The sequence below is a fragment of the Mycobacterium palustre genome (assembly GCF_002101785.1).
Lineage (GTDB): Bacteria > Actinomycetota > Actinomycetes > Mycobacteriales > Mycobacteriaceae > Mycobacterium > Mycobacterium palustre.
In genome coordinates, this window is sequence record NZ_LQPJ01000097.1 from 1 (window position 1) to 57,671 (window position 57,671).

Consider the following 57,671-nt stretch of genomic DNA (forward strand, 5'->3'; position numbering starts at 1 on the left):
CCGCCGTTCCGGACGCCTTGGCGCCGGTCGACACCCCGGCGACCCCTGCGGGCTTCGACCTCAACGTCCCGCCGCCCCCGGCGCCCGACGCCCCGCCGCCCCCGGCGGCGCACAAGGCGTACAGCGTCAACTGGGACGCCATCGCCCAGTGCGAGTCGGGCGGTAACTGGAGCATCAGCACCGGTAACGGCTTCTCGGGTGGCCTGCAGTTCACGTCGAGCACCTGGCACGCCAACGGCGGGTCGGGCTCGCCGGCGAACGCCAGCCGCGAGGAGCAGATCCGGGTTGCCGAGAACGTCCTGCGCAGCCAGGGCATCGGCGCGTGGCCGGTCTGCGGCCGCCGCGGCTGAGCCCTCGTCGCGGGTAGCCAGTAAAGGAATGCCGGGCCTCGTGCCCGGCATTCCTTGTCTTTCCTGGGTCCGCGGCTCCGGTAGCGTCGGGCCGGTGACCGCAACGCCGCGCGAGTTCGACATCGTCGTGTACGGGGCGACCGGCTTCGTCGGGAAGCTGACCGCCGACTACCTGGCCCGCGCGGCGGCCGGCGCGCGGATCGCGCTGGCCGGCAGGTCGGCGGATCGATTGCGCGCCGTGCGCGACGCGCTGCCGGAATCCGGGCGCGGCTGGCCGGTGCTGACCGCCGACGCCGCGTCGCCGTCGACGCTGAGCGAAATGGCCGCCCGGACGCGGGTCGTCGTCACCACGGTCGGCCCCTACACGCACTACGGGATGCCACTGGTGGCCGCGTGCGCGGCGGCCGGCACCGATTACGCGGACCTGACCGGGGAGGCGCTCTTCGTGCGCGACAGCATCGACCTGCACCACAAGCAGGCCGCCGACACCGGCGCCCGCATCGTGCACGCCTGCGGCTTCGACTCGGTGCCCTCCGACCTGACCGTGTACGCGCTGTACCGGGCCGCCCAGCGGGACGGCGCCGGCGAGCTCGGCGACACCCACTTCGTGGTGCGTTCCCTGCGCGGTGGCCTTTCCGGCGGCACCATCGCCACCCTGGTCGAAGTCCTGCACACCTCCTCGACCGACCCCGAGGCGCGCCGCCGGCTCGCCGACCCCTACACGTTGAGCACCGACCGCGCCGCCGAACCCGACTTCGGCCCGCAGCCCGACCTGCCGTGGCGCCGCGGCGACCGCCTGGCCCCCGAACTGTCCGGGGTGTGGACCGCGGGCTTCATGATGGCGCCCTACAACACGAGGATCGTGCGCCGCAGCAACGCGCTGCTGGACTGGGCATACGGCCGGCGGTTCCGCTACGACGAGAACATGAGCGTCGGCTCGTCGGTGCTGGCGCCGGTGGCCTCGGCCGTCTTCGGCGGCCTCGGGAACGCGATGTTCGAGCTGGGCAGCCGCTACTTCCGGCTGCTGCCGCGCCGCCTGGTGGAACGGGTGTTACCCAAGCCGGGCACCGGTCCCAGCGAGCGGACCCGGGAGCGGGGTTACTACCGCATCGAGACATACACCACCACGACCAGCGGCGCCCGCTACGCGGCGCGCATGCAGCAGCGGGGCGACCCCGGCTACAAGGCGACCTCGGTGCTGCTGGGGGAATGCGGGCTGGCGCTCGCGCTCGACCGCGACAAGCTCTCCGACCTGCGCGGTGTGCTGACTCCGGCGGCGGCGATGGGCGACGCGTTGCTGGCGCGCTTGCCGGCCGCCGGGGTGTCCCTGCAGGTCGACCGGCTCGGCGGGTGACCGCCGCGGCTCCCTAGAATTGACCGGTGACCGCCAGCCGCAGCCCCGCCGCCGACCTGCCCAAGTCGTGGGACCCCGCTGCGATGGAGGGCCCGATCTACCAGAAGTGGCTGGAGGCCGGCTACTTCACGGCCGACCCCCGCAGCGGCAAACCCGCCTACTCGATCGTGCTGCCGCCGCCGAACGTCACGGGCAGCCTGCACATGGGCCACGCGCTGGAACACACCATGATGGACGCCCTGACCCGCCGCAAGCGCATGCAGGGTTATGAGGTGCTGTGGCAGCCGGGCATGGACCATGCGGGCATCGCGACCCAAAGCGTGGTGGAAAAGCAGCTCGCGCTCGACGGCAAGACCAAGGAGGACTTCGGTCGCGAGCTGTTCGTGGAGAAGGTGTGGGACTGGAAGCGCGAGTCCGGGGGCGCCATCGGCGGCCAGATGCGCCGGCTCGGCGACGGCGTGGACTGGAGCCGCGACCGGTTCACCATGGACGAGGGCCTGTCGCGGGCGGTGCGCACCATATTCAAGCGCCTCTACGACGCCGGGCTGATCTATCGCGCCGAGCGGCTGGTGAATTGGTCGCCGACGCTGCAGACCGCGCTCTCCGACATCGAGGTCAACTACGAGGAGATCGAGGGGGAGCTGGTGTCGTTCCGCTACGGCTCCCTCGACGACGACCAGCCACACATCGTGGTCGCCACCACCCGGGTCGAGACGATGCTCGGCGACACCGCGATCGCGGTGCACCCCGACGACGAGCGTTACCGCGCCCTGGTCGGCACCAGCCTGCCGCATCCGTTCGTGGACCGGCAGCTGCTCGTCGTCGCCGACGAGCACGTCGACCCCGAGTTCGGCACGGGCGCAGTCAAAGTCACGCCCGCGCATGACCCGAACGACTTCGAGATCGGCCTGCGCCACCAGCTGCCGATGATCTCGATCATGGATACCAAGGGCCGGATCGCCGGCACCGCAACGCAATTCGACGGCATGGATCGGTTCGAAGCCCGGGTCGCCGTGCGCGAGGCGCTGGCCGCCCAGGGCCGGGTCGTGGCCGAGAAGCGCCCGTACCTGCACAGCGTCGGGCATTCGGAGCGCAGCGGCGAGCCGATCGAGCCGCGGCTGTCGCTGCAGTGGTGGGTCCGGGTGGAATCGCTGGCCAAGGCCGCCGGGGACGCGGTCCGCAACGGCGACACCGTGATTCACCCCGCCAGCATGGAGTCCCGCTGGTTCGCCTGGGTCGACGACATGCACGACTGGTGCATCTCGCGGCAGCTGTGGTGGGGCCACCGCATCCCGATCTGGTACGGGCCGGGCGGCGAGCAGGTGTGCGTCGGCCCGGACGAGACACCCCCGGAGGGCTGGGAGCAGGATCCCGACGTGCTTGACACCTGGTTCTCGTCGGGGCTGTGGCCGTTCTCCACCCTGGGCTGGCCCGAACGGACCCCTGAGCTGGAAAAGTTCTACCCGACAAGCGTTTTGGTCACCGGCTACGACATCCTGTTCTTTTGGGTCGCGCGGATGATGATGTTCGGCACGTTCGTCGGCGGCGACGACGCCATCACGCTCGGCGGCCGGCGCGGCCCGCAGGTGCCTTTCACCGACGTCTTTTTGCACGGGCTGATCCGTGACGAGTCCGGCCGCAAGATGAGCAAGTCCAAGGGCAACGTCATCGACCCGCTGGACTGGGTGGACACGTTCGGGGCCGACGCGCTGCGGTTCACCCTGGCGCGCGGTGCCAGCCCCGGCGGGGACCTGGCCGTCAGCGAGGACGCCGTGCGGGCGTCCCGCAACTTCGGCACCAAGCTGTTCAACGCCACCCGGTACGCGCTGCTCAACGGCGCCCGGCTCGCGCCGCTACCGCCGCACGACCAGCTGACCGACGCCGATCGCTGGATTCTCGGGCGGCTGGAAGAGGTTCGCGCCGAGGTGGATTCGGCCTTCGACGGCTATGAGTTCAGCCGCGTCTGCGAATCGCTCTACCACTTCGCGTGGGACGAGTTCTGCGACTGGTACGTCGAACTGGCCAAGACCCAGCTCGCCGAGGGATTCACCCATACCACCGCCGTGCTGGCCGCGGTGCTCGACACGCTGCTGCGATTGCTGCATCCGGTCATCCCATTCCTCACCGAGGCGCTGTGGCAGGCGCTCACCGACCAGGAGTCGCTGGTGATCGCCGAGTGGCCACAGCCGTCCGGCATCGCGCTGGATCCCGTTGCCACCCAACGGATCACCGACATGCAGAGGCTGGTCACCGAGGTGCGCCGGTTCCGCAGCGACCAGGGTCTGGCCGACCGGCAGAAGGTGCCGGCCCGGCTGGCCGGCGTCGAGGAGTCGGACCTCGGCGGGCAGGTGGCCGCGGTGACCTCGCTGGCCTGGCTCACCGCACCGGGGGACGACTTCACGCCGTCGGTGTCGCTGGAAGTCCGGCTGGGCCCCAAGCTGAACAACACCGTCGTCGTCGAGCTCGACACGTCGGGCACCATCGACGTCGCCGCCGAGCGCCGCCGGCTCGAGAAAGACCTGGCCGCCGCGCAAAAGGAGCTGGCGTCGACGGCCGCCAAGCTGGCCAACGCGGACTTTTTGGCCAAGGCGCCCGAACACGTCGTCGGCAAGATCCGCGAGCGCCAGCGCGTGGCCCAGGAGGAAACGGACCGAATCACCGCGAGGCTGGCCGGGCTGCAATGACTTTCGAGCCGCCCGAATGGGAAGCCGGCGCCGGCGCCGGGACCGGCACAGCTCCGACACCGGATGAGATCGCGTCCCTGCTGCAGGTCGAGCACCTGCTCGATCAGCGCTGGCCGGAAACCAAAATCGAGCCGAGCCTGACCCGGATCAGCGCCTTGATGGACCTGCTGGGCTCGCCGCAACTCGGCTACCCGTCGATTCACATCGCGGGCACCAACGGCAAGACCTCGGTGGCGCGGATGGTCGACGCGCTGGTGACCGCCCTGGGTCGGCGCACCGGCCGGACCACCAGCCCACACCTGCAGTCGGTGGTGGAACGCATCGCCATCGACGGAGCGCCGATCACCCCGGCGCGCTACGTGGAGGTCTACCGGGAGATCGAGCCGTTCGTGCAGCTCGTCGACAAGCAGTCCGAAGCCGCGGGCGGTCCGGCGATGAGCAAGTTCGAGGTGCTCACCGCGATGGCGTTCGCCGCGTTCGCCGACGCGCCCGTCGACGTCGCGGTCGTCGAGGTCGGCTTGGGCGGGCGGTGGGACGCCACCAACGTCGTCAACGCGCCGGTCGCCGTGATCACCCCGGTCGGCGTCGACCACGTCGACTACCTGGGCGACGACCTCGCCGGGATCGCCGGCGAGAAGGCCGGCGTCATCGCCAAAGCCGCCGAGGGCGCGCCCGACACGGTCGCCGTCATCGCCCGCCAGGCTCCCCCGGCGATGGAGGTGCTGCTGGCCGAATCGGTGCGCGCCGACGCCGCGGTGGCCCGCGAGGACTCGGAGTTCGCGGTCCTGGGCCGCCAGGTCGCGATCGGCGGCCAGGTGCTGCAGCTGCAGGGCCTCGGCGGCGTGTACTCCGACGTCTACCTGCCGCTGCACGGCGAGCACCAGGCGCACAACGCGGCCGTGGCGCTGGCCGCGGTCGAGGCGTTCTTCGGCGCCGGCGCGCAGCGCCAGCTTGACGCGGACGCGGTCCGGGCCGGTTTCGCGTCCGTCACCAGCCCCGGCCGGCTGGAGCGGATGCGCAGCGCGCCCACGGTGTTCCTCGACGCCGCCCACAACCCGGCCGGCGCGGCGGCGCTGGCGCGCACGCTGGTCGACGAATTCGACTTTCGCTTCCTGGTCGGCGTGCTCAGCATCATGGCCGACAAGGACGTGGACGGCATCCTCGCCGCGCTGGAGCCCGCGTTCGACGCCGTCGTCGTCACCCACAACGGCTCGCCGCGCGCCCTCGACGTGGAATCGCTGGCACTGGCGGCGGGCGAGCGGTTCGGCCCCGATCGCGTGACGACCGCCGAAAACTTGCGCGACGCAATCGATGTCGCGACGGCGATGGTCGACGACTCCTCGGCCGACGACGCGGCCGGCGCCTCCTCCGGAACGGGCATCGTCATCACTGGCTCGGTCGTGACCGCCGGCGCCGCGCGCACGCTGTTCGGTCGTGATCCGGCGTGACCGAGCAGAATCCCGCGCCGCGGGCCGACCCGTGGAAGAGCTTCGGCGCCGTGATGGCCGCGACGCTGCTCCTCGAGGCGGTCGTGGTGCTGCTGGCCATCCCGGTCGTCGGCGCGGTCGGCGGCGGCCTGACCGCCGCGTCGCTGACCTACCTGATCGGCCTGGCCGCGCTGCTGATCGCGCTCGCCGGGCTGCAGCGCAGGCCCTGGGCGATCTGGGTCAACCTGGGCGTCCAGGTAATCCTGCTCGCCGGCTTCGCGGTCTACCCCGGGGTCGGCGTCCTCGGGGTGCTGTTTACCGGCCTGTGGGCCCTGATCGCCTACTTCCGGGCCGAGGTCCTGCGTAGGCAGCAGTAGCGGCCGCCTCGCCGCGCGGCAACCGGCGATCGGTTCTGTACGCTGTGCGCCGTGACCGAACGGACCCTGGTATTGATCAAGCCGGACGCGGTCGAGCGGCACCTGATCGGCGAGATCATCGGCCGCATCGAACGAAAAGGCCTAACCATCGTGGCGCTCGAGCTGCGGCAGGTCGGCGAGCAGCTGGCCAGCGAACACTACGCCGAACACGAGGGCAAGCCGTTCTTTCCGTCGTTGCTGGAGTTCATCACGTCGGGTCCCGTGGTGGCGGCGATCGTGGAGGGGCCGCGCGCGATCGCGGCGTTTCGCCAGCTCGCCGGTGGCACCGACCCGGTGGACAAGGCCGCGCCGGGCACTATTCGCGGCGATTTCGGGCTGGAAACCCAGTTCAACCTGGTGCACGGGTCCGATTCGGTCGATTCCGCCAAGCGCGAGATTGCCCTCTGGTTCCCCGGCGTTTAGCGCTGGGCGCATCGCCGCCGCGCCGGCGCGGTGAGTGGGTTTGCTCGGCCGGCCCGATCGGGTGGGATCGGGTTCGCCGGGTGATGTGGGATACTGACAGCGGGTGAACGTCGCCGGACCGGCGTCGGACGCCCGAATGAAGACTTAGACAAGCGCGACCATCGCGGCTCCGCAATGTTCCGCCGCATGTCAGGCCGTCATTCAGCACGGCGCCGAGCGAGTTCTACCTGAGCCGCCCGGGGCGAGACCATCACAAGCCCGGGGAGAAGCGACCCGGGCCCATAACGAAGCCCTCGCGTGGCCGCGTCGCACGACGCGCCCGGGGGCTTAAGGAGAATACGTGGTAGACGGTGCACCACCTAAAGACCCATCACAAGAGCCGGTCCAGCACGAGGACCTGCCGGACCGACTGAGGGTCCACCAGCTGGCCCGGGCGCTGGGCAGCACCAACAAGGAGGTGCTCGACGCGCTCGTCGCGATCGACGGGCGGGCCCGCAACGTGCAGTCCGGCGTGGACCGCGAGGACGCCCTGCGGGTCCGTGACCTGATCTTCGCCAAGCCCCTGCCCAACATCCCGGGCTTCAGCAGCGCGCCGGTCGCCCAGCAGCCGCTGCTGCTGCGCAGCTCGACCGAGCCGGCCGAGTACATGCCGCTGTTCGTCGCGCCGCAGCCGGTGCACATCGACGACGGCGGTGACGCCGAGGACGCCGACTCGGACGACTCCTACGACGAGGACGACCAGGCCGACCGGCCCGCCAACCGGCGCCGCCGGCGCGGCCGCCGGGGCCGGGGCCGCGGGCGCGGCGAACAGAGCGGACCCGACGGCCAGGACGCCGAGGACGAGGCGGGTGACTCGGAGGACGCCGACTCGGACGAGTCCGATGATTCCGACGCCGGTGACGACGAGAACGGCTCCTCGGAGGCGGCCACCCGCCGCCGCCGGCGGCGCCGGCGCCGCAAGTCCGGCGCGGGCGACGACGGTGACGACAGCCCGTCGCCCGATGACCCGCCCAACACCGTGGTGCACGAGCGGCCGCCCCGCAGCGGCAAGGCCGGCGACGACGGGTCCAACGGCTCGGCCAGCACCGAGATCAAGGGCATCGACGGCTCCACGAGGCTGGAGGCCAAGCGGCAACGCCGGCGCGACGGCCGCGACGCCGGCCGGCGCCGCCCCCCGGTGCTGACCGAGGCCGAGTTCCTGGCGCGCCGCGAGGCCGTCGAACGGGTGATGGTGGTGCGCGACCGGGTCCGCACCGAGCCGCCCCACCCGGGATCGCGCTACACCCAGATCGCGGTCCTCGAGGACGGGATCGTCGTCGAGCACTTCGTGACGTCCGCCGCCTCGGCGTCCCTGGTCGGCAACATCTACCTGGGGATCGTGCAGAACGTGCTGCCGTCGATGGAGGCGGCCTTCGTCGACATCGGCCGCGGCCGCAACGGCGTGCTCTACGCCGGGGAAGTCAACTGGGAGGCCGCGGGGCTGGGCGGCTCCGACCGCAAGATCGAACAGGCCCTCAAACCCGGAGACTACGTCGTGGTCCAGGTCAGCAAGGACCCGGTGGGGCACAAGGGCGCCCGGCTCACGACGCAGGTGTCGCTGGCGGGCCGCTTCCTGGTCTACGTGCCGGGCGCCTCGTCGACCGGGATCAGCCGCAAGCTGCCCGACACCGAACGCCAGCGGCTCAAGGAAATCCTGCGCGATGTGGTGCCGTCGGACGCCGGGGTGATCATCCGCACCGCGTCCGAGGGGGTCAAAGAGGAGGACATCCGCAAGGACGTCACCCGGCTGCAGGAGCGCTGGGAACAAATCCAGGCCAAGGCGGCCGAGACCAAGCAGAAGGCCGCCGGTGCCGCGGTGGCGCTCTACGAAGAGCCCGACGTGCTGGTCAAGGTCATCCGCGACCTGTTCAACGAGGACTTCGCCGGGCTCATCGTGTCCGGCGACGAGGCCTGGAACACGATCAACGAGTACGTGAATTCCGTTGCCCCCGAACTGCTTTCAAAGCTCACCAAGTACGGGCCCGCCGAGTCTTCCGACGGTGTGCCGCCGCCCGACGTGTTCGCCGTCCATCGCATCGACGAGCAGCTCGCCAAGGCGATGGACCGCAAGGTGTGGCTGCCCTCGGGCGGCACGCTGGTGATCGACCGCACCGAGGCGATGACGGTCATCGACGTCAACACCGGAAAGTTCACCGGTTCCGGCGGCAACCTCGAGCAGACGGTGACCAAGAACAACCTCGAGGCCGCCGAGGAGATCGTGCGCCAGCTGCGGCTGCGCGACATCGGCGGCATCGTGGTTATCGACTTCATCGACATGGTGCTGGAATCCAACCGCGACCTGGTGCTGCGCCGGCTGACCGAGGCGCTGGCCCGCGACCGCACCCGCCACCAGGTGTCCGAGGTGACCTCGCTCGGCTTGGTGCAGCTGACCCGCAAGCGCCTGGGGACCGGGCTCATCGAGGCGTTTTCGACGTCGTGTCCCCACTGCGGCGGCCGCGGGATCCTGCTGCACGCCGACCCCGTCGATTCGGCCCCGACGAACGGGCGCAAATCCGAATCCGGGGGTCGCCGGGGCAGGCGGTCGAAGAAGGGCCGGTCCGAGGAGCCCGCCGGCCAGCCCGTCGTGGCCAAGGTGCCCGCGCACGCCCCCGGTGAGCACCCGATGTTCAAGGCGATGGCCGCCGGTGCCTCCGGCGCGTCGGGCGCCGCCGGTGACGGCGCGCGATCCGACGAGCCCGCCGAGGAGGCCTTCGAGGCTGAGACCGCGACCGAGACCGAGCCCGACGAGCGGCCGGCCGCCCTCGAGGACGCCGACCAGGACGACTTCGAGGACACCGACGAGGACACCGACGACGAGGACGAGCTCGACGACGAGGACCTCGACGACGACCTCGACGACGAAGACGAGGATCTCGACATCGACGACGACGACCTGGACGACGCGGATTCCGACGACGACGAGAACGGCGACGACGACGCGGGCCACCCGGCGGCGGCGGGCGTCGACGGCGGGGCGCCATTCGCACGTCCGCGGCGGCGACGCGCGGCGGGCCGGCCGGCCGGGCCGCCGATCCACGCGGACTGACCTGCTGCGCCGCGCGGCCGGCGCGGCCGGTTTGACCCTGTAGCCGCTGGTCAAGTACCCTTGGACAGTTGTCGCCAGGCCGATCAGTGTGTGGCCGGCGACGGGCGGGACCGCCGGGCCCGGGTTGTTGCCGGGGGCGGACCCGCATCCCAGACCCACCACGTACACGCCGGTGGCACGCGCGCGAAGCGCCGGCTGAGCAGAGTAAGGCAGGAGCAACGATGGCGACCTACGCAATCGTCAAGACGGGCGGCAAGCAGTACAAGGTCGCCGTCGGGGACGTGGTCAAGGTCGAAAAGCTCGACTCCGAGCCCGGCTCGAACGTGTCGCTGCCGGTCACCCTGGTCGTCGACGGCGCCACGGTGACGAGCGACGCCAGCGCGCTGGCCAAGGTCGCGGTGACCGGCGAGGTGCTCGAGCACACCAAGGGCCCCAAGATCCGCATCCACAAGTTCAAGAACAAGACCGGCTACCACAAGCGCCAGGGCCACCGTCAGCAGCTGACGGTCCTGAAGGTCACCGGGATCAAGTAGGGAAGGCGACACAGATGGCACACAAGAAGGGCGCCTCCAGCTCGCGTAACGGCCGGGATTCGGCCGCGCAGCGGCTGGGCGTCAAGCGGTTCGGTGGCCAGGTCGTCAAGGCCGGCGAAATCCTGATCCGCCAGCGCGGCACCAAGTTCCACCCCGGAGCCGGCGTCGGGCGCGGCGGCGACGACACCTTGTTCGCCAAGGAGTCCGGGGCCGTCGAGTTCGGGGTCAAGCGCGGACGCAAGACCGTCAGCATCGTCGCGGCCGGTCAGGCCGACTGAGCGTCGCGAGCGTGCACTCACTGCGATAATTCGAGGCGAATCTCGCAGTAGCTGCACGTTCGGCGAGCGAGAGGACCGCCGATGCCTCGGTTTGTCGATCGCGTCGTCATCCACGCGCGGGCCGGCTCGGGCGGTAACGGCTGCGCGTCGGTCCATCGCGAGAAATTCAAGCCGCTGGGCGGTCCCGACGGCGGCAACGGGGGCCGCGGCGGCAGCGTCGTCCTGGTCGTCGACCCCCAGGTGCACACCCTGCTGGACTTCCATTTCCACCCGCACGTCACCGCGCCGTCGGGCAAACAGGGGATGGGCAACAACCGCGACGGCGCCGCCGGCGCCGACTTGGAGGTCAAGGTCCCCGACGGCACCGTCGTCCTGGACGAAAACGGCCGGATGCTGGCCGACCTGGTGGGCGCCGGCACCCGCTTCGAAGCCGCCGCCGGCGGCCGCGGCGGCCTGGGCAACGCCGCGCTGGCGTCGCGGGCCCGCAAGGCCCCGGGGTTTGCGCTGCTGGGCGAGCCGGGCCAGGCCCGCGACCTGACGCTCGAGCTCAAGACCGTCGCCGACGCCGGCCTGATCGGCTTTCCCTCCGCCGGGAAATCCTCACTGGTGTCCGCGATTTCGGCGGCCAAGCCCAAGATCGCCGACTACCCGTTCACCACGCTGGTGCCCAACCTCGGCGTGGTGTCGGCGGGCGAGCACACCTTCACCGTCGCCGACGTGCCCGGGCTGATCCCGGGCGCGTCCCAAGGCCGCGGCCTGGGCCTGGACTTTTTGCGCCATATCGAGCGGTGCGCCGTGCTGGTGCACGTCGTCGACTGCGCCACCGCCGAACCGGGCCGCGACCCGATCTCCGACATCGACGCGCTGGAGGCCGAACTGGCCGCGTATACGCCGACGCTGCAGGGCGCGGCGCTGGAGGACCTCGCCGAGCGGCCGCGGGCGGTGGTGCTCAACAAGATCGACGTGCCCGAGGCCCGCGAGCTCGCCGAATTCGTCCACGACGAGATCGCCGGGCGCGGCTGGCCGGTGTTCGCCGTGTCCACGGTGACGCGGGAAGGCTTGCAGCCGTTGATCTTCGGCCTGTGGCGGATGATCTCCGACTACCACGCCGCCCGGCCGCAGATCGTGGCGCGCCGGCCGGTGATTCGCCCGGTCCCGGTCGACGAGAGCGGGTTCACCGTCGAACCCGACGGGCACGGCGGCTTCGTCGTCACCGGCGCGCGGCCCGAACGCTGGGTCGGCCAGACCAACTTCGACAACGACGAGGCCGTCGGCTACCTCGCCGACCGCCTGGCGCGGTTGGGCGTGGAAGACGAGCTGCTGCGGCTGGGTGCCAAACCCGGGTGCGCCGTGACCATCGGAGACATGACGTTCGACTGGGAGCCGCAAACGCCTGCCGGACAACAGGTTGCGCTGTCTGGCCGGGGCACCGACGCGCGGCTGGAACGCAGCGAACGCGTCGGCGCCGCCGAGCGCAAGGCCGCGCGCCGGCAACGCCGGCAACCCGGTGACCCGTCGTGAGCCCCCATCGCGAAGCCATCCGAACGGCGCGCAGCCTGGTGGTCAAGGTCGGGACCAACGCGCTGACCACCCCGTCGGGGGTATTCGACGCCGGCCGGCTCGCCGGGCTCGCCGACGCCATCGAGGCGCGTATGAAGGCCGGCACCGACGTGGTGATCGTGTCGTCGGGTGCCATCGCCGCCGGCATCGAACCGCTCGGGTTGTCCCGGCGCCCCAAGGATTTGGCGACCAAGCAGGCCGCGGCCAGCGTGGGGCAGGTGGCGCTGGTGAACTCGTGGAGTTCAGCGTTCGCCCGCTACGGCCGCACCGTCGGGCAGGTGCTGCTGACCGCGCACGACATCTCGGTGCGGGCCTCGCACACCAACGCCCAGCGCACCCTCGACCGGCTGCGCGCGCTGCACGCGGTGGCGATCGTCAACGAGAACGACACGGTGGCCACCAACGAGATCCGGTTCGGCGACAACGACCGCCTCTCGGCGCTGGTGGCCCACCTGACCGGCGCCGAGGCGCTGGTGTTGCTGTCCGACATCGACGGCCTGTACGACTCCGATCCCCGAAAGTCTAAGGGCGCCAAGTTCATTCCCGAGGTGTCGAGCGCGGCCGACCTGGACGGTGTGGTCGCCGGCCCGGGCAGCGACCTGGGCACCGGCGGAATGGCGTCGAAGATGTCGTCGGCGCTGCTGGCCGCCGACGCCGGGGTCCCGGTCCTGCTGGCCGCCGCGGCCGATGCCGCCACCGCGCTCACCGACGCCGCGACCGGCACGGTGTTCGCCGCCCGGCCGGTCCGCATGTCGGCCCGGCGGTTCTGGGTGCGCTACGCCGCCGAGGCGGCCGGTTCGCTGATCCTCGACGAGGGCGCGGTGCGCGCCGTCGTGCGCCAGCGCCGCTCGCTGCTGGCCGCCGGCATCACCGCGGTCACCGGCCGGTTCTACGCCGGGGATGTCGTCGAGTTGCGCGGGCCGGACGCGGCGATGGTGGCGCGCGGCGTCGTCGCCTACGATGCGGCCGAGCTGGCCACCATGATGGGCCGGTCGACTTCCGAGCTGCCCGGCGAGCTGCGGCGCCCCGCGGTGCACGCCGACGACCTGGTGGCGGTGTGACGCGTCAGCCCGCCGACATCGGCTTGAGATACAGGGTGTTCCAGGTGATTTCGGCCAGCGTCGCGGCCAGCTCCGCGTCGTGGGATGCCGGGGCCGTCGGCAGGTTCTGCTGGCACGCACGCTCCACCATCCAGGTCAGCGCGCTGGCCGTGGTGGCCGCGGGCAGCTCCGGGCGGATGGACCCGTCGGCCTGGCCGTCCTCGATCAGCCGGGTCATCCGGCCCGTGATCGCGGTCAGCAGGTTGCGGTAGGTCGCCCCGACCACGGGGTCGTAGCCGGCCATCTCGTTGAGCGCGACCAGCACCGGCTGGTGCCGGCGGTAGGTGGCGATGATGCCGGCGAATGCGGCGCGGGCGTCCTCTGGGTCGCGCCGCGCCGCCACGCGCCACCAGCGGTCCGCGCTGTCGGCCAGATCGGTGAACACCTGGCCGGCCAGCCGGCGCAGCAGGTGGCCCTTGTCCTCGAAGTAGATGTAGAAGCTGGCGCGCGAGATTCCCGCCTCGCTCGACAACCGGTCCACGCTGAGCTCGGTGAAGCTGGCGCCGTCGCGCATCAGCCGATCGGTGGCCTCCAGCAACCGGCGCTCCAGTTGCTCTCGGCGCTGCTGGCGTCCCTGCTCGCGACGCGCCTGCGGCTTGCGGGTGACCGACGGCATTTGCCCAGCATAATCGACGGTCAACGGGTTGACTAGACATTATGTCTAGGCATATTGTCGATCCGTTCCGGTCTGCTGGAGGGTTCCATGACGGCGATGCCTGCCACTGCCCGCGCCTACGACGCCATCGACCTGTCATCGCGGGCGTTCTGGTCGACCACCGCAAAGGAGCGGGAACGTTCGTTCGCGGTGCTGCGGGCCGAGCGGCCGGTGAGCTGGCATCCGCCGGTCGAAGACGCGCTGATGCCCGATCCCGACGATCCCGGCTTTTGGGCGGTCACCCGGCGCGCGGACATCGTCACGGTCAGCCGCAACAACGAGGTGTTCCTGTCCGGTAAAGGCGTGATGTTCGAGAACATCCCCGCCGAGCTGCTCGAAGCGTCGCAGTCCTTCCTGGCCATGGACCCGCCGCGGCACACCAAGCTGCGCAAGCTCGCCCACGCCGCGCTCAGCCCGCGGCAGGTCCGCCGCATCGAGGATTCGATCAAGGCGAACGCCAAGACCATCGTCGGGGAGCTGCGGGCCGCGGGCAGCGGGGCCGATTTCGTCGAGCACTGCGCCAAGGAACTGCCCATCCGCACCCTCTCGGACATGGTCGGGGTCCCCGAGTCCGAGCGGGAGCGCCTGGCGCAGGCCACCGACGCCATGGTGTCGTGGGCCGACCCCGCCTACCTCGGCGGCCGCCATCCGCTGGAAGTGCTGATGGAGCACCAAACGTACGTGCACCAGCTGGCCGGCGCGCTGGCCGCCGAGCGCCGCGACCGCCCCGGTGACGACCTGATCAGCAGCCTGGTGCACGCCGAGGTGGACGGCGACCGGCTGACCGACGCCGAGGTGGCGGCGTTCTTCGTGCTGCTGTCGGTGGCCGGCAACGACACCACCCGCCAGACCATTAGCCACGCGCTGAAGGCGCTCACCGACTTCGCAGACCAGCGGGCCTGGCTGGTCGCGGATTTCGACAACCGGATCGGCACCGCGGTCGAGGAGTTCATCCGGTGGGCCACGCCGGTGATGACTTTTCGTCGCACGGCCGCAACGGATTTCGAGCTCGGCGGCCAGACCATCCTGGCGGGGGAGAAGGTGGTGATGTTCTATTCGTCCGGGAACTTCGACCCCGAGGCGTTCGAGCATCCGGAGCGCTTGGACCTGAGCCGCAACCCCAACCCGCACGTCGGCTTCGGCGGCGGTGGGCTGCACTTCTGCCTGGGGGCCCACGTCGCCCGGGCGCAACTGCGGGCCATCATCGGGGAGTTGCTTCGTCAGCTGCCGAACATCCAGGCGGGCGATCCCAGCTATGTGGCGGGCAACTTCGTGCACGCCATCGGCAGCATGCCCTGCGCGTTCTAGGCCAGGGACAGCGCACCCAGTTCGGTGGCCAGCACCGTCAACAGCTCCGAGCAGCCGCCGTCGACCTTGAGGGTGGCCAGGTCGTCGCCCCGGGTGCGGCCGCGGTTGACGATCGCGACCGGGATGCCCCGCGCCGCGGCGTGACGCACGAAGCGGTAGCCGGAGAACACGGTCAGCGACGAGCCGGCGACCAGCAGCGCCTCGGCGTCGTCGACCAGCGAATAAGCCCGCGCGACAACGTCTTTGGGCACGCTTTCGCCGAAGTAGACGATGTCGGGCTTGAGCATGCCGCCGCAGCGCGGGCAGTCCAGGTAGCGGAACGACGCGGTATCGGCGACGACGGCGTCGGCGTCGGGCGCCACCGCCAGCCCGCCGACCGCCTCGGCGCGCTCGATGAACCCGGGGTTGAGTTGCTCGAGCCGGTCGGCGAGGGTCGCCCGGCTCATGGCGTGCCCGCAGCCCAGGCAGACCACCCGCGCGTAGGTGCCGTGCAGGTTGACGACGTTGCGGCTGCCGGCCTTGGTGTGCAGCAGGTCGACGTTCTGGGTGATCACGCCGGTCACCACCCCGGCGTCTTCCAGCGCGGCCAGCGCCCGGTGCCCGGCGTTGGGTGCGGTGTCGTCCATGTGCCGCCACCCCACGTGGTTGCGGGCCCAATAGCGCTGGCGGAACGCCGGATCGGCGGTGAACTGGCCGATCGTCATCGGATTGCTCGGCGGCGAGTCGGGGCCCCGATAGTCGGGGATGCCGGAGTCGGTGGAAAGCCCCGCCCCGGTGAGCACCGCCACCCGGCGACGGGCCAGCAGCGCCACCAGCTCCGGCGATTCGGCGGTGGGTGCCCTCACCCGTTCGAGAGTAGCCGTCCCCGGCGAGCGGGCGCCGCGGTGCGCCGAACCTAGCCCAGGCAGTCCGCCGCGGTGGTGAGCTCGGCGGACATGTTCTGCTCCATCATCGTCAGCGCCGCCTTGCCGAGGTCGGCGTCGATGTGGGCGACCGCGTCGGTCGGGATGACGACGGGGAAGTGGCGGACGTAGGCGTCGAGCGCGGTGTAGAGGATGCACTGCTCGGTGACCTGGCCGGTCAGGATCAGCCGCTTGGTCTCCAAACGGCCGAGCAGGTAGGCCAGCGCCGTCGCATAGAACGCGCTGTGGCGCACCTTGGTCATCAGCCGGCTGCCGCCGGCCGGCGCGATCGGCTTGATCAGGTCGGGCCGCGCCCCGTCGAGGGCGGCCCGCACGATGTCGGAGAACTCGGCGCCGAAATCGCCGTAGTTGTCGTTGACATAGACCAGGTCGACGCCGTCGTCCGCGCGCGCCCGGCGGACCAGATCGGCGAGGGGGTCGACGATCTTCTCGACATTGGGTATCAGATCTTCAGCGTCGTCATGCCGATAGGTGTTCATCATGTCGATGACGACGACGGCGGTATCGCTCATGCCTCGGGGGATACCCGCCCGCAACGAGTTGACAACTGTCGGGCGACAATGGAAGGGCAATGGACTTCTACAACGCCTATGCGCAGGGTTTCGTCCGGGTCGCGGCCTGCACTCAGCACACCACGATCGGCGATCCGGCGGCCAACGCCGAAGCTGTCCTAAGGCTGGCGCGCGACTGCCACGACGACGCCGCCGCGGTGGCCGTCTTCCCGGAGATGACGCTGTCCGGGTACTCGATCGAAGACATCGTGCTGCAGGACCTGCTGCTCGACGACGTCGAGCAAGCCATCCGCGACATCGTCGCGTCCTCGACCGACCTGTTGCCGGTCCTGGTGGTCGGCGCCCCGCTTCGGCACCGCAACCGCATCTACAACACGGCCGTCGTCATCCACCGCGGCACCGTGCTGGGCGTGGTGCCCAAGTCGTACCTGCCCACCTACCGCGAGTTCTACGAGCGCCGCCAGATCGCGCCCGGCGACTACGAGCGCGGCACCATCCGCATCGGCGGCCCCGCCGATTCGATCGAGGCCCCGTTCGGCCCCGACCTGCTCTTCGCCGCCTCCGATTTCCCCGGCCTGGTGCTGCACGTCGAAATCTGCGAGGACATGTTCGTGCCCATCCCGCCGAGCGCCGAAGCGGCCCTGGCCGGTGCGACGGTGCTGGCCAACCTGTCCGGCAGCCCGATCACCATCGGCCGCGCCGACGACCGCTGCCTGTTGGCGCGCTCGGCGTCGGCGCGATGCCTGGCCGCCTACGTCTACGCCGCCGCGGGCGAGGGCGAATCGACCACCGACCTGGCGTGGGACGGCCAGACCATGGTGTGGGAGAACGGCGTCCTGCTGGCCTCCTCGGAACGCTTTCCCAAGGGCGAGCGTCGCAGCGTGGCCGACGTCGACACCGAGCTGCTGCGCGCCGAGCGACTGCGGATGGGAACGTTCGACGACAACCGGCGCCACCACCGAAACTCGGCAGAGTCGTTCCGGCGCATCGCATTCCGGCTCGACCCGCCGTCCGGCGACATCGGGCTGCGCCGCGAGATCGAGCGCTTCCCGTTCGTGCCGGCCAATCGGGAACGCCTGGAACAGGATTGCTATGAGGCCTACAACATCCAGGTCTCCGGGCTCGAGCAGCGGTTGCGCGCCCTGAACTACCCGAAGATCGTCATCGGGGTTTCCGGCGGCCTGGATTCCACGCACGCGCTCATCGTCGCGGCGCGAGCGATGGACCGCGAAGGGCGGCCCCGCAGCGACATTCTGGCGTTCACCCTGCCCGGCTTCGCCACTGGCGATCGCACCAAGCGCAACGCGGTCGAGCTGTGCCGAGCGCTCGGTGTCACCTTCGAAGAGATCGACATCACCGAGACCGCGAAGCTGATGTTCAAGGAGATGGACCATCCGTTCGGCCGGGGCGAGGAGGTCTACGACGTGACCTTCGAGAACGTCCAGGCCGGCCTGCGCACCGATTACCTGTTCCGACTGGCCAACCAGCGCGGCGGCATCGTGCTCGGCACCGGCGACCTCTCCGAGATTGGATTGGGCTGGTCGACCTACGGCGTGGGCGACCAGATGTCGCACTACAACGTCAACGGCGGCGTGCCCAAGACTTTGATCCAGCACCTGATCCGCTGGGTCATCTCGTCCGGCCAATTCGGGTCCGACGTCACCGACGTGCTGCAGTCGGTGGTGGACACGGAGATCTCTCCGGAGCTCGTGCCGAGCGGCGAGGAGGAGGAGCTGCAGAGCAGCGAGGACAAGGTCGGACCCTACGCGCTGCAGGACTTTTCGTTGTTTCATGTGCTGCGCTTCGGGTTCCGTCCCTCCAAGATCGCGTTTCTGGCGTGGCACGCGTGGAGCGACCCCGAGCAGGGCAACTGGCCGCCCGGATTCCCCGAGGACAAGCGACCGTGCTACTCGCTCAAGGAGATTCGGCACTGGCTGGGGGTGTTCGTGCAGCGGTTCTACTCGTTCAGCCAGTTCAAGCGCTCGGCCCTGCCCAACGGGCCCAAGGTGTCGCACGGCGGTGCGCTGTCGCCGCGCGGCGATTGGCGCGCCCCCTCGGACATGTCCGCGCGGATCTGGCTCGACGAGATCGAACGTGAGATCCCCGAGGAGTAGGTTCGCGTTACCACTGCGCCGAAAGCACGATCTGACGCACGCGGTCCAGCGCTTCGGCGAGGTCGTTATGCTCTGGCGTACCAAGCGCGAGTCGCAGGGCGTTGGGCGGGTGCGGTGTGACGCAAAAGGCTTCCGCCGTCGACACCAGGATGCCCGCGTCCGCCAACTCGTGCGCAATGCGTTCGGCGCGAACGTTTTCCGGCAGCCGCAGCCAACCGTAATAGCTCGACGGCTGCCCGTGGTAGTCGAGTCCCGCCAACGCGCGCTGGGCGATTCGTTGACGCGCCCGCGCGTCGGCGCGCCGGCGCTTCTCGAGCAGGGTGACCGTGCCGTCGGCCAGCCATCCGGTCACCAGCGCCGACACCAGGCTCGAGGTGCCCCAGCTCGACGCGCGCACCGCTTGTTTGGCGTGCGCGACGAGCGCGTCGGGTGCCACGACGAAACCGAACCGTAGACCGGTGGCAAGATTCTTCGACAAGCTCGCGACGTGCAGGGTGCGTTCCGGTGCCAACTCGTAAAGCGTTGGGCCGCAATCTGGAGCGAGGAAAGCGTAGGTGCCGTCCTCGATCACGGCACAGTCGTGCCGATGGGCGATTCCGAGCAGGCGAACGCGCTGCGCCCCAGACATGGTGTAGCCGAGAGGGTTTTGCAGCGTGGGCATGGTGTAGATGGCTGCGACCCGCCGTCGCGAACACAGCGCCGCAAGCGCGTCGAAGTCCGGCCCCTGGAGGCCGGAAGGGAATGGGGCGAGCTCCAGGGCGCGGTCGTCGGCGAGCAGCTTGATGCCGGGATAGGTCAGTTCATCGACAGCGATGATGGCCCCCGGTCGCGCCAGCACGCGCAGCGCGATGTCGAGTCCGTGCTGAGATCCTGCGGTCAGCACGACATTGTCGGGCGGGACGTCGATTCCGCGGTCCAATAGGTATGTGGCGACCGCTGCCCTGTCGCGGGACCCGCCGCCGGGCGCATGCTGCGTGAGCACCGACCGCAAGTCGCCCGTCGCGGCCATGTGCCGCAACGCTTCCCGTAGCTGTTCGTCCTGGCCGGCGGCCAGCGGCTGATTGAACGACAAGTCGGCGACCCGCGACGCCGAGGCGATACGGCGGCCGTCCAAGCCGCCATAGCCGCCCTGGTCGCGGACGAAGGTACCGCGGCCGGGTTCGCCAACCACCAATCCCGCGCGCGAAAGGTGCGCGTAGACGCGCGTGGCGGTGGCCAGGGCGATGCCATGCCGGCGGGCGAGGTCGCGGTGGGTGGGCAGGCGAGTGCCGGGCGACAGGCGCCCGTCCCGGATATCCGCGGTCAGCTGGTCGACGATCGCGGTGTAGCGGCTGGTCGCCATCGAAACCCGCCCTTCAGCTAGGACAATTTACCGATTGTTCTACCACGGGCGGACCCGCGGCCCAGCCGCCTTGTGGGCTTGTATCTAGGACAATTATTCGATTGTCCTAGTTGGGGCGGATAAGCTTGCCAAACGAAGTCAGGAGGTGGTGACCGATTAGCGCTCCCTGTGGCTCATTTTCGGCCGCCACGAGTCGCACGCCGGCGAACGCGGTCCCGCCTGCCATCCGTGTCCGACACGTCAAAAAAACCGATCGTGCTGCGGTCCTGGCCATGCACGAGCGTTGCAGCGCGGCAACGCGCTACTCGAGATGGCTGGGACCATCCTCGATATTCCCAGAGTCGTACCTGCGCTCGGTGCTGGCCGGCAGCGCCGAGCACATCGCCCTGGTCGCCGTCTGCGAGCGCCAGCCGGATGAGGTGATCGGATTAGCCAGTGCGGGACTGACTTCGGATGGCTGGCGGGAGTTAGGCCTCCTGGTGGAGGATCGCTATCAGTCACGAGGCATCGGCATGTCGATGCTTACCATCCTGGTAAACCTTCTCGATCGAGATCAAAGCCTATGTGCCTCTGCTCTGTTCGAGAATTGCCGGCTGCTTGACAAGCTGGCGCGATTCGGCACGGTGACGATCCGCCACGAGTGCGGGATCAGTTATGCGCGTGTGATCCGCGCGCTACGCTGACCTGCTGCACATCGTGCGGTTGCGGCGACAACGCCGGACCGGCGAGCCATTGATGGTCAGCGAAGGGTGGCTTCCAAGCGAGCTGGCCGGCTCATTGACCGAGCCGGCGTTGCGACGGGAACCGCTATATGAACTGTTGTCGGACGTCGGGATCGTCGTGGACCGGATGCGACACGAAATCAAGGCCGAAATCGCGGGCCCGCGCAGCGCACGTCTGCTGGACACGGCGATCGGCGCCGCACTGCTGCGTATCAACTGCCTCGGATTCGTGGTCGACGCACCGCATCACCACCTGTCGATTCTGTTGTCTCCCAGCCGTAGCCGCGTGCTGCTGAGCCAGACGGCCGATGAACTGGAAATGGCCGATGGCTTGACCATTGCCCACGATGTGGCGAGGTGCGCTAACGAAGGAGCCCGACGCCGGGGATGAAGCGACCCACGCGGGCGGCGTAGGCCCGGTAGTCATCGCCGTGGGTCCGCAGCAGGTACGGTTCCTCGACGCCGCGGACCTGCAGTTCGATGGTGGCGACGAGCAGCAACAGCCCCGCGCCGGCCAGGAGGTTCGGCGTGACCAGGGTGATCCCGACGCCGAAAATGAGCATGGCGGTGTAGATGGGATTGCGGATTTGGCCGAACACCCCGGTGTGCACCAGCGTGGTGGTTTCGCGCTGGTCGACCCCGATGCGCCAGGAATCGCCCATCTCGAGCTGCGCGTAGACCGTCGCCGCGATGCCGGCCGTCGCCACCACGACGCCGACGGCCTGGACGCCGACCGCGCTGAGCGCGGAGACGGGATGGACTAGCTTGGCCTCCTGCAAGATCGGGCCGCTGGCCGCGACGATCAACGCGACCACGAAGCCGAACCCGGCGAGGCGCTCGGTCACGCCGCCGGCGCTGACACCCCGAAAGCCGGTCGAACCGGTGCGCCGATATTGGAGCCAGCTGCGCCAGCCAAAGCCGAGGACCCCGAATATCGAGAAGAGCACCAGGGCGATGTCGGCGGCGGCGGTGGCGGGCATCAGCAGGCTCCTTCCGTGTGGTCGGCGCAGACGGTGCTATTTCATCAGCTTCGCATCGCCGCGTCGATCGCCGGGGCATCGGGCGCGCAGTCACCCGCGCCGGCGGCAAGCGTCGACAGCGCCCCCGCGGCGCAAGCCCGCCGCACCGCGGCCAGCCGGTCGCCCAGCGCGCTCGGCTGGTGCGGCCAGTTCGCTGCCAACACTCCCGCGAACACGTCGCCGGCACCGGTGGTATCCACCGCTTCGACCGCCGGTGCGGCCACCGTGAACTCCCCGTCGGCGCCGACGTAGCGGGCGCCGCGGGCGCCCATGGTGACCACCAAGTGGGTTGATGGCCAGGGCCATTCGGCGGCTTCGGCTTCGTTGGCGATCACCACGTCCGCGGCCCGCGCCAGTTCGCTCAACGGGCCGGGGTCCCGGCCGGCCGGAGAGGCGTTGACGATGACGACCGCCCCGGCCGAACGCGCTTCGCGAGCCGCCGCCACCGCCACCGGCACCGGAATCTCCAACTGCGTCAACAGCACATCGCAGCCGGCGACGACCTCGCGCGCGGTGGCGGCCAGCGTCAGGTGCGCGTTGGCGCCCGGCGCCACCACGATGGTGTTCTCGCCGCTCGCGTCGACCACGATGACCGCGCTGCCGCTCGGCCCGGGCAGCGTCGCCGTGCCGTCCAGCCCAACGCCGTTGGCGCGCAGGTGAGCAAGCAGCCGCTCGGCGGCGGGATCGTCGCCGACGGCGCCGACGAACTGCACCCGCGCGCCGGCTCGCGCCGCCGCCACCGCCTGGTTGCCGCCCTTGCCTCCGGGCGCGGAGGTTAGCGTGGACGCCAGCACCGTCTCGCCCGGACGCGGCAGGGACTCGACGGCGAACGTCGAGTCCATGTTCACGCTGCCCACCACACAAACGCGCGTCGTCATGACGCCGACGTTAATCTCGCGCCGACGTTTTTCGCGTTAATCGCTTTATGACAAATGCCTTTTATCGTGATGTTCGCGCGTTAGTCTGCTGCGTGATCGGTGCGTCGACAGGAAGGAACGCGCTTGACGTCGGCCGAAACCACGGACGCGGTCCCGGACGCGGAGACGGCGCCGGCCCCGAAGGCCCGGGAGCGCGTGCGCCGGCCCGTGCTGTGGCACCGGTTCCGGTTCGGTATCCAGTCGAAAATCTTGGTGGCGATGCTGCTGTCGAGCATCCTGGGCGTCTCGGTGATCGGCCTGATCGGGGCGGTTTCCGGGCGCAACGCGTTGCGGCAAGTCGAGTCCGAGCGGCTGATCGAGTTGCGGGAATCGCAGCGCCGACAGTTGCAGTCGTTGTTCCGGGAGGTGACCAATTCGCTGATCGTCTATAGCGGGGGATTCAGCGTCAACGACGCGACGACCGCGCTCACCGCGGGGTTCAACCAATTGGCCAACGCGACGATCAGCCCCGCCCAACAGCAGGCGCTGGTCAGCTATTACGAAAACCAGATGATCAAACCGATCAAACGCGCGACCGGGGACGACATCGATGTCAACGCCGTGCTGCCCACTTCCAACGCGCAGAAATACCTGCAGGCGTACTACACCGCACCGCCCCGGTCCGCCACCGACCCGATGCCCGTCGAGGACGCCGGCGACGGCAGCGCCTGGTCGGCGGCCAACGCCCGCTTCGACTTCTACATTCGCGGCATCGTCACCCGGTTCGATTACCGCGACGCGCTGCTGCTGGACACGCAGGGCAACGTCGTCTACAGCGTCATGAAGGGCCCCGACCTCGGGACCAACATCCTCAACGGCCCCTACCGCGAATCGAATTTGAAAGACGCCTACCAAAAAGCGATGCGCTCCAACGACGTTGACTTCGTGTGGATCACAGACTTTCAGCCCTACCAGCCGCAACTGGACACCCCCACGGCTTGGGTGGTGTCGCCCGTCGGGATGAATGGCCGCATCGACGGCGTCATGGCCCTGCCGGTGCCGATCGCGAAGATCAATAGGATCATGACCTCCAACAAGCAATGGGTGCCCGCCGGCATGGGCGCCTCTACCGAGACCTATCTGGCGGGGTCCGACGACCTGATGCGGTCGGATTCACGGCTTTTCCTGGAAGACCCGAAGGAGTACCGACGCGAGGCGATCGACGCCGGCACCCCGCCCCAGGTGGTGGACGAAGCGATCCGGTTAGGCGGCACAACGCTGGTGCAGCCGGTTGCCACCGCGGGCCTGCGCGCCGCCCAGCGCGGCGAGACGGGGGTCATGAGCGCGACCGACTACACCGGGCATCGGGAGCTGGAAGCCTACGGCCCGCTGAACATTCCGAACTCCGACCTGCATTGGTCGATCCTGGCGACGCGCGACGACTCCGACGCGTTCGCGCGGCTCGGGCGGTTCAGCAAGACGCTCGTCATCGCCGTCACCGCAATGGTTTTCGTCATCTGCGTGGCCTCGATGCTGATCGCCCAGGCGGCGATGCGGCCCGTGCGGCGCCTCGAAGAGGGCGCGCGAAAGATCAGCTCCGGCGACTACGACATCAACATCCCGGTGCTGTCCCGCGACGAGATCGGCGACCTGACGGCGGCTTTCAACGAGATGAGCCGCAACCTCGCGATCAAGGAGGAACTGCTCAACGAGCAGCGCAACGAGAACAATCGGCTACTGCTGGCGTTGATGCCGGAGTCGGTCGTCCAGCGGTACCGAGAGGGCGAGGCGACCATCGCGCAAAAGCACCAGGACGTCGCCATCATCTACGCGGACATCGTCGGGCTCGACGAGATCTCCAACGAACTGCCGGGTGACGAGTTGGTCGGGATCGTCGACGAACTGTTCCGGCAATTCGACTCCGCCGCGGAAACCCTTGGCGTCGAACGCATTCGCACGTTCCACAACGGCTACCTTGCCAGCTGCGGGGTGATCACCCCGCGGCTGGACTGCATTCACCGAAGCGTCGAGTTCGCCGTCGAAATTCGCCGCATCGTCGAGCGGTTCAACCGCGAAACCGGCCACGAGCTGGGCCTTCGGATCGGCATCAACACCGGCAACGTGATCAGCGGGCTGGTGGGCCGATCGAGCCTGGTCTACGACATGTGGGGCGCCGCGGTCAGCCTGGCCTACCAAATGCACAGCGGCTCACCGCAGTCGGGCATCTATGTCAGCTCCCAGGTGTACGATGCGATGCGCGACGTGCGGCACTTCACGCCGGCCGGCACCATTTCGGCGGGTGGGAGCGAACAGGCCATCTACCGGTTGTCCGAGCGATGACGAACACCTGGCACTCCTCCTGGTTCTACTGGGCGATCGCTATCGCGGTCGGGTTTCCGGTCGCGTTGATCCTCCTGACCGAAATCCACCACGCGCTCGCCCGCCGCAACAGCCACCTGGCCAGGCAGGTGAGCCTGCTGCGCAATTACCTGCTGCCGCTCGGGGCGCTGCTGCTGCTGCTGGTCAAGGCCGCGGAGATTCCGGCCGGGGAGGTCCCGGTGCGGCTGCTCACCACCGTGTTCGGCTTTTTGGTGTTGGTGCTGTTGCTGTCCGGGCTCAACGCCGCCGTGTTCGAAGCCGCGCCCGAAGACAGCTGGCGCAAGCGCCTGCCCGCCATCTTTCTCGACGTCGCGCGCTTCACCCTGATCGGCGTCGGCCTCGCGGTGATCCTGTCCTACATCTGGGGCGTGCGGGTCGGGGGCCTGTTCACCGCGCTGGGCGTCACGTCGGTCGTCATCGGGCTGATGCTGCAGAACTCCGTCGGCCAGATCGTGTCGGGCCTGTTCATGCTTTTCGAACAGCCGTTCCGGCTCAACGACTGGATCGACACCCCCACGGGGCGCGGACGCGTCGTGGAAGTGAACTGGCGGGCGGTGCACATCGACACCGGCAGCGGGACCCGCATCACCCCCAACTCGGTGCTGGCCACGACGTCGTTCGTCAACCTCAGCCGCCCGGCCGCCACCTACAAACTCGTGCTGACGACCACGTTCTCACCCGCGGATCCGCCCGACCGGGTCTGCGCGATGCTGTCCCGAATCGCCTGCCAGCTGCCCCAGCTCAAGGCCGACAGCGTGCCCCGCTCGGTGCCCGTCGGCGCCGGCGAATACCGCACCAGCATCGGGCTGAGCTCGCCCGCCGACGACGGCGCCGCGCGCTCGACGTTCCTGCGCTGGGTCTGGTACGCGGCGCGGCGCGAAGAACTACACCTCGACGGCAGCGACGACGACTACTCGACGCCCGAACGCGTGGAAAAGGCGGTGCGCATGGTCGCCGCGCCGGCCCTGCGGCTCAACCCCGACGAGCAGCGGTCCCTGCACGCCTGCGCCCGGCTCGTTCGGTACGGCGCCGACGAAATCGTCGAATACGTCGGTCAAGTGCCCTCGGCGATGACGTTTTTGGTCGCCGGGCGGGTCCAGCTTTCCGCGCCGGCCGACGACGGGTCGGTGGTGCCGATCAGCACCCTGGTGGAGGGCTCGTTCCTCGGCTTGACCGCGCTGACCCGGCAACCGAACCTGGCCAGCGCGTACGCGCTCGAGGAAGTCACCGCGCTGGAGATCGACCGTGAACACATCGAGCATTTGGTGATGCGAGAACCGTTGCTGCTGCAGAACTTTGGTCACATCCTCGAAGAGCGCCGCAGGAAAGTGCGAGAGGCGCGCCGCGGGGAGCGATCGGGTGAAGCGACCTCGCTAGGGCCAACCTGACCCGCCCGGCCGGGGACCGATACCCTGGTTCAATGAGTGTGCAAGCTCCATCGCGCCCTGAGCTGCGCCGGGAGGTCCACAACGCCGCACGCCGCGCCCGGATCGCCGCCCGCGCGCTGGCGTTGTTGCCGACCGTCGCCAAGGACGCGGCGCTGCAGGCCGCCGCCGAGGCGATCGGCTCCCACACCGAGCAGATCCTGGCGGCCAACGCCGAAGACCTCGACGCCGCCCGCGCCGCCGGCACACCAGCCGCAATGCTGGACCGGCTGGCGCTGGACCCCAAGCGCGTCGAGGGGATCGCCGCCGGCCTGCGGCAGGTTGCGGGCCTGCCGGACCCGGTCGGCGAAGTGCTGCGCGGCTACACCCTGCCCAACGGCCTGCACCTGCGCCAGCAGCGCGTACCGCTCGGCGTGGTCGGCATGATCTACGAGGGCCGGCCCAACGTCACCGTCGACGCCTTCGGCCTAGCGCTCAAGTCCGGCAACGCCGTGCTGTTGCGCGGCAGCTCGTCGGCGGCCAGGTCCAACCAGACGCTCGTCGACGTGCTTCGCGCCTCGCTGGTCAGCGAGGACCTGCCCGCCGACGCGGTGCAGCTGCTGTCGGCCGCCGATCGGTCCACCGTCACCCACCTGATCCAGGCCCGCGGCCTGGTCGACGTCGTGATCCCGCGCGGGGGAGCCAGCCTCATCGACGCGGTGGTGCGCGACGCGCAGGTGCCCACCATCGAGACCGGGGTCGGCAACTGCCACGTCTACGTGCACGAAGGCGCCGACCTGGACGTTGCCGAACGGATCCTGCTGAACTCCAAGACCCGCCGGCCCAGCGTCTGCAACGCGGCCGAGACGCTGCTGGTCGACGCCGCCATCGCCGGGCAGGCCATGCCCAGGCTGGTCGGCGCCCTGCAGGACGCCGGGGTGGCCGTGCACTTGGATCCCGACGAATCGCACCTGCGCCGCGAGTACCTGTCGATGGACATCGCGGTGGCGGTCGTCGACGGGGTGGACGCCGCGATCGCCCACATCAACGAGTACGGCACCGGGCACACCGAGGCCATCGTGACCACGAACATGGCTGCGGCCCAACGGTTTAGCGACGGCGTCGACGCGGCCGCGGTGATGATCAACGCGTCGACGGCCTTCACCGACGGTGAGCAGTTCGGGTTCGGCGCCGAGATCGGCATCTCGACGCAGAAGTTGCACGCGCGCGGCCCGATGGGGTTGCCGGAGTTGACCTCGACCAAGTGGATCGCGTGGGGCGACGGGCAGACCCGCCCGGCCTGACGTGTTCGAAAAACTTTTAGGAGAACCGAGATTGTGAGCGTGCCCGCCCGGCCGACGCCGCTGTTCGCCGACATCGACGACGTCTCGCGGAAGCTGGCCGAGACCGGCTATTTGCCCGACACCGCCACCGCGACGGCGGTGTTTTTGGCCGACCGCCTCGGCAAGCCGCTGCTGGTGGAGGGTCCCGCCGGCGTCGGCAAGACCGAGCTGGCCCGCGCCGTCGCCCAGGCCACCGGCTCGGGCCTGGTCCGTTTGCAGTGCTACGAGGGCGTCGACGAGGCCCGCGCGCTCTACGAGTGGAACCACGCCAAGCAGATACTGCGCATTCAGGCCGGCTCGGGGGACTGGGACCAGACCAAGGACGACGTCTTCAGCGAGGAATTTCTGCTGCAGCGGCCCTTGCTGACCGCGATCCGGCGCACCGAGCCGACGGTGCTGCTCATCGACGAAACCGACAAGGCCGACATCGAGATCGAGGGCCTGCTGCTCGAGGTGCTGTCGGACTTCGCGGTGACCGTCCCCGAACTGGGCACGCTGGTCGCCGAGCGGGCGCCGTTCGTGGTGCTCACCTCCAACGCCACCCGCGAGCTGTCCGAGGCGCTCAAGCGTCGCTGCCTGTTTTTGCACATCGACTTTCCCAGCCCCGAGCTGGAACGTCGCATCCTGCTGTCGCGGGTCCCCGAGCTGCCCGCGCACCTGGCCGAGGAGCTGGTGCGCATCATCGGCGTGCTGCGCGGGATGCAGCTCAAGAAGGTGCCGTCCATCGCCGAGACGATCGACTGGGGTCGCACGGTGTTGGCGCTGGGACTGGACACCATCGACGACGCGGTGGTCGCCGCCACCCTCGGCGTGGTCCTCAAGCATCAATCCGACCAGCAGCGCGCGGCCGGGGAACTCCGGCTCAATTAAGGAAGGGGCTCGATCTGATGGCCGCCCGGCGCATCCGTCCCACCCGCCCGCTCGCGCCGCACGGGCTGCCCGGGCATCTGGTCGGCTTCGTCGAAGCCCTTCGCGCGCAGGGTATTTCGGTCGGTCCGTCGGAGACGGTGGACGCCGGCCGGGTGATGGCCACCCTCGGCCTGGGCGATCGCGAGGTGCTGCGCGAGGGCATCGCCTGCGCGGTGCTGCGGCGCCCCGATCACCGCGAGACCTACGACGCCATGTTCGACCTGTGGTTCCCCGCCGCCCTGGGCGCACGGGCGGTGGTCGTCGACGAGGAGGCCGGCGAGGCGGGTGACGACGCGTTGCCGCCCGACGACGTCGAGGCGATGCGGCAGATGCTGCTGGACCTGCTGACCGAAAACCCCGACCTCGCCGAGATGGACGAGCGCCTGGCCGCCATGATCGCCCGGATCGTGGAGGCCTACGGGAAGTACAATTCCAGCCGCGGTCCGTCGTTCTCGTCGTATCAGGCGCTCAAGGCCATGGCGCTAGACGAGCTTGAGGGCAAGCTGCTGGCGGGGCTGCTGGCCCCGTATGGCGACGAGCCCACCCCCACCCAGGAGCAGATCGTCAAAGCCCTAGCGGCGCAGCGGATTACGCAGCTGCGCAAGATGGTCGACGCCGAGACCAAGCGGCGCACCGCCGAGCAGCTCGGACGCGACCACGTCCAGATGTACGGCATCCCACAGCTTTCCGAGAACGTGGAGTTTTTGCGCGCCTCCGGCGAACAGCTGCGCCAGATGCAGCGGGTGGTGGCGCCGCTGGCCCGCACGCTGGCGACCCGGCTCGCCGCCCGTCGGCGCCGCAGCCGCGCGGGGGTGATCGACCTGCGCAAGACGCTGCGCAAGTCGATGTCGACCGGCGGGGTGCCGATCGACGTGGTGCTGGCCAAGCCCCGACCGGCGCGCCCGGAGTTGGTGGTGCTGTGCGACGTGTCGGGGTCGGTCGCCGGGTTCAGCCACTTCACCCTGTTGCTGGTGCACGCGCTGCGCCAACAGTTCTCGCGGGTGCGGGTGTTCGCCTTCATCGACACCACCGACGAGGTCACGCACATGTTCGGCCCCGAAGCCGACCTGGCGGTGGCGATCCAGCGGATCACCCGGGAGGCCGGCGTCTACAGCCGCGACGGGCATTCGGACTACGGCAACGCGTTCGCCTCGTTCGTGCAGGCGTTCCCCAACGTGCTCTCGCCGCGCAGCTCGCTGCTGGTGCTCGGGGACGGCCGCACCAACTACCGCAACCCCGAGACCGAGCTGTTGAGCCACATGGTGACCGCGAGCCGGCACGCGCACTGGCTTAACCCCGAGCCCAAGCACCTGTGGGGCAGCGGCGACTCGGCGGTGCCGCGCTACCAAGAGGTGATCACGATGCACGAATGCCGGTCCGCCAAGCAGCTGGCCGCGGTGATCGATCAGCTGCTCCCGGTGTGAGGGCCGCGGCCGCCATCGGCGTGCGCCTCGTTTCGAAACGGTGGAAGCCTGAAAGGATCACGGCGGCTTCGGTGGTTCGTGGCAGCAGCAGCTTGTTGGGTCGCAAAAAGCCCGCGGCGCGGATGGCGCGCCGGTAGCAGGCATCGATCGACTCCACCTCTCTGCACAAACGCACCTATCGGCGGGGACAACAAACACTCCGGCGCATCGCATCCCGCTGTGCGACGTAGTTGACCAAATGAAGCGCCTTGCGATAGGCTGCGATGGCCGATAGCGCCCACGACGAGCAGGATCATGATGACGCTGAAACCGCTATTCGAGCCAGAAAGCTTGCCGGCAGATCCCGTTGACCGGGCGATCCGCGCGGTCGGTCGTGGCGAATGTGTTGTCCTGATTGACGCCGAGGACCGTGAGAATGAAGGCGACCTAATCCTTGCCGCCGAGCTTGCGACGCCGGAGACCATCGGGTTTATGGTCCGTCACACCAGCGGCCTGCTGTGCGTCAGCATCCCGTCAGCACGTGCGGATGAGCTGCGGTTGCCGCTGATGGTCGATGCTCCTGAAGACATGTTCGGGACAGCCTTCACCGTTTCAGTGGATGCTAGACGGGGCACGAGCACGGGGATCTCTGCAGCGGATCGCGCAGCGACGGTCCGCGCGATCGCATCACCGAACGCGAGTGCCGATGATTTTGTACGCCCCGGCCACGTGTTTCCGCTGCGGGCGAGCGACGGCGGTGTGTTGAGCCGACCCGGTCATACGGAGGCGTCGCTGGAACTTGTGCGACTGGCGGGTCTGGAGCCGGCGGGCGTACTGGCTGAAATCGTTCACGACGACGGCTCGCTGGCCCGGCGTCCCGCGCTGTTCGAGTTCGCCAAAGCGCATGGCTTGGAGTGCATTACGATCGATCAGCTCGTTGCGTACCTGCACTTGTCCGGTGCCGGGCCTTTACCTGCCAAGCATGGGGGTGCCGCAGTCGCCCGTGTCGCGTCCGCGCGGCTGAAGACGTCCGCGGGATCCGGAACTTTGTACGCATATCGCTCACTCGATACTCAAATCGAGCATGCTGCTTGGGTTTTAGGTGACCTGGGCGCCGGCGTACTAGTCCGTGTGCATTCTGAGTGCCTCACCGGCGATGCGTTGGGCTCGGTTCGATGTGACTGCGGCGAACAGCTCCAAGACGCCCAACTCCGGATAGCCGATGCCGGGCGCGGTGTCATCATCTATCTACAAGGACACGAGGGCCGCGGTATCGGGTTGGCGTCGAAGGTAGCCGCGTATGCCCTGCAGGACAAGGGTCTTGACACGGTAGAGGCCAACGTTGCGTTGGGTCTCCCGGTTGACGCAAGGTCGTACGACGACGCCGCGGCGATACTGGTCGACCTCGGCGTGACTTCGGTCCGCCTAATGACAAACAATCCGCAGAAGTGCAAAGCGCTGGAAGCCGCCGGTATCGGCGTAGAGCGAGTCCCGCTGTGGCTGCCTGCAACTGCGCACAACCACCGCTACCTGTCGGCCAAACAGACCAAGCTGTGCCACCTGGGAAACGACCAACTCGGCACGCTGCGGGCGGTGGGTGAATGACATTGCCCGCCAAAAGGAGACCGCTTCGATGAGTCCGCTGTCCGCCCATGCCGCCATCGGCGGCTACTGCGATACTCGGTTCGTCGGTGTGCGTGAGGAGTTCGCCCGCAACTTCGCCGAACGTGGTGAAATTGGCGCGGCCGTCGCGGTCTACCTTCGCGGCAAACCAGTCGTCGATCTATGGGCGGGTACGGCCGATCAGGAAACGGGTCGGCCGTGGGAGCAAGACACCATGACGGTCCTGCAATCCGCCACGAAGGGAGCGACCTCGATCGTCGCGAACATGCTTGTCTCGCAAGGCCTTCTCGACCTTGATCAGCCGGTCGCCAGCTACTGGCCAGAATTTTCTCAGCACGGGAAGGACCAGATCCCGGTGCGTTGGGTGCTGAGTCATCAGGCCGGTATCCCGTCGACGACCGAACGGCTGCCGGACGGGATTCTGCTGGACCACGATGCTTACAGTGCGGCTATTGCTCGCACGAAGCCGCGCTGGGAACCTGGCACCAGGCACGGCTATCACGCCTTGGTGTTCGGATTCGTGATCGGGGAGTTGGTCAAGCGCGTCACCGGGAGGTCCATCGGCAGGTTTTTCCGGGAGGAAATCGCCGAGCCCCTCGGCCTCGAATTCTGGATTGGTATGCCCGCCGAGTATGACGCGAAGGTGGCCGTGTCGATCGCGGCGGATCCACCGGGGCCCGACGAACCGATCCAGCAGGTCTGGATCAACAGCGCGACTCCAGGCACCATCCAGCACGACCTGGCCCTCAACGCGGGTAGCTTCTACGGTGCCGGTGCCACCGACAGTCGGGCGGCGTACGCAGCCGAAAATCCCTCGGCAGGTGGGATTGCCAGCGCCAGAGCGCTGGCAAGGCTGTACGCACCGTTGTCCCTGGACGGCAGCCTGGACGGTGTCCGATTATTGCAACCACATGATCTGTCGCGGCTGGGCTCGGTGCAGTCTGCGGGCTACGACGCCTTCGTGCTGATGCAGACGCGATTCAGTTTCGGTTTCTGGAAGGCGTTCGACAACCGGCGGACGCCGGGTGGCGGCGACAGCATGCGACTGTCGGAAGACGCATTCGGACATCCCGGGTTTGGTGGCCGCATCGGATTTGCAGACCCTAAGGCACACATGTCATTTGGGTACGTCTGCAACAAGATGGGCTCGAGCGTGGCAATCGATCAGCGGGCTCAGTCGCTGATTGACGCCACATACAACGCTCTGGGTTATTCGCCCGGAAGAGACGGGTTGTGGGCCTAGAAGTTTGGGCACGCAATCTTTTCAAGGGGAACGCTTCGCAACGATGCGATAAGGAGGCAGTGCAGGATGAGCGAATCGGTGATCAAGACCGCAGAACGAGACTTCGCGCAGGTCGTCGGGGCAGGTGGGGTGCGCCGCGAAGCGGATGACCGGACATGGAAGCGGCTCGAGCACCGGGTGGTTCTGATCACCGGCGCCGCCCGCGGACTCGGCGCGGCCCAAGCCAAGCTGTTCGCCGCGGAGGGCGCTCGCGTCATCGTCGCCGACATTCTCGACGACCCAGGCAAGCGGCTCGCCGATGAAATCGGCGAACAGGCCATGTTCACCCATCTCGACATCGGCGGCGACGACGACTGGGCGAACGCGATCGACCGGGCCACTGACGCATGGGGCTCGGTCGACGCCCTGGTCCACAACGCCGCCGTCGCAAGCCACGGCTTGATCGAGCAAGTACCTGCCGCCGACTTCGCCGCGGTGCTGAACGTGAACCTGGTCGGGGCCTACCGCGCCATCCAGGCCGCCGTGGGACCGATGACGGCCGCCGGAGGCGGCTCGATCGTCTTGATTTCCTCCATCGAGTCGTTGGCTTCGCACGCGGCACTGTCGGCATATTGTGCGGCCAAGGCCGGCGTGGTCAGCCTGGCCCGCACAGCGGCCCTGGAACTGGCGTCGCGCAACATCCGGGTGAACGCGCTGTGCCCCGGCGTGGTCGACACCGAGATGGTTCGCCCGGCCGGTGTCGACCGGTCGGTCTTTGCGGCCATGGAGGCACAAATTCCCCTTGGGCGGGTAGCCGAACCCATCGATTTGGCACGCGCGGCGCTGTTCCTGGTGAGCGATGACGGCCGTTACGTGACGGGCACAAGCCTGGTCGCCGACGGCGGCGTGATGGCCAAGCTGCCACTCTCGCTCGGATAGTCGCAACGGCGATGTAGGACGAAAAGTCATAGCACCCAACTCTTTTGGAGAGATCCTGACTATGTCCTCCGTTACGTCTTCTGAGACGTCTTCCGAGACCGACACTGCCGCAAAAGCCACGGCGCCGACGGGGTGTCCGGTGATGCACGGATTCCAGCCGATCGACCCTCTGACCCCGATCGACGACCTGGCAACCGGCTGGGCCCGCGCCCGCACCGAGGCTCCGGTCTTCTTCGTGCCCGAGCACAACACCTGGTGCGTTTCGTCCTATGCGCTCATCGAGGAGGTGCTCCGCTCGCCGGAGACCTTTTCCAGTGCGGCGATGGGCGGGGTCCCCGTCGCGGTGCCCGAACGATTTCGCGATGATCTGCCCGACGGCCGCTGGCCCGTTGAGCTGAGCCTGACGTCGATGGACCCACCCGAGCACACCCGGATCCGCAAGCTGGTTCAGCCGGCGTTCACCGCCAGGATGGCCAATGCGGCCGAAGGCGACGTCGGTCGGATCGCCAACGAAGTGATCGACGCCTTCATCGACAACGGCAAGGCTGATATCGCAACCGAGTACTCGCACAAGATCCCGATCAAGGTCATCGCGCCGATGCTCGGGGTGCCACCCGCCGACGTCGACATGCTCTACGGGTGGGCCATGCAGGCACTGTTCCTGGCGAATAACGAGAGCATCCCAGCCGATTTGGTCGATTCGGTTGCCGAGGGGCAGTGCGAATACGTCCGTTACGCGCGGAAACTGATCGAGGACCGCCGTGCGAACCCGCGCGGCGAGAACGATCTGCTTACCCACCTCATCTTCGCGACCGCTGATGATGAACCAGTGCTCTCGCAGACCGAGGTGCTGGGCATGGTGCTCGGCATCCTCATTGCCGGTATGGAGACCACGGCCACCGCGATGGGCAACGCGATTCATTTGCTGCTCTCCCAAGGGCTTTGGCAGAAGGTGGTCGACGACCCGGACCTCGCTGCGCGAGCAGCAGAGGAGGGATTACGCCTGCGGCCGCCGCTGACCGGGATCCACCGGGTCACAACCCGCGATTGCGAACTTGGCGGGGTGCTCATTCCGGCCGGGTCGTTGGTTCATCTGTCGGTGTTGTCGGCCAATCGGGATGAGGCGGAGTTCACCGATTCGGAGAAGTACATCAGTGACCGTGCAAATGCCAGGACGCACATGACGTTTGGGAAGTTCACACACAACTGTCTGGGTGCCCCGTTCGCGAGGGTCGAATTGCGGGTGGGCATCCACACGCTCGCTCAGCGCATCCCTTCGTTGCGCCTGTCCGAGGACTGCGATTTGCAGTACATGCCCTCGACCTTTGTGCGCGCGCTATTGGGCGGCCTGCGCGCCGAATGGGATACCTGACGCGTCCGAGACTAATGGGAATTTGATCAGCGGCACTCGCAATAGGAGACAACACGATATGGCAAGTGACACCAACTCGCAATTGCCGGGTGCCGAAATCGCGGTCATCGGTGGCGGAGTGGCCGGGATGGCCGCCGCGTTCCGGCTGCAGCAAGCGGGCTACCGCGTGCACGTCTACGAGTCGAACGATCATGTGGGCGGGCGCACGCACTCCATCTACCGCAACGGGTTCACCCTGAATCAGGGCGCCAACGTCATGTGGACGGCGTACAAGAGCCTGTGCGGATTGGTGCACGACGCGGGACTGGACGGCGAGCTGGAAGCCGCCGGTTCCGTGCTCGGGTTTCTGTGGGGCGGTGACGACATGTTCTGGCTCGACACCGATCACCTGCTGCGCGACGCACCGCGCTTCCCGTTGTCGATGCGCTCCCGATTCACCTTGGCACGGTTGGTGTTCGACGGGTACCGGGCACTGCGCTCGCTCCGTTACGAAGACTTGTCGGCCTTTGCGTCGCATGATTTCGAAACCGCTGAGCAGTACACCCGGCGACGGCTGAACCCCGAGATCCTGGAGCGGATCGTCGCGCCGTCGGTCAAGTCGATGGCGGCTGCTCCGGCCAACGTGGTCTCTAACAACGACTTACTGTTCATGCTGCATCGCTACTCCGGGTTGGGCAGCCGTTGGCTGGCTTTCCGGGGCGGGATGGGCAGCTACTCAAGGCTGATGAGCCAGCGGTTCGACGTCACACTCAACGCTGCTGTCACCGAGGTCGAGGAACGCGACGACGAGGTTGCGGTCACCTGGACAGGTCCACACGGTGAGCGGACCGACCGCTACGCCGCGTGCATTATTGCGGTCGCGGCACACGACGCCGCGACGATCCATGTGACCCTGGACCCATGGCGGCGCCAATTTTTGGCTGACGTGCCTTACGCGGCAATGAGTTCGGTACAGCTGGCGCTGTCGAAGCCTGGTCCCGTCGGCATCAAGGCCTCCTACACGATCCACCCGGAGTGGTCAGAAATCGTCACCGCGGTCTACGAGCACAACAAGTACCCCGGCTCTCTACCGCCCGGCAAGGGGCAACTCACCTTGTACACCAGCGATGCGCTGACCAGGCAGCTCATCGATGAGGACGATCAGGTAACTGTCGACACCGTACTCGCCGAGGCGGAGAAGCTGATGCCCCGTGTGCGTGACACGATCGAGTGGGCGCATGTGAAGCATTGGCGCGAAGCGGTTTTCTGCAGCCGGGTTGGCTACTACAAGGACCTCGCGAAGTTCAATGCGATGCGCCGCGAGCACGATCGCCTGGTCTTCCATGCCGGTGACTACTTCGCGCCGTCGAGCATGAACACCGCGAGTTCGGCGGGGGAACGTGCCGCGCACGATCTCATCGCGGCACTCGGCGCGTCGACCAAGACGGGCCTGGCAGCTCGCAGCGCGTCATGAGCGCCGGCGCAGCCGCGCCGGCGCGCGACAGACACCAGGGCCGCCGCATAGCAACGGCCTACGTGTGGGCCACGATCGGCGCAATCGCGGTCGTCGTCCAGGCCTATGTCTATGCGAGCTGGCTGTTGTCGCCGGATTTGGTGCCGGCACCGCTTGGACCCGACCCGGTGCCGCCGTCCGACAAGATGTGGGCGTGGATCCTGCAGCCGCTGTTCGTTGCGGCGGGGCTAGCCGCCACGTTGTGGATCGTTCGGGGATGCATCCGAGCGGGTCGTTTCACCTTCGACGCCAAGCTGTGGTGCGCGTTCATGTCGCTGGCCTGGCTGGACACGGTGGCCAACTTCACCCGTCCGGTCGTGGCGTTCAACGCCTACTACGTCAACCTCGGCTCATGGAATGCCGATATCCCCGGCTGGATGTCCGCTGGTGTCCGGCGGTTCCCCAGCACGTTCCTCATCGAGTTCCCGTCGTACATGTTTTTGGCGCTCGTGCCGGTTGCGGGTTGCGCGTTCCTGCGGGCGTTGAGCAAGCGCTGGCCCCGACTTGGGCCCATTAGACTGTTGGGCTGTTGGTGGCTGGTCGCCATCGTCTTTATGGTGGCGTTCGAGGAGCCGCTGGCCCGGGCCGGCTGGCTGATATGGATCGGCGGCAACGTGCCGGGCCTGACACTATGGCCAGGCACCAGGTATCAGTTACCCCTGCTGCTCGATCCGATCCTCTGGGGAGGCCCCGTCCTCACGGCGGTGACAGCCCTGCGCTATTACCGCGACGATCGCGGCCGGTGCTGGGTGGAGCGGGGATTGGACACCGTCAGCCGGTTAGCCCCCCGAGTAGGAACCGCGATGAGCACGCTGGCCGTGATCGGGTTCGCGACCGTCGGCATGGTGATCTATGCGGTCGGAGGCACCGTTGTCGCCCAAGCACATACCGTCGCCCCGCCCGGCATGCCCAGCTACATGCGTGCAGGTCTCTGCCAGACCGACGCGGACGCCTGCTGACGGCGGTTCGTGCCGGCCAAGTCGGCACGTGACCCACGGTCCTACGGGACCCGTCGCTGTCGGGAACGTCAACGACTGACACTCGCTGCTGCCCAGTAGGGGGCGCGGAGCTCCTTTTTGAGGATCTTCCCCGCCGCGTTTCGCGGCAATGTGTCGATCCATTCGATGCTCGTCGGGCATTTGTAGGCGGCGATGAGTCCTCGGCAGTGTGCGATCAGCTCGTCCTGGGTCACGTCAACCCCCGGCCGGCGGACCACAATCGCTTTCGGCGTCTCCCCCCACCGCCGGCTGGGCACGCCGATCACGGCGCTTTCCAGGACCGCGGGGTGCGATGCGAGCGCATTCTCGACCTCGGTGGGGTAAATGTTCTCCCCACCCGAGATGATCATGTCTTTGACCCGGTCGTAGAGATAGAGATACCCGTCGTCGTCGAAGTAGCCGGCATCCCCTGAGCGCAGCCAGCCGTCGACGATCGTTTCAGCGGTTTCATCAGGCCGCCCCCAATAGCCCTTCATCACTTGGGGGCTTTTAATCCAGAGTTCGCCGACCTGATGTGTCGCAACGTCTTTCAGTGTCTCCGGATCAACGATACGTATCTGCGCCGATTCCACCGGCCTACCGATAGAACGCAGCCGATGCGTGTTGGAGCCGTCGGGGTCGTGGTCAGAGGGAGGAAGGATTGATACGGTTCCACAACTTTCGGTTAGCCCGTACGCCTGGCAGAAGTCGCAGCGAAATACGGCGAGCGCCTCACGTAGCAACGTTTCGGTGATCGGTGAGCCTCCGTACGCGATGGACTTTAGCGCGGTGAAGTCCATGTCGCTGACGCCGGGAACTTGCAGCATGGATTGGACGACGGCAGGCACCAGGGTGGTGTGGGTGCAGCGCTGGTGCACCAATACCTGCAGCAGGTGCTCCGGAACAGCCTGTCGCACTATATAGTTCGTGCCGCCGGTCAGATGAGTTGCCAGAGCCATGCCGGTTCCGCCGATGTGAAAGAACGGCAGCACCATCATGTGGATGGCATCGCCGTCGAGCCCTGTCAGCGGTTCGTAAAGGGAGATACAGGTTTTCAAGCCGAGTGCGCTGATCTCGACGCCTTTGGGAGCGCCGGTGGTCCCAGATGAGTACAGCTGGAGACAGGTGTCCCCGGGGGCGGGTTCATCACCGGGATCGACAGCGGGGTGGGCGCCCAGCCACGACTCATAGGACTGTCCGAGGGGGATCGTCACGATCGGGCGCACGAAGCCCGGGGCAATGGCTTTCACGATGTCGGCGAACGGTGCTCCGACCACTATCACCCGAGCCTGCGAATCGTTGATGATGGTGAGCACTTCACGTGGGGTGAGCCTGAAGTTGACCGGAACCGCGACCGCTCGCAACTTGGCAGTGGCAACCATGACCTCGACGTGCGCGGGCCCGTTGTGATCCAGGATCGCCACCCGGTCGGTGGGGCCGACGCCATTGGCGGACAGGGCCTGCGCGAGTCGGTTCGACCGCTCGTGTAGTTGCGCATAGGTTGACGAACCGCCATCCCATTTCAGAGCGATGTGATCGGGTCGCGCTTGGGCATGACGGCGAATCATGCCGGCAATGGGCATCAATCGACTCCCGGTCGCGGGCCGCCGGGTACCGCCAGACATCCAAAACCCCAGCGGCCGAACATCTTCTGAAGGGCGAGATTGGGCAAAGCCGCTTTGCTTGCCCATATCCAAGAGCTCTGGCACCCGCCATACATGCGCGACACGGTAGCACATTAGTAGCGGAGCTCGATAGGACTACGATATTGACGAATTGTCTCGCTATACGATAGGTTGGGCGGGGGATAATGCACTCACAGGGACGCGGCGGCATCGACGCTTCATCGCAACCCCCGGTTGATCGCCGAGCGCGACCGAGAAGGAGTCCTCGACGTGTTTGGCAGCGTTCAACCACCTTTCGATCTCATCCCTGTCCATGGGGCGGAGTGGTTCTTCAACACCGCCGAAGCGATCGTCATCCTCCTGGTCGCCCTCTATGCGGTCATCCGCCGGCAACCACTGCTGCTGGTGATCATGCTGGGGACCGGTGTCGCAGGGTTCGTCGAACCGCTCGACGACACGGCCTCGCGGCTGTGGTTCACGGTCCACATGTCGGTACCCTTCACGGTCTACGGACGCACCTGGGCCATCTTCTTCCCACTGGGCTATGCCATCTACTACGGGTTGGGCTCATGGGCCGTATACAAGGTGATGGACCGCGGCGGGTCGAGGAAGACCCTGCTCATGCTTGCCATCGCCGGTGGCCTCTTCGACACAGCGGTGGAATACCCGTGGCTTTCAACACGGCTTTACAAGTATTACGGCCCTCAGCCGTTCGACATCCTCGGGTTTCCGCTGTACTGGGCATTCATTAACACCGCATACCTTTTCGTCGTCGGCTACGCCTTCTTCCTGCTGCGTCATTGGCTGAAGGGCACGAAAGCGCTCGCGGGATTTTTCATCCCGATTGTCAGTATCGGCATGATCTACGGCCTGGCATGGCCGACCTGGATCGCCATGAACGTGCAGGGGCCGCCTATCGCGGCCATGTGGATCGCCTCGGCGGTAACCATGGCTTTGTCGGCCGTGGTCATCTGGCTGATCTCGGCGGCCGCGGCCAGGTATGGATCGCCGCTTCGGCTACAGCCTAAGACATCTGAAATCGCCGATCCGGCAGGAGTTTTGACAGCGAACCGCTAACCGGCAAGCCTTCGAACGCACCGGTCAGCTTTGGCCCGCCTGTCCGCTTGCCCGCCGCCTGCTGTGGCCCGCCGCCGATTTGGTCCGTTGGCGCGTCGAACGTTTGGCACGCGCCGCGGTCGAATCGGGGCGGCCGGTTCCGGCGCCGTGGATGAACACCTCCGCCAGCACGTCGGCTGCCTCGCCGGGCGATGCCGGACCCTGGGGATCGACCCAAAAGACTGTCCAGTTCAGCAGGTTCAGCAACGCCATCGACAGCTGCGCGGCATCGATATCGGCCCGCAACCGGCCGGCAGCCTGCTGTGTTTCGATGATCTGGCGAATCAGCGCGGCATACGCGTCGTGTTCGGCAGCCACCCGTGAGCGGGCCGGGCCCACCAGTGCGTCCTCTTCGAAGATTCGGGCGAGATGCAGGTCGCGGTCTGCGGCGAGTGATCTGACGTGGGCCACGATCAGATCCCAGATCGTTGCATCGGGATTGTCGGCGACGGCCTGCGCCGTGGCGCTGAGCCGGCGCAAACTCGTTATGCACAGGCGTTCGAGCAGATCCTGCTTGGAATTGACGTGGTAGTACAGCGACGGTTGACGGACTCCGAGGCGTTCGGCGAGTTCCCGGGTGCTGCTGCGCTCGTACCCCTTTTCGCGGAACAGCTTGGCAGCGCTCTCCAACAGTCGATCTGCCACGGCTTGGTCGCTGGTTGTCGAATCCTTGGTTTCCACGTGGACCGGCATGGCCGGGGAGGCAGGTTTCTCGGCCACCCGGGCACGCGGGGTGGCACCGGCGGTGACGTAGGGTGTGAGTACCGCCCGCAGAAAGTCTTTGGTCTCCTCGCGACTTCGAGGCGTGTTCTGCCAGTCGGACATCAGCGAGAACAACAATCGCAGAAGGAGTTCGGCGAGGACGTCGATGTCGACACCCTCACCCGCCTGACCGCGGGCCTTGGCCTGCTCCAGCAGGGGCTGCCAGGCTTCTCGCACAATGGACCTGAGCACGCGGGATGCCGGCGCGGCGGCGCTGGCCCGGCTCGTTTGCCCCGCGATGAACAATGGTGCGATCGCCGGAGAACGCAGGGTCTCCTCGGCGGTGAACACGATTCCCTCCACGAGCGCCTCGGCGAACGTCGGCTCAGCGGCGACGTGTGTCATCAGTCGGCCGACAAGGCGCCTCGAACGTCGTTCCATCACCGCGACCAGCACCTCGTCGCGGCCTCCCGGGAAATGCCGATAGATTGTGGCGCGGTGGAGGCCCGCGGCTTCCGCGACGAGGTCTAGCGTCGTCTTGTCAAGGCCGACCTCGCCAAGCAATGCCTCAGCCGCCCCGACGATGCGCCCAGCGGTGTCCTCCGTCGTCTGGCTCATGCGACGTTACCTCCGTATGGGGCACGCAGGTCATGGGTGGATGCGACGTCGAATCCCGATGTTCGGGCCACCGAGCGTTCATTCTCAGCGTGATGAGCATCGGTGTTGCTCATCGGGTTTCGTGTCCGGGCCGCTAAGCCCAACAGGCGATCGGCCGGCCTGAGCAACCGGACGGCGCACTGCGCGATCCGCAGCCTATCATTCCGCGCGAACCAAACGGTCGATATGTCTCGCGGCGCAAGCGACGTTGTCCGCGTTGCGAGCTGACGCCTCGCCGTGGGCAGTGCGATAAACTTGACTAGTTGTCGCGTTACACGATAGTTTGTTGGGGTGACCGGCAATGCGTGTGGGATACACTCTCGATCGCCCGCCTCGCGCAGGGCTCGACCCGGCGTGGTTACCCGAGCAGCTGATATCGTCGCGTGCGCCGCGCAACCGGTGGTTGTCATCGATGGTGACTCCGGCGCGGCTGTGCCCTTAGGCACCAACGCGTTTCGGGCGTCGCCATGACGTTGCGCACAGGCACCCGTGATCCCGGTCAGTCGGTGCGAGAGTTGGCGCCGCTGCTCGAGTCTCGCGCCGAGGAGGCTCGACGGGCGCATGACCTGCTGGCCGAGCAGGTCGATCCGTTGTTCGACGCGGGGCTTTTCTGGCTGCTGGTGCCGGAGTGCCTCGGCGGCCACGAGGCGTCGGTGACCGATGCGTTCGAGGTGTTCGAGAACCTGACGCACATCGATGGGTCAATCGGCTGGACGGTGATGGCAACGGCCCACACGACCGCCTTGATGGGGGCCTACCTATCCGACGCCGCGGTCACGGATATTTTCGCCGATCCGCGCGCGCTTTCGGCGGGGCAGCTCGCGCCGCTGGGAAGCGCGGTGGCAGAAGGCGACTCGCTACGCGTACAGGGCAGCTTCGTGTTCGCCACCGGCTCCGCGCACGCGAACTGGATGATGGGCGGTTACCGGGAATTCGGATCGGACGGCGAACCCGTCCGCCAGGACAACGGCCTACCGAGCATGCATGTCGTCGTCGTGCCGAAATCTGCGGTGCAGCTCGACGATGACTGGAATGTCTTGGGACTCGAAGCGACCGGCAGCGTCAACTTCCGCGTTCCTGAGCAGCTCGTGCCGGTCGACTTCAGCTGGCAGCTCCTGGGCGGCAAGCCGTTACGAGGCGGCGGGTTGTATCGGATGGGCCCCTTCGGGCTGGGCTGCATCGCCCATTCGGCGTTCTCGATAGGGATCGCGCGCCGGGCGCTGGGGGAGATCGCGGCGCTGGCGATGACCAAGCGCCGGGCCGGCCGGCCGGTCCTGGTCGACGACCCGGTGTTCCAGGCGGATTACGGGAGGGCCGAGGCGGCGCTGGACGCGGCGCGGGCCGGGTCGATCGAAGCGCTCAGGAACTTAGAGCGCGCCGCCGCCACTGATTCCGTCGACGCCCGGCACCGCGGGTTGGCGCGGTTGTCGACCACCCACGCCGCGCGGATCGGGGTTGAGGTCACCGGTTTCGCGCATCGGTACGCCGGCTCGGCGGGCCTGCGAAACGGCACGGCGATCCAGCGTTGTTTTCGCGACATCGCAGCCAGCGAAGCCCACATGTTCACCGACCACAGCTCGTGGGCGGATGCCGCCGCAGCGGTGTTGACTGGCCGCGCGAGCCCATTTCTGTGACTAGATGTCCGCCAATCCCCAACTCCCGCATTGCCAAAGGAGACCTAATCGCATGAAGTTCGGAACGCTGGTGGAATTGATGCCCGGTCGTCCGCCGTGGCCCGAGGGCCGCGAGATCCAGGTGTACCACGAAGCCCTCGATCAAGTGCTGTTGACCGAACAGCTGGGCTTCGACTACGCGTGGGCAGTCGAGCATCACTTCTTGACCGGATACTCCTCTTGCTCGGCGCCGGAGTGCTTTTTGAGCGCGGTGGCGGCGCGGACGTCGCGGATCCGGCTCGGGCATGGGGTGGTGCAACTGTCCAAACAGATGAACCACATTGTGCGGGTCGCTGAGCGGGCAGCCGCACTGGACATCTTGAGCAACGGCCGCCTCGACGTGGGCACCGGGCGCGGCTTCACCGCCGACGAGGTGGCGGCGTTCGGCGTCGACCCGGCGACCACACGGCCGATGCAGCTGCACGGCATGAAGAACCTGCCGCACATTTGGGCGGCCGACCAATTCGAGCTTGACGACGAGTTCTACAAGGTCACTCCGCATACGCTGCACCCCAAGTGCTACCAGCGGCCACATCCGCCGCTGTGGATGGCCGCGACCTCGCCGCAGAGCTGGGAGCTGGCCGGCGGTTTCGGCGCGGGTGTGCTGTCATTCGGATTCTCGCCGCCCGACGAGTTGCAGGGCCATATCGCCACCTATCGGGCGGCGATCGCCAACGCCAAGACCCCATACGGCGTGGTCAATGATCAGGTGGCTTTCGCGACGCCGTTCCTGTGTGCCGAGACCGACCAGGAGGCACTCGAGGCCGCAGCCGAAGGCGTGCTGTGGTGGGTCGAGTGTGCCCTGGCCTACGTGGGCCAATGGTCACAGACCGAGGCCAAGGGATATGAGTTTTACAAGGCGTTGGGCAAGGACTTCGTGCCCATGCCGGATCTCACCGAGGAGGAAGCGGCGGGCCTGAGCCCGCAGGCACAGACGGTCAAGAAAGGCGTCAAAGCCGGGATCTTCTGCGTTGGCTCACCGGAGACGTGCGCCAAGCTGGTGCAGCGCTACGTCGACTTCGACGTCGATCAGATGATCCTGGTAGCCCAGCTCGGCTATTTGTCCAACGACGTGATCAAAAATTCCATGCGACTCTTTGCCGACGAGGTGATGCCGCGATTCAGCGATGCGAGCCAACCCGTGCAGACCTCGGCAGCGGCGCTGCATTAATCACCGAACAGACAGGATCGCCCGATGAAGCATGGAATCAGTCTCCCCATTTACAACACCTCGATCACAGAGATCCCCGCACTGGCCGTGGCAGCTGATCGGGCCGGGTTCGATTCGCTCTGGAGTTACGAGGTTTATTCGAGTCCGTTCGTCACCTTGGCCGCGGCCGCGTTCAATACGCGCAACATCACACTGGGAACCGGGCTGGCAACAGCCAGCACGCGGCACCCAATGCTTATCGCCAACGCCGCCGCCGACGTCGATCAGTACTCGGGCGGCCGCATGCTGCTCGGCATCGGTCCCGGCCTTCCGGAGGTGACGATCTCGGCGGGCGCCAGCCCTGCCAAGGGCCTGTCGTTGATGCGTGAATACATCGACCACGTCCGCGCTTGCTGGGATCTGCTGCACACCGGCGAGGCCGGTGGGTTCCAGGGCGAGTTCAACTCCAGCGTCGTCACCCCGGCACCCCCGGTCGGGTTGTTCGGACGCCAGCTGCAACGGCCGCGGATCCCGATTTATCTCGCCGCATTGCGACCGAAAATGATCGAACTCGCAGGTGAGAAAGCAGAGGGCGTTCTCGGCTGCTTCTACACGCCACGGTTCATGGACGAGGTGGTTCGGCCCAGGCTGGCGACCGGAGCGGTGCGGGCGGGCCGGCCGGTATCCGATATCGATGTGGTGTCCTACATCATCTGCAGCATCCACGACGATCGCGAAGAGGCTTACCGCCGCGCCCGGATCCATGTGGGTGCCTATTGCGCCACCCCTGGCTTTGATTTCCTTGTGGCCCAACACGATTTGCAAGACGACCAGGCCGCGGTGCGTCAGGCGGTGTTTAGCCAAGGACCGGTTGGTCTCGAAACCACCAGCGACCGACTGGTGGAGGCATTCAGCATCACCGGAACCCCCGATGAAGTCCGCGATAAGGCCAAACAATACGACGGCGTGCTACCACATATCCTGCTGCACCCGCCCTCGCTGCTGCCGGTACGACCCGAAGAGACCCGGGAATCATTTGCCGCCATTCTTGATCTGTTCGGCTGCGATGCCGCCGCCACCGACCGCAGTCCTACCGCCGAGGACAGTGACACAACCGTCAACCCGTCGGCGAAACCAACCGCCGTTAAGGCCGGCTTGTGACCTCCGGTCCCTTGGGCCGACCCTCTCGCTCACCAGGCATCACGTTGCAACTTAACGCGCTAATACCTCACAGGGCGCATACACCAAAGGTCCACGGTCCCAAGGGGTTCCGAAATGAACCGCCCCGGGATGTCCGGAGACTGTGACCGCGGGGCCGCGGGCATTTCGACGACTGCGGGCCTTCCTGAGCGCCGGCATCAGGCCAGGCACTCGACCTCGACGTGGAGCTTGCGGTAGACCTCACACGCGCGACGGTCACGCGTAACCAACAAAAGGCGATGCTCATTCGCGGTGGCCCCGACGAGCGCGTCATAGACCGACCCGCCGGCAATCCCGGCAGCCCCGAGCGTCGGGACCAGCGTTGCCGCCGCCCGAGGACTGAGAAACCTACTCTCCGGGAACGTGTTTGAGAGCAGCTGCGCGACCGTGGCGGGAGTCCGACGCGCCGGCGGCGGCAGGCGGGTCAGCACCGAGAAGGTCTCGAACGCGGCGTGGCCGGCCAGGCCCAGGGTCCGGCCGCGCAACGCCTGGAAGGTGTCCTCGTGGTGCTCGTGATCGGCAACCACAAGCGCGACGGCGACGCTGGTGTCGACGAGAAACGGGGCGCTTCTAGCGTTGGCCGGCATCGCGCAACGCCTGCACGACGGCGTCGTTGACCTCGGCACCGCCGGCGGGTATGACAAGGCGCCCGTCCCGTTCTTGGAGGGGGCCGCCCGCGAGCGGCTCGACCCGCAGGGCCGCGCCGTCGGCCGTCACCTCGACTTCGCCGGGTTGAAGGCCAAGGTGGTCGCGCAGTGCCTTGGGAATGACCAATCTGCCTGCCCGGTCAATGGTTGCGCGCATGCCTAGAGATTACCATTGCGCTACCGGCGTCACCCCGGCCGCACGAGGCCGCTCAAGTAAGCTGGCACACCGTGCAAAAGCAGGTGCGCAGGCTGGGGGTAATGGGTGGGACGTTCGATCCCATCCACTACGGGCACCTGGTCGCCGCCAGCGAGGTGGGCAACCTGTTCGACCTCGACGAAGTGGTGTTCGTGCCCAGCGGCCAACCGTGGCAGAAGGACCGCCACGTCTCGCCCGCCGAGGACCGCTACCTGATGACGGTGATCGCGACGGCGTCCAATCCGCGGTTCTCGGTGAGCCGGGTCGACATCGACCGCGGGGGCCCCACCTACACCCGCGACACCCTGCGCGACCTGCACGGGCTCAACCCTGACGCGCAGCTCTACTTCATCACCGGTGCCGATGCCCTGGAATCGATCCTGTCGTGGCATGGCTGGCAGGAGCTGTTCGATCTGGCGCGCTTCGTCGGCGTCAGCCGTCCCGGCTACGAGCTGCGCCACGACCACATCACCGGGGTGCTGGGCGAGCTGGCCGAAGGCGCGCTGACCCTCGTCGAGATCCCGGCGCTGGCGATCTCGTCGACGGACTGCCGGCGGCGCGCCGAAGAGCGCCGCCCGCTGTGGTACCTGATGCCCGACGGCGTGGTGCAGTACGTCTCCAAGCGCCGGCTCTACCACCGGCCCGCCCGCCAAGCGGACGACGGGTCCGAAAGTCCGACGACGACCAGCCTCGCCACCGGGAACAACACGTGACCGCCACCCGGGAAGCCATCGACATGGCCACCGTCGCCGCCAGCGCGGCCGCCGCCAAGCTGGCCGACGACGTGGTCGTGATCGACGTGTCGGGCCAGCTGGTCATCACCGACTGCTTCGTCATCGCCTCGGCGTCCAACGAGCGCCAGGTCAACGCGATCGTCGACGAGGTCGAGGAGAAGATGCGCAAGGCGGGCTACAAGCCGGCCCGTCGCGAGGGCGCCCGGGAGGGGCGCTGGACCCTGCTGGACTACCGCGACATCGTCGTGCACGTCCAGCACCAAGACGACCGCAACTTCTACGCGCTGGACCGGCTTTGGGGTGACTGCCCGGTGATCCCGGTGGACACGGACGCCGCGGGCGTGGCGGGCCCGGACGGCCCGGTCGATTCGGCGGGCGAGCAATGAGAAGCCGCCGCCTGGTCATGCTGCGGCACGGGCAGACCGACTACAACCTCGGCAGCCGGATGCAGGGTCAGCTCGACACCGAGCTGAGCGAGCTGGGCCGGGCGCAGGCGGTCGCCGTTGCCGAGGTGCTGGGCAAGCCGCAGCCGCTCCTGATCGTGTCCTCGGATCTGCGGCGGGCCTACGACACCGCGATCAAGCTGGGGGAGCGCACCGGGCTCAAGGTCTGGGTCGACGACCGGCTGCGCGAGACCCACCTGGGCGATTGGCAGGGGATGACGCACGCCGAGGTCGACGCCGACGCGCCGGGGGCCCGGCTGGCCTGGCGCGAAGACGCGACGTGGGCGCCGCACGGCGGCGAAAGCCGGGTCGACGTCGCCGCCCGCAGCCTGCCGGTCATCGCCGAGCTGGTGTCCGGCGAACCGGAGTGGGGCGGCCCGAACCAGCCGGACCGGCCGGTGGTGCTGGTGGCGCACGGCGGCCTGATCGCCGCGCTGTCGGCGGCGCTGCTGCGCCTTCCGGTCGCCAACTGGCCGATCCTGGGCGGCATGGGCAACGCCAGCTGGGTGCAGCTCTCCGGCCACTCCGAGGACCCCGGCACGGATTTCGACGCCATCCGCTGGCGCCTGGACGTGTGGAACGCTTCGGCGCAGGTGTCCAACGATGTCCTCTGAAACGAGACCGACCCTGTTGGTGTTCGCCGACTCGCTGGCCTACTACGGCCCCACTGGGGGGCTGCCCGCTGACGATCCGCGCATCTGGCCCAATCTCGTTGCCTCACAGTTGGGTTGGGATCTGGAACTGATCGGCCGCATCGGCTGGACCTGCCGCGACGTCTGGTGGGCGGCCACCCAGGACCCGCGGGCCTGGGCGGCGCTGCCGCGGGCGGGCGCCGTGATCTTCGCGACCGGCGGGATGGATTCGCTGCCGTCGGTGCTGCCGACGGCGCTTCGCGAGCTGATCCGCTACGTGCGCCCGCCCTGGCTGCGGCGCTGGGTCCGCGACGGCTACGGCTGGCTGCAGCCCCGGCTTTCGCCGGTCGCCCGGCCCGCGCTGCCGCCGCGCCTGAGCGCCGAATATCTCGAACAGACCCGCGGGGCAATCGATTTCAACCGCCCCGGCATCCCGATCGTGGCTTCGCTGCCGTCGGTGCACGTCGCCGCCACGTACGGCAAGGCCCACCACGGTCGGCCCGGCACCGCCGCCGCGATCACCGAATGGGCGCAGGCCCACGACATTCCCCTGGTGGACCTCAAAGCCGCTGTGGCCGAACAGATCATGAGTGGCCGCGGCAACCCCGACGGCATTCACTGGAATTTCGAAGCGCACCAGGCGGTCGCGGAGCTGATGCTCAAGGCGCTGGCCGAGGCCGGCGTCTCCACCGGAAAGCCGCGCGGGTAGCGCTCGTGGCTGTCGTGGTGGTGACCGACGCATCCTCGCGCTTGCCGGTCGAGCTGCTCGGCAAGTGGGCGATTCGCGTCGTGCCCTTGCACATCCTGCTCGACGGCGAGGACCTGCGCGACGGCGTGGACGAAATCCCCGAGGACGTGCACAAGCTGCACGCCACCACCGCGGCGGCCACGCCGGCCGAACTGGCCGACGCCTACCAGCAGGCGCTGGCCGACAGCGAGGGCGACGGCGTTGTGGCGGTGCACATTTCGTCGGCCCTGTCGGGAACCTGCGGCGCCGCGGAACGCACCGCGGCCGACCTCGACCCGAAGGTGCGTGTCGTCGACTCTAGGTCGGCCGCGATGGGCACCGGCTTTGTGGCGCTGGCCGCCGCCCGGGCGGCGGCCGCCGGCGCCGACCTGGACGCCGTCGCCGACGCCGCCCGCTCGGCGGTGTCGCGGGGCCACGCGTTCATCGTGGTGCACCGGCTGGACAATTTGCGCCGCAGTGGGCGCATCGGCGGAGCCAAGGCCTGGCTGGGCACCGCGCTGGCGCTCAAACCGCTGCTGCGCATCGACGACGGCAAACTCGTTCTGGCCCAACGGGTCCGCACCGTCACCGCCGCGACCGCGGCGATGATCGACCGGGTCTGCGAGGCGGTCGGCGACGCCCCCGCCGCGGTGGCGGTGCACCATGTCGACAACCCCGACGGCGCCCGGGAGGTGGCGGCCGCGCTGGCGCAGCGGCTACCAGCGTGCGAGCCGGCCATCGTCACGCCGCTGGGGCCGGTGCTCGCGCTGCACGTCGGCGCGGGCGCCGTCGCGGTGTGCGTGGACGCCGATCCCGCCTTGCGGGCGTAACGCCACTGCTGATCTTGACGCTTTAAGCAATGGCGCTACGCTGACGGCTGCAGGGCGCGCCGCCCCCGCAACGCGTTGTCGCCGCGCGGGTGTACCACCTGCGGCCACCAGAACCAGCGCCCGAGCAGCGTGGCGATCGACGGCATCAACAGCGTGCGCACGACGAGCGTGTCGAGCAGCAGGCCGATGCAGACCGTCGACCCGAACTGCCCGAGCACCCGCAGGTCGCTGCCCAGCATCGCGGCCATCGTGAAGGCGAACACCAGGCCCGCCGCCGTCACCACACCACCGGTGCCGGCCATCGACCGGATGGTCCCGGTCTTGAGCCCGCCATGGATCTCTTCACGGAAACGGGACACCAGTAGCAGGTTGTAGTCCGATCCCACGGCCAGCAAAATGATCACCGATAGCGCCAACACGATCCAGTGGATCCTGATGCCGAACAGATCCTGCCAAATCAACACGGAGAGACCGAAGGACGCCGCGATCGAACTCGCGGCCGTGCCGACGATCACCAGCGCGGCGACCACGCTGCGGGTCAGCAGCAACATGATCATGAAGATCAGCGTGAGGGCCGAAACTACCGCGATCATCAGGTCGTACTTCTCGCCGTCGGCCATGTCCCGATAGGTGGCGGCGGTTCCGCCGAGATACACCCTGGCATCCGAAAGCGAGGACTGCTTCAGCCCCTCCTGCGCCGCGGTGCGTTCGGCATCGACGCGCGCAATGCCTTCCGGCGTCATCGGATCGCCCTGATGGGTGATGAAGAACCGCGCCGATTTTCCGTCCGGCGACAGGAACATCCGCAGACCCGTCTGGAAGTCGGGGTTGTCGAAGGCTTCCGGCGGCAGATAGAAGAAGTCGTCGTTCTTCGACCCGTCGAAGCTTTGCCCCATCACGATGGCCGTGTTGCTCATCGCCTCCATCTGGTCGATCATCGCCTTGAACGTCTGGTACAGCGTCAGCGTGATGCCCCTGGTGGTCTTCAGTGTGGTGATCAGCGGCGGAAACAGCGCATTGAGGTCGTGGGTGGCCTTCGCGGTGTGCTCGATGTCAGCGGTGAGGTAGTGGAACTGTTCGGCGAGTTGGTCGAACCCGTCGAACGTATCGAACAGGGACCGCAGCCCAATGCACACCGGAATGTCGTAGCAGTGCCTCTCCCAGTACATGTAGGAGCGTAGCGGCCGGAAGGTGTCGTCGAAATCCGCGATGTGGTCGCGCAGCTTGTCGGTGATCTGCGAGGTGACCGCCGTGGTCTTGGCGCTGTCGTCCGCGGCGTTGGCCAGGTCCAACGACACCTCGTACTGGCGTTGCGTGGTCTCGATCTGAGTCTGTAAGTCGTCCGCCATCCTCAGAATGTCGGCGATGCGCTCCTTGAGAAAGCTCATGTTCTGCATCGTCGTCTGGCTCTGGACGCTGTTCTGGAACGGAATCGAGCTGTGCTGAATCGGAATGCCCAGCGGACGCGTGATGTCCTGGACCATGGCGATGCCGAGCGTGCGCATCTCGTTCTTGGCCACCCGGTCCAACACCAGCATGTCGGCCGGGTTGCGCATGTCGTGGTCTGACTCGACCATTAACAGGTCGGGGTTCATCCGAGCCTCGGAGAAATGCCGGTTCGCGGCCTCTTGCCCTTGATTCGAGGGTGCCGACAACGGCAGGTAATGGCGGTCGTTGTAGCTGGTGTGGAAGCTCGGCAGGGCGATCATGCCGACCAGCACGACGGCAGCGCTGACGGCCAAAACCGGTGCGGGCCAACGGACTACGGCGGTGCCGACCCGGCGCCACAGCCGGCCACGCTTGGCCTGCTTCTCGAACAAGTGCAAGCGAGTGCCGACGTAGACCACCGCCGGGCCCAGCGTGACGCCGGCCAGCACCACAACCAGCATTCCGATGGCCACCGGTGCGCCCATGGTGTTGAACCAGGGCAGTCGGGCAAAACTCAGGCAGTAGGTGGCGCCGGCGATTGTCAGGCCCGATCCCAACACCACCGGGGCGACTCCCTTGAAGGTGGTGTAGTACGCGGTTTCTCTGTCCTCGCCGGCGGCCAACGCCTCTTTATAACGGCCGATTAGGAAGATGCCGTAGTCGGTTGCGGCGGCGATCGCCAGCATGGTGAGGATGTTGGCGGCAAAGGTGGTGAGGCCAAATGCGTTGTGGTAGGCCAGAACCGCGACGACGCCGCGCGCGCACGCCAGCGCCACCAAGGTCATGAAGAGCTGCACGAGCGTGGTGACGATCGACCGGTAGACCAGCAGCAGCATGATCGCGATGGCGCCCAGGGTGAACAGCGTGATCTTGGCCAGGCTGGCGTTGCCGATGATGTGCATGTCGTCGGAGAGCGCCGCGGGCCCGGTGACGTAGGCCTTGACGCCGGGCGGCGCCTTATTCTCGTCGATCACCTTGTGTACGGCGTCCACGGAGTTATTCGCCTGCGTGGTGCCCTGGTTACCGGCGAGGTTCAACTGCACATAGGCGGCCTTTGCGTCGGCGCTCTGCGCGCCCGCGGCGGTGAGCCGGTCACCCCAGAAGTCCTGGATGTGCTGGATGTGCTTGGAATCCTGTCGCAGTTCTCGGACCAGCTTGTCGTAGTACTGGTGTGCGTCCGGGCCGAGGGGTTGCTGACCCTCCAGGACGATCATGACGGTGCTGTTGGAATCGAATTCGTGGAAGTTGTGGCCCAGGCGCATCATCGCCTTCATCGACGGCGCGTCCAGCGGTGTCATCGGCGCCGAGTGCGCCTCGCCGACCACTTCCAGTCTGGGGACGATGACGTTCACCAACACGGTTACCGCCACCCAGCCCAAAATGATGGGAATCGCGAAGATGGCGATTGCATGGGGAAGGTAGGGCCGGTGACCCCGCTCGGCCTTCGATAAGCCCCGGGTGGTGATCGGGCCGGTGTCGGCCGCGCTCAGGTCGCGCTCGGTGTGACTGTTCACGTCGCTCATGCGGATTTCACCAGGCAGAAGGTTTGGGCGTTATGGCCGGCGGAATTCTGATTGTCGCGGACGACACCGTCCACGGTGATCTTGCAAGCAATCGTGCTGCCGTCGCTTTGCGCCATGATGTTGGCGCTCACCGAGGGCAGCGTTGTGGAGATCGTGGTGGACCACGGCAGCGGGGCGTTGTTGACCTGGTGCGTGTTGGCGTTCTCGTCCCAGTAGTTGATGTTGGCCACCGTGCCGGGTGGTCCAAAGACCTCGTAGACGACGACCTTCGGGTTGAACTGGACGATCTCGATGCCGGCGCCGGCATTCGCGTTGAGGTCCTGGGAGCCGAAGACCTTGTGCAGCCGGGAAACCACCAGACCGGAGACGGCGAGCACCACGGTCAAAAGCAGAGGGATCCATGCCCGCTTCAGCGCGCGGGTGAGCAGACCGGTTCGTGATCTCGAGGCTGGATTAGCCATCACTTGACCGCCTTCCGCTTATCGCCGCGTGGTCCTCGCCGCCCTGCCAGAACACCTCGCGACCGCCCGCGACAACGCTCCTTGTTAACGGAACCTTTGCTCAGCTAAGCATCGTAAACAGTAGTGCACGCACGCGTTCCTCGGGGTGCCCCATGTGGCGACCGACACAAGACCTAGCGGGCCACGCGGCCCGTGACGGGCGGTAGGTCGGCGAGCGTGACGATGCCGGGTTTCGCCGCCACCACGGCGGGGACCGCATTGGTGACCGGCATCGCGGTGTAGATCATTCCCAGCCCCATGAACCCGGGCTCGGTCCAGTCCTTCGGCGGCAGGCAATGCACGACGGTGCGCATGTTGGGCAACCCGAACACCTGGATGACATGGCCGTGCTCGAGCGGTTTGGGCGGCACCACGTGACTGCCCATCACCCAGTTGAATCCGACGCTGACGACGTTGCGGTCGCCTTCCCAGCCCCGGTGGTAGCCATACACGCTGCCGACCGTTCCCGCGGGGATCTTCATGAAACCCAGATCGGAGTCGGCGGTGGCCGCGGTGAAGGTGACGTCGAACGTCATCCGGTCCAGCTTCGCCCCGATCGCGTCGGCCATCATCGCCGCCGACTCGGCGAACACCTCGCTTTCCCGCCGCACGCTCTCGGCCAACCCCGGCGTATCGGGATCCTGCGAGAACCCCATCGCCGTCTGGGTTTCCGCCGACGCGTACGTCGAGCAGTCCACCGACTCGGTGATCCGGATCTCGTCGACCCGCTCGCACGAGCCGCTGAGCGCCATGGCGACCAGGTTCGTCATGCCGGGGTGCGCGCCGCTGCCGAAGATCGTCGACCCGCCCCGCTGGCAAGCGTCCTCGATGCGCTTGCGGTCCTCGGGTGTTTGCTTGCCGCCGGTGATCCAGGCCGCGCTGGTGCACACATTGACGCCCGACTCGAGCAGGCGAACCAGCTCGATGACGTTGGGCCACAACGGGTTATAGCAACAGGCGTCCGGTTTCAGCGCCAGCAGCTCGTCGACGTCGCTGGTGGCCTTGACCCCGGTCGGCTCCGGCCACCCGGACAGCTCCGCGGCGTCCACGCCGACCTTCTCCGGGCCGTGGGCGTACACACCGACCAGCTCCATGTCCGGCCTGCCGATGATGGCGTGCAGCGAACGCCGTCCGATGTTGCCGGTGGTCCACTGGATAACGCGCAGTGGGCGGTTCGCGGTGGGAGTGCTCATCGGGGCTCCTTTGCCGGTGCGAGTGGACCCATTATGGGCAACCGCCCGCCCGTGCGCGCCGGCCGGGCGTCCCGCCGGCCCGCGTGCGGTCGCCCTCAGGCGTCCAAGCGGACGAACTCGTCCCGGCGATACCGCTCGACGCAGGCGGCGCGGCGGATCTTGCCGCTCGTCGTGGTGGGGATCGACCCCGGCTCCACCAGCACCAGGTCCCCGACGTTCAGCCCGTGTTCGTTGGAAATCGCCGAGGTGACGTCGCTCTTGACGCCGGCGAGCCAGCGACTGGCCTCCTCGTCGGACCCGCCGCGCTTCTTGAGCTCGACGACGGTGACCAGCTTTTCGGTGCTGTTCACCGGGACCGATATCGCCGCGACCCGGCCGCCGGTGATCTGTTGGACCGTCGCCTCGATGTCCTCGGGATAGTGGTTGCGCCCGCGGATGATCAGCAAATCCTTGATGCGGCCGACGATGAACAGGTCACCGTCGAACACGAAACCCAGGTCGCCGGTTTTCAGCCACGGCCCCTCGGGGGTGCCGGGCGACGGGTCCCGAAGCGTTGCGCCGAAGCAGCGCTGCTCCTCCGGCGGTTTGCGCCAGTAGCCGTCGGCGACGTTGGGGCCGTGCACCCAGATCTCGCCGACCACCCCCTGCGGGCATTCGCGGTCGGTGTCGGTGTCGACGATGCGCAGTGTGGGCGATTGCGGCACTTTGTATTTGACCAGGGCGGTGCCGGTCCCGGCCGCGCACGGCCGCGCGCGGCCGGCGGACAGCTCCGCGACGTCGAAGCGGACCGCGCTCGACGATTCGTTCCAGGTGCCCGCCGTCACGAAGACGGTCGCCTCCGCCAGGCCGTAGGAGGGACGCACCATCTCGTCGCGAAAGTTGAAGTGCGCGAACCGATCAACGAAGCGTCGCAGGGTGGCCGGCTCGACCCGTTCGGCGCCACTGATGATGCCCAGCACGCCGCCGAGGTCGAGCCCGGCCAGGTCGGCCTCGGTGGTTTTGCGGGCGGCCAGGTCGAAGGCGAAGTTCGGCGCCGCCGAAAACGCGGAAGCGTTCTCGGCCAACGCGCGCACCCATCTGGCCGGCCTTTCCAAGAAGGAAAGCGGGCTCGTCAGCTCGCCGCGATAGCCGCCCAGGATCGGCGCGCACACCCCCAGCACCAAGCCCATGTCGTGGTAGAAGGGCAACCACGACACGATCGTGGTGTCCGGTGGGGCCTTGACGTGGGAGTCGGCGAAGAAGCTGCGCATCAGCTGCTCGAAATTCACCTGCAGGTTGCGGTGCGAGATCATCACACCGGTCGGCGTGCGGGTCGAACCCGAGCTGTACTGAAGGTACGCGGTGCTCGGCAAATCCGTTGTGCGAGCGCTGGTTTGGAGGTCGGCGTCCAGATTCATCGAATCGACCTCGACGATCTTCGGCACGGGGTCCAGGCGTGCCTGGTGAACGTATTCGGCGATCTCGTCAGCGACCGCGGACGTCGTCAGAATCACCGAGGGCGACGTGTCGGCGAGGACGGCGCCCACCCGCTCGTGGCTCGAGCCGCGGTGCGGCAACGGCAGCGGAACCGCGATGAGCCCCGCCTGCATCGACCCCAGGAACGCCACGATGTAGTCGAGGGACTGGGGCGCCAGGATCACCGCCCGGTCCCCGGCCGACCCGTGGGGGCTGAGCTCGCGCGCCGCATTGAATGTTCGGCGGGACAACTGCGACCACGTCACGCTCTCGGCCGCGCCCGCCCCGTTGTTTTCGTAGTCGGTGAAAGTGAACGCCACGTCATGTGGCCGCAGGCTGGCGCGGCCGTGCAGCATCGAAAGAATGGTCGACTGAGGCGGGGTCACGTCACGTCCGTACTGGCTTGTCGATCACGCCGGGGATCAGGGGCCGGCCTGGGCCGCGCCGTGCGACAGCACGGACATGGCGCCGGCCAGGATCTGCGAGAGCGGGTCGGCTCCGCCGCCGAACGTCGCCTGGTTGGCCGGCGCCGTGACGGCCGCGGGGTCGAAGCCGTGCACCGGGTCCACCTGCACCGGGGCGGTCGCGGGGTCGTCGTTGCGCGAGTAACCGGCGTTGACCCGGGGGATCAGGATCGCGTCGAGCTTGTTCAGCGTGTCCTCCGGGATCCCGATGTAGGCCAGCGGCATGACGAGCGGAAGGTGCTTCTCCGGCACCATGATCGTCGTCTCCTTGGCGCCCCTGGAATTGATCGTGGTCCTGATGTTCTGCGGCGGCACCATGCTGGCGTTGGTGAAGGCGACAGCGGTGTGACCGGTGGCCAGGCCCATCAGCGTGTTGGCGAGGGCGAACATGTTGTCGGGCCGGTCGGGGAAGTCGGCGATCGAGTCGTAGGCGGCCACGAACTTGTCGGTGTCGTACTGGCTCTCGTACGGCGGCGGCATGGTGTAGTCGAGCGCGGGAACCACGCTGCCGACCGGGAACATGGCGCTCAGGAAACTCTGGCCGAACGCGTGACGCCCGATCGGGTCGCCGAACGAGGCGAAGTTCAGCGTGTTGGGCGGGGGAGCGGCCGGGTCGTTCGCCAACCGAGCCTGCTCGCCGTCGACCACGAACCCGCCCTCGGACAGGCCGATCGCCGTGCCCGGGCGACCCGTCTTGATCGCCGCGTCAAGGTTGTTGATTCCCACGCCGACGGATTCGCCGACGCTGGGCCCGTCCAGACCGAGGCCCGGGAACAGGTCCTCGCCGATCTTGCCGATGCCCGGGAAGAGCCGCTCCAGCACGTGGCCCTGAACCTGCCCCGCCGGGTAGCGCACGATTTCCCGCTTCTGGCCGGGGAACCACTGGGCCCCCTCCTCGCGGATGTACTCGTCGTAGGGGATGCCCAGAACGTGAGCGCCGCCGAGCGCGAACGCCGTCTGGTCGCCCGGCGCCCCCGGAGTCGGCGGACCGCCGATGGGCGTGTCGTCAGCCGTCGCGGTGTTGACGCCGAAACACCCTGTGGCGCCGAAGGTTACCAGCGTAGTAACCCCTGCGAGTAGTTTCTTCATCG

At 67.7% G+C, this 57,671-nt stretch carries 50 protein-coding genes; 35 read left to right on the top strand and 15 right to left on the bottom strand.

The window, feature by feature from the left end; all coding sequences use genetic code 11:
• From AWC19_RS11265 to proB, 11 genes are all read left to right on the top strand, one after another.
• The coding region (locus tag AWC19_RS11265; protein WP_211284902.1) for a transglycosylase family protein at positions 1-350 on the top strand (350 nt) is incomplete at its 5' end.
• Positions 351-444: 94 nt separating this feature from the next.
• Positions 445-1,704 (top strand): saccharopine dehydrogenase family protein, encoded by a 1,260-nt coding sequence (locus tag AWC19_RS11270; protein ID WP_085078186.1) that lies wholly within the window; start codon positions 445-447, stop codon positions 1,702-1,704.
• Between the two features lie 26 nt (positions 1,705-1,730).
• A complete protein-coding gene (locus tag AWC19_RS11275; protein ID WP_085078187.1) occupies positions 1,731-4,388 on the top strand; it encodes a valine--tRNA ligase in 2,658 nt (885 codons plus the stop codon).
• Positions 4,385-5,836, top strand: a complete 1,452-nt coding sequence (gene folC, locus AWC19_RS11280; RefSeq protein WP_085078188.1) for a bifunctional tetrahydrofolate synthase/dihydrofolate synthase — start codon at positions 4,385-4,387, stop codon at positions 5,834-5,836. Before AWC19_RS11275 ends, folC begins: the two co-directional genes overlap by 4 nt.
• A 53-nt stretch (positions 5,837-5,889) precedes the next feature.
• Positions 5,890-6,192, top strand: a complete 303-nt coding sequence (locus tag AWC19_RS11285) for a DUF4233 domain-containing protein (protein ID WP_276042829.1) — start codon at positions 5,890-5,892, stop codon at positions 6,190-6,192.
• Between the two features lie 51 nt (positions 6,193-6,243).
• Entirely contained in the window at positions 6,244-6,654 is a 411-nt protein-coding gene (gene ndk / locus AWC19_RS11290; RefSeq protein WP_085078190.1) for a nucleoside-diphosphate kinase, read from the top strand.
• Between the two features lie 340 nt (positions 6,655-6,994).
• The gene (rne, locus tag AWC19_RS11295) at positions 6,995-9,739 is read left to right on the top strand and encodes a ribonuclease E (RefSeq protein ID WP_085078191.1); all 2,745 of its coding nucleotides are present in this window, start codon (positions 6,995-6,997) and stop codon (positions 9,737-9,739) included.
• 221 nt (positions 9,740-9,960) lie between these two features.
• Positions 9,961-10,272, top strand: coding sequence for a 50S ribosomal protein L21 (gene rplU, locus AWC19_RS11300; protein WP_085078192.1), 312 nt, complete (start codon positions 9,961-9,963; stop codon positions 10,270-10,272).
• 14 nt (positions 10,273-10,286) lie between these two features.
• Positions 10,287-10,550 carry a 50S ribosomal protein L27 gene (gene rpmA, locus AWC19_RS11305; RefSeq protein WP_085078193.1) on the top strand — a complete coding sequence of 88 codons (264 nt, stop codon included), beginning with the start codon at positions 10,287-10,289 and terminating at the stop codon, positions 10,548-10,550.
• A gap of 81 nt (positions 10,551-10,631) precedes the next feature.
• Entirely contained in the window at positions 10,632-12,071 is a 1,440-nt protein-coding gene (gene obgE / locus AWC19_RS11310) for a GTPase ObgE (RefSeq protein WP_085078194.1), read from the top strand.
• Complete coding sequence (gene proB / locus AWC19_RS11315) at positions 12,068-13,171, top strand: glutamate 5-kinase (RefSeq protein WP_085078195.1); 1,104 nt, start codon at positions 12,068-12,070, stop codon at positions 13,169-13,171. The genes obgE and proB overlap by 4 nt, the downstream gene beginning before the upstream one ends.
• Before the next feature lie 4 nt (positions 13,172-13,175).
• Here the strand turns inward: proB and AWC19_RS11320 are convergent, their stop codons facing one another.
• On the bottom strand, positions 13,176-13,826 hold the full coding sequence (locus AWC19_RS11320) for a TetR/AcrR family transcriptional regulator (protein WP_085078196.1): 651 nt from the start codon (positions 13,824-13,826) through the stop codon (positions 13,176-13,178).
• A gap of 87 nt (positions 13,827-13,913) precedes the next feature.
• Here AWC19_RS11320 and AWC19_RS11325 point away from each other — a divergent pair, with 87 nt between their 5' ends.
• Complete coding sequence (locus tag AWC19_RS11325; protein ID WP_085078197.1) at positions 13,914-15,173, top strand: cytochrome P450; 1,260 nt, start codon at positions 13,914-13,916, stop codon at positions 15,171-15,173.
• Here the strand turns inward: AWC19_RS11325 and AWC19_RS11330 are convergent.
• A complete protein-coding gene (locus AWC19_RS11330; RefSeq protein WP_085078198.1) occupies positions 15,170-16,018 on the bottom strand; it encodes an NAD-dependent protein deacetylase in 849 nt (282 codons plus the stop codon). The genes AWC19_RS11325 and AWC19_RS11330 overlap by 4 nt on opposite strands.
• A 50-nt stretch (positions 16,019-16,068) precedes the next feature.
• On the bottom strand, positions 16,069-16,608 hold the full coding sequence (locus AWC19_RS11335; RefSeq protein WP_085078199.1) for a cysteine hydrolase family protein: 540 nt from the start codon (positions 16,606-16,608) through the stop codon (positions 16,069-16,071).
• 59 nt (positions 16,609-16,667) lie between these two features.
• Between AWC19_RS11335 and AWC19_RS11340 the strand changes: the two genes are divergently transcribed.
• Positions 16,668-18,722 (top strand): NAD(+) synthase, encoded by a 2,055-nt coding sequence (locus AWC19_RS11340; RefSeq protein ID WP_085078200.1) that lies wholly within the window; start codon positions 16,668-16,670, stop codon positions 18,720-18,722.
• Positions 18,723-18,729: 7 nt separating this feature from the next.
• On the opposite strand, the gene AWC19_RS11345 is transcribed toward AWC19_RS11340, so the two are convergent.
• Positions 18,730-20,064: an aminotransferase-like domain-containing protein gene (locus tag AWC19_RS11345; protein ID WP_085078201.1), complete on the bottom strand. Its 1,335-nt coding sequence runs from the start codon at positions 20,062-20,064 to the stop codon at positions 18,730-18,732.
• A 356-nt stretch (positions 20,065-20,420) separates the two neighbouring features.
• On the opposite strand from AWC19_RS11345, the gene AWC19_RS11350 reads away from it, so the two are divergent.
• Positions 20,421-20,747: a hypothetical protein gene (locus tag AWC19_RS11350; protein WP_085078202.1), complete on the top strand. Its 327-nt coding sequence runs from the start codon at positions 20,421-20,423 to the stop codon at positions 20,745-20,747.
• 13 nt (positions 20,748-20,760) lie between these two features.
• The gene (locus AWC19_RS11355) at positions 20,761-21,177 is read left to right on the top strand and encodes a UTRA domain-containing protein (protein WP_264072830.1); all 417 of its coding nucleotides are present in this window, start codon (positions 20,761-20,763) and stop codon (positions 21,175-21,177) included.
• Here the strand turns inward: AWC19_RS11355 and AWC19_RS11360 are convergent.
• Positions 21,149-21,766, bottom strand: coding sequence for a methyltransferase family protein (locus AWC19_RS11360; RefSeq protein ID WP_085078204.1), 618 nt, complete (start codon positions 21,764-21,766; stop codon positions 21,149-21,151). The genes AWC19_RS11355 and AWC19_RS11360 overlap by 29 nt on opposite strands.
• A 44-nt stretch (positions 21,767-21,810) precedes the next feature.
• Positions 21,811-22,683 (bottom strand): ribokinase, encoded by an 873-nt coding sequence (locus tag AWC19_RS11365; RefSeq protein WP_169718108.1) that lies wholly within the window; start codon positions 22,681-22,683, stop codon positions 21,811-21,813.
• A gap of 123 nt (positions 22,684-22,806) precedes the next feature.
• On the opposite strand from AWC19_RS11365, the gene AWC19_RS11370 reads away from it, so the two are divergent.
• From AWC19_RS11370 to AWC19_RS11420, 11 genes are all read left to right on the top strand, one after another.
• Entirely contained in the window at positions 22,807-25,002 is a 2,196-nt protein-coding gene (locus AWC19_RS11370; protein ID WP_085078205.1) for an adenylate/guanylate cyclase domain-containing protein, read from the top strand.
• Positions 24,999-26,429 (top strand): mechanosensitive ion channel family protein, encoded by a 1,431-nt coding sequence (locus AWC19_RS11375; RefSeq protein WP_085078206.1) that lies wholly within the window; start codon positions 24,999-25,001, stop codon positions 26,427-26,429. Before AWC19_RS11370 ends, AWC19_RS11375 begins: the two co-directional genes overlap by 4 nt.
• A 32-nt stretch (positions 26,430-26,461) precedes the next feature.
• Complete coding sequence (locus tag AWC19_RS11380; protein ID WP_085078207.1) at positions 26,462-27,709, top strand: glutamate-5-semialdehyde dehydrogenase; 1,248 nt, start codon at positions 26,462-26,464, stop codon at positions 27,707-27,709.
• Positions 27,710-27,742: 33 nt separating this feature from the next.
• Positions 27,743-28,618 carry an AAA family ATPase gene (locus AWC19_RS11385; RefSeq protein WP_085078208.1) on the top strand — a complete coding sequence of 292 codons (876 nt, stop codon included), beginning with the start codon at positions 27,743-27,745 and terminating at the stop codon, positions 28,616-28,618.
• 17 nt (positions 28,619-28,635) lie between these two features.
• Positions 28,636-30,081 (top strand): vWA domain-containing protein, encoded by a 1,446-nt coding sequence (locus tag AWC19_RS11390; protein ID WP_085078209.1) that lies wholly within the window; start codon positions 28,636-28,638, stop codon positions 30,079-30,081.
• Positions 30,082-30,378: 297 nt separating this feature from the next.
• Positions 30,379-31,665, top strand: coding sequence for a 3,4-dihydroxy-2-butanone-4-phosphate synthase (gene ribB, locus AWC19_RS11395; RefSeq protein ID WP_085078250.1), 1,287 nt, complete (start codon positions 30,379-30,381; stop codon positions 31,663-31,665).
• A 28-nt stretch (positions 31,666-31,693) separates the two neighbouring features.
• A complete protein-coding gene (locus AWC19_RS11400) occupies positions 31,694-32,926 on the top strand; it encodes a serine hydrolase domain-containing protein (protein WP_085078210.1) in 1,233 nt (410 codons plus the stop codon).
• A 66-nt stretch (positions 32,927-32,992) separates the two neighbouring features.
• A complete protein-coding gene (locus tag AWC19_RS11405; protein ID WP_085078211.1) occupies positions 32,993-33,844 on the top strand; it encodes an SDR family NAD(P)-dependent oxidoreductase in 852 nt (283 codons plus the stop codon).
• A gap of 142 nt (positions 33,845-33,986) precedes the next feature.
• Positions 33,987-35,216 (top strand): cytochrome P450, encoded by a 1,230-nt coding sequence (locus AWC19_RS11410; RefSeq protein ID WP_158090859.1) that lies wholly within the window; start codon positions 33,987-33,989, stop codon positions 35,214-35,216.
• Between the two features lie 58 nt (positions 35,217-35,274).
• Positions 35,275-36,669 carry a protoporphyrinogen/coproporphyrinogen oxidase gene (locus AWC19_RS11415; protein WP_085078213.1) on the top strand — a complete coding sequence of 465 codons (1,395 nt, stop codon included), beginning with the start codon at positions 35,275-35,277 and terminating at the stop codon, positions 36,667-36,669.
• Positions 36,666-37,667 (top strand): spirocyclase AveC family protein, encoded by a 1,002-nt coding sequence (locus tag AWC19_RS11420; protein WP_085078214.1) that lies wholly within the window; start codon positions 36,666-36,668, stop codon positions 37,665-37,667. The genes AWC19_RS11415 and AWC19_RS11420 overlap by 4 nt, the downstream gene beginning before the upstream one ends.
• Before the next feature lie 68 nt (positions 37,668-37,735).
• Here the strand turns inward: AWC19_RS11420 and AWC19_RS11425 are convergent, their stop codons facing one another.
• A complete protein-coding gene (locus AWC19_RS11425) occupies positions 37,736-39,268 on the bottom strand; it encodes a long-chain-fatty-acid--CoA ligase (RefSeq protein ID WP_085078215.1) in 1,533 nt (510 codons plus the stop codon).
• Positions 39,269-39,580: 312 nt separating this feature from the next.
• Between AWC19_RS11425 and AWC19_RS11430 the strand changes: the two genes are divergently transcribed.
• A complete protein-coding gene (locus AWC19_RS11430) occupies positions 39,581-40,387 on the top strand; it encodes a hypothetical protein (RefSeq protein ID WP_142281119.1) in 807 nt (268 codons plus the stop codon).
• Positions 40,388-40,411: 24 nt separating this feature from the next.
• Here AWC19_RS11430 and AWC19_RS11435 read toward each other — a convergent pair whose 3' ends face one another.
• Positions 40,412-41,746 (bottom strand): TetR family transcriptional regulator, encoded by a 1,335-nt coding sequence (locus tag AWC19_RS11435; protein ID WP_085078217.1) that lies wholly within the window; start codon positions 41,744-41,746, stop codon positions 40,412-40,414.
• A gap of 506 nt (positions 41,747-42,252) precedes the next feature.
• Between AWC19_RS11435 and AWC19_RS11440 the strand changes: the two genes are divergently transcribed.
• Genes AWC19_RS11440 through AWC19_RS11450 form a run of 3 tightly spaced genes read left to right on the top strand, consistent with a single transcriptional unit; the run spans position 42,253 to position 45,769 of the window.
• A complete protein-coding gene (locus AWC19_RS11440; RefSeq protein ID WP_085078218.1) occupies positions 42,253-43,419 on the top strand; it encodes an acyl-CoA dehydrogenase family protein in 1,167 nt (388 codons plus the stop codon).
• Between the two features lie 52 nt (positions 43,420-43,471).
• Positions 43,472-44,629, top strand: a complete 1,158-nt coding sequence (locus tag AWC19_RS11445) for an LLM class flavin-dependent oxidoreductase (protein WP_158090860.1) — start codon at positions 43,472-43,474, stop codon at positions 44,627-44,629.
• A gap of 24 nt (positions 44,630-44,653) precedes the next feature.
• Positions 44,654-45,769, top strand: coding sequence for an LLM class flavin-dependent oxidoreductase (locus AWC19_RS11450; RefSeq protein WP_085078220.1), 1,116 nt, complete (start codon positions 44,654-44,656; stop codon positions 45,767-45,769).
• Between the two features lie 197 nt (positions 45,770-45,966).
• Here AWC19_RS11450 and AWC19_RS11455 read toward each other — a convergent pair whose 3' ends face one another.
• Both AWC19_RS11455 and AWC19_RS11460 read right to left on the bottom strand, forming a co-directional pair.
• On the bottom strand, positions 45,967-46,395 hold the full coding sequence (locus tag AWC19_RS11455; RefSeq protein ID WP_085078221.1) for a type II toxin-antitoxin system VapC family toxin: 429 nt from the start codon (positions 46,393-46,395) through the stop codon (positions 45,967-45,969).
• Positions 46,379-46,612 (bottom strand): AbrB/MazE/SpoVT family DNA-binding domain-containing protein, encoded by a 234-nt coding sequence (locus tag AWC19_RS11460; RefSeq protein ID WP_085078222.1) that lies wholly within the window; start codon positions 46,610-46,612, stop codon positions 46,379-46,381. Before AWC19_RS11460 ends, AWC19_RS11455 begins: the two co-directional genes overlap by 17 nt.
• Positions 46,613-46,695: 83 nt before the next feature.
• Here AWC19_RS11460 and nadD point away from each other — a divergent pair, with 83 nt between their 5' ends.
• From nadD to AWC19_RS11485, 5 genes are read left to right on the top strand one after another with little or no spacing between them, the layout of a single operon-like run.
• The gene (nadD, locus tag AWC19_RS11465) at positions 46,696-47,364 is read left to right on the top strand and encodes a nicotinate-nucleotide adenylyltransferase (protein WP_264072831.1); all 669 of its coding nucleotides are present in this window, start codon (positions 46,696-46,698) and stop codon (positions 47,362-47,364) included.
• Complete coding sequence (gene rsfS / locus AWC19_RS11470) at positions 47,361-47,771, top strand: ribosome silencing factor (RefSeq protein WP_085078224.1); 411 nt, start codon at positions 47,361-47,363, stop codon at positions 47,769-47,771. Before nadD ends, rsfS begins: the two co-directional genes overlap by 4 nt.
• Positions 47,768-48,442: a glucosyl-3-phosphoglycerate phosphatase gene (gene gpgP, locus AWC19_RS11475; RefSeq protein WP_085078225.1), complete on the top strand. Its 675-nt coding sequence runs from the start codon at positions 47,768-47,770 to the stop codon at positions 48,440-48,442. The genes rsfS and gpgP overlap by 4 nt, the downstream gene beginning before the upstream one ends.
• Positions 48,432-49,169, top strand: coding sequence for a diglucosylglycerate octanoyltransferase (gene octT, locus AWC19_RS11480; RefSeq protein ID WP_085078226.1), 738 nt, complete (start codon positions 48,432-48,434; stop codon positions 49,167-49,169). Before gpgP ends, octT begins: the two co-directional genes overlap by 11 nt.
• A gap of 5 nt (positions 49,170-49,174) precedes the next feature.
• The gene (locus tag AWC19_RS11485; RefSeq protein ID WP_085078227.1) at positions 49,175-50,017 is read left to right on the top strand and encodes a DegV family protein; all 843 of its coding nucleotides are present in this window, start codon (positions 49,175-49,177) and stop codon (positions 50,015-50,017) included.
• 35 nt (positions 50,018-50,052) lie between these two features.
• Here the strand turns inward: AWC19_RS11485 and AWC19_RS11490 are convergent, their stop codons facing one another.
• From AWC19_RS11490 to pe, 5 genes are all read right to left on the bottom strand, one after another.
• Complete coding sequence (locus AWC19_RS11490; protein WP_085078228.1) at positions 50,053-52,968, bottom strand: MMPL/RND family transporter; 2,916 nt, start codon at positions 52,966-52,968, stop codon at positions 50,053-50,055.
• Positions 52,965-53,429 (bottom strand): MmpS family transport accessory protein, encoded by a 465-nt coding sequence (locus AWC19_RS11495; RefSeq protein ID WP_085078229.1) that lies wholly within the window; start codon positions 53,427-53,429, stop codon positions 52,965-52,967. Before AWC19_RS11495 ends, AWC19_RS11490 begins: the two co-directional genes overlap by 4 nt.
• A 173-nt stretch (positions 53,430-53,602) precedes the next feature.
• The gene (locus AWC19_RS11500) at positions 53,603-54,661 is read right to left on the bottom strand and encodes an NAD(P)H-dependent amine dehydrogenase family protein (RefSeq protein ID WP_085078230.1); all 1,059 of its coding nucleotides are present in this window, start codon (positions 54,659-54,661) and stop codon (positions 53,603-53,605) included.
• Positions 54,662-54,756: 95 nt separating this feature from the next.
• Complete coding sequence (locus tag AWC19_RS11505; RefSeq protein WP_085078231.1) at positions 54,757-56,502, bottom strand: AMP-binding protein; 1,746 nt, start codon at positions 56,500-56,502, stop codon at positions 54,757-54,759.
• 36 nt (positions 56,503-56,538) lie between these two features.
• Positions 56,539-57,669, bottom strand: a complete 1,131-nt coding sequence (pe, locus tag AWC19_RS11510; RefSeq protein ID WP_085078232.1) for an acyltransferase PE — start codon at positions 57,667-57,669, stop codon at positions 56,539-56,541.
• Between the last annotated feature and the right edge of the window lie 2 nt (positions 57,670-57,671).

Bases quoted from the DNA above. Each gene is read 5' to 3' on its own strand.
- AWC19_RS11365 (WP_169718108.1), bottom strand. From the start codon at position 22,683: ATGACGACGCGCGTTTGTGTGGTGGGCAGCGTGAACATGGACTCGACG.
- AWC19_RS11435 (WP_085078217.1), bottom strand. From the start codon at position 41,746: ATGAGCCAGACGACGGAGGACACCGCTGGGCGCATCGTCGGGGCGGCT.
- AWC19_RS11460 (WP_085078222.1), bottom strand. From the start codon at position 46,612: ATGCGCGCAACCATTGACCGGGCAGGCAGATTGGTCATTCCCAAGGCA.
- rpmA (WP_085078193.1), top strand. From the start codon at position 10,287: ATGGCACACAAGAAGGGCGCCTCCAGCTCGCGTAACGGCCGGGATTCG.
- AWC19_RS11400 (WP_085078210.1), top strand. From the start codon at position 31,694: ATGAGTCCGCTGTCCGCCCATGCCGCCATCGGCGGCTACTGCGATACT.
- octT (WP_085078226.1), top strand. From the start codon at position 48,432: ATGTCCTCTGAAACGAGACCGACCCTGTTGGTGTTCGCCGACTCGCTG.
- pe (WP_085078232.1), bottom strand. From the start codon at position 57,669: ATGAAGAAACTACTCGCAGGGGTTACTACGCTGGTAACCTTCGGCGCC.
- AWC19_RS11500 (WP_085078230.1), bottom strand. From the start codon at position 54,661: ATGAGCACTCCCACCGCGAACCGCCCACTGCGCGTTATCCAGTGGACC.
- AWC19_RS11390 (WP_085078209.1), top strand. From the start codon at position 28,636: ATGGCCGCCCGGCGCATCCGTCCCACCCGCCCGCTCGCGCCGCACGGG.
- AWC19_RS11425 (WP_085078215.1), bottom strand. From the start codon at position 39,268: ATGCCCATTGCCGGCATGATTCGCCGTCATGCCCAAGCGCGACCCGAT.
- AWC19_RS11415 (WP_085078213.1), top strand. From the start codon at position 35,275: ATGGCAAGTGACACCAACTCGCAATTGCCGGGTGCCGAAATCGCGGTC.
- AWC19_RS11445 (WP_158090860.1), top strand. From the start codon at position 43,472: ATGAAGTTCGGAACGCTGGTGGAATTGATGCCCGGTCGTCCGCCGTGG.
- gpgP (WP_085078225.1), top strand. From the start codon at position 47,768: ATGAGAAGCCGCCGCCTGGTCATGCTGCGGCACGGGCAGACCGACTAC.
- AWC19_RS11325 (WP_085078197.1), top strand. From the start codon at position 13,914: ATGACGGCGATGCCTGCCACTGCCCGCGCCTACGACGCCATCGACCTG.
- ribB (WP_085078250.1), top strand. From the start codon at position 30,379: ATGACGCTGAAACCGCTATTCGAGCCAGAAAGCTTGCCGGCAGATCCC.
- AWC19_RS11495 (WP_085078229.1), bottom strand. From the start codon at position 53,429: ATGGCTAATCCAGCCTCGAGATCACGAACCGGTCTGCTCACCCGCGCG.
- AWC19_RS11345 (WP_085078201.1), bottom strand. From the start codon at position 20,064: ATGGCGACCAGCCGCTACACCGCGATCGTCGACCAGCTGACCGCGGAT.
- AWC19_RS11375 (WP_085078206.1), top strand. From the start codon at position 24,999: ATGACGAACACCTGGCACTCCTCCTGGTTCTACTGGGCGATCGCTATC.
- folC (WP_085078188.1), top strand. From the start codon at position 4,385: ATGACTTTCGAGCCGCCCGAATGGGAAGCCGGCGCCGGCGCCGGGACC.
- AWC19_RS11335 (WP_085078199.1), bottom strand. From the start codon at position 16,608: ATGAGCGATACCGCCGTCGTCGTCATCGACATGATGAACACCTATCGG.
- AWC19_RS11420 (WP_085078214.1), top strand. From the start codon at position 36,666: ATGAGCGCCGGCGCAGCCGCGCCGGCGCGCGACAGACACCAGGGCCGC.
- AWC19_RS11380 (WP_085078207.1), top strand. From the start codon at position 26,462: ATGAGTGTGCAAGCTCCATCGCGCCCTGAGCTGCGCCGGGAGGTCCAC.
- AWC19_RS11320 (WP_085078196.1), bottom strand. From the start codon at position 13,826: ATGCCGTCGGTCACCCGCAAGCCGCAGGCGCGTCGCGAGCAGGGACGC.
- AWC19_RS11405 (WP_085078211.1), top strand. From the start codon at position 32,993: ATGAGCGAATCGGTGATCAAGACCGCAGAACGAGACTTCGCGCAGGTC.
- obgE (WP_085078194.1), top strand. From the start codon at position 10,632: ATGCCTCGGTTTGTCGATCGCGTCGTCATCCACGCGCGGGCCGGCTCG.
- AWC19_RS11440 (WP_085078218.1), top strand. From the start codon at position 42,253: ATGACGTTGCGCACAGGCACCCGTGATCCCGGTCAGTCGGTGCGAGAG.
- AWC19_RS11285 (WP_276042829.1), top strand. From the start codon at position 5,890: ATGGCCGCGACGCTGCTCCTCGAGGCGGTCGTGGTGCTGCTGGCCATC.
- AWC19_RS11360 (WP_085078204.1), bottom strand. From the start codon at position 21,766: ATGCCCGCCACCGCCGCCGCCGACATCGCCCTGGTGCTCTTCTCGATA.
- AWC19_RS11490 (WP_085078228.1), bottom strand. From the start codon at position 52,968: ATGAGCGACGTGAACAGTCACACCGAGCGCGACCTGAGCGCGGCCGAC.
- AWC19_RS11340 (WP_085078200.1), top strand. From the start codon at position 16,668: ATGGACTTCTACAACGCCTATGCGCAGGGTTTCGTCCGGGTCGCGGCC.
- AWC19_RS11410 (WP_158090859.1), top strand. From the start codon at position 33,987: ATGCACGGATTCCAGCCGATCGACCCTCTGACCCCGATCGACGACCTG.
- AWC19_RS11450 (WP_085078220.1), top strand. From the start codon at position 44,654: ATGAAGCATGGAATCAGTCTCCCCATTTACAACACCTCGATCACAGAG.
- AWC19_RS11455 (WP_085078221.1), bottom strand. From the start codon at position 46,395: ATGCCGGCCAACGCTAGAAGCGCCCCGTTTCTCGTCGACACCAGCGTC.
- rplU (WP_085078192.1), top strand. From the start codon at position 9,961: ATGGCGACCTACGCAATCGTCAAGACGGGCGGCAAGCAGTACAAGGTC.